At 60.8% G+C, this 57,318-nt stretch carries 47 protein-coding genes, 2 rRNA genes and 1 pseudogene; 21 read left to right on the top strand and 29 right to left on the bottom strand.

Going from position 1 to position 57,318, the window contains the following annotated elements:
* Positions 1–9: 9 nt before the first annotated feature.
* The gene (locus tag ACO6VD_RS24355) at positions 10–2,076 is read right to left on the bottom strand and encodes a carbon starvation CstA family protein (protein WP_422422515.1); all 2,067 of its coding nucleotides are present in this window, start codon (positions 2,074–2,076) and stop codon (positions 10–12) included.
* A 182-nt stretch (positions 2,077–2,258) separates the two neighbouring features.
* Between ACO6VD_RS24355 and ACO6VD_RS24350 the strand changes: the two genes are divergently transcribed.
* Both ACO6VD_RS24350 and ACO6VD_RS24345 read left to right on the top strand, forming a co-directional pair.
* Positions 2,259–2,624, top strand: coding sequence for a PilZ domain-containing protein (locus tag ACO6VD_RS24350; RefSeq protein ID WP_422422514.1), 366 nt, complete (start codon positions 2,259–2,261; stop codon positions 2,622–2,624).
* Positions 2,625–2,886: 262 nt separating this feature from the next.
* Positions 2,887–4,407, top strand: coding sequence for a nucleobase:cation symporter-2 family protein (locus tag ACO6VD_RS24345; RefSeq protein WP_422422513.1), 1,521 nt, complete (start codon positions 2,887–2,889; stop codon positions 4,405–4,407).
* Positions 4,408–4,563: 156 nt separating this feature from the next.
* Here ACO6VD_RS24345 and radA read toward each other — a convergent pair whose 3' ends face one another.
* Entirely contained in the window at positions 4,564–5,931 is a 1,368-nt protein-coding gene (radA, locus tag ACO6VD_RS24340) for a DNA repair protein RadA (protein ID WP_422422512.1), read from the bottom strand.
* Positions 5,932–6,106: 175 nt separating this feature from the next.
* On the opposite strand from radA, the gene mscL reads away from it, so the two are divergent.
* Entirely contained in the window at positions 6,107–6,520 is a 414-nt protein-coding gene (gene mscL / locus ACO6VD_RS24335) for a large-conductance mechanosensitive channel protein MscL (protein WP_400171637.1), read from the top strand.
* Positions 6,521–6,571: 51 nt separating this feature from the next.
* Here mscL and ACO6VD_RS24330 read toward each other — a convergent pair whose 3' ends face one another.
* Positions 6,572–7,348, bottom strand: a complete 777-nt coding sequence (locus ACO6VD_RS24330) for a ferredoxin--NADP reductase (RefSeq protein WP_400171636.1) — start codon at positions 7,346–7,348, stop codon at positions 6,572–6,574.
* 246 nt (positions 7,349–7,594) lie between these two features.
* On the opposite strand from ACO6VD_RS24330, the gene ACO6VD_RS24325 reads away from it, so the two are divergent.
* Together ACO6VD_RS24325 and ACO6VD_RS24320 are read left to right on the top strand one after the other, a co-directional pair.
* Positions 7,595–8,302, top strand: a complete 708-nt coding sequence (locus tag ACO6VD_RS24325) for an autoinducer binding domain-containing protein (RefSeq protein WP_422422511.1) — start codon at positions 7,595–7,597, stop codon at positions 8,300–8,302.
* Between the two features lie 87 nt (positions 8,303–8,389).
* Positions 8,390–9,514 carry a methyltransferase gene (locus ACO6VD_RS24320; RefSeq protein WP_422422510.1) on the top strand — a complete coding sequence of 375 codons (1,125 nt, stop codon included), beginning with the start codon at positions 8,390–8,392 and terminating at the stop codon, positions 9,512–9,514.
* Positions 9,515–9,602: 88 nt separating this feature from the next.
* Here ACO6VD_RS24320 and ACO6VD_RS24315 read toward each other — a convergent pair whose 3' ends face one another.
* Genes ACO6VD_RS24315 through ACO6VD_RS24305 form a run of 3 tightly spaced genes read right to left on the bottom strand, consistent with a single transcriptional unit; the run spans position 9,603 to position 12,227 of the window.
* Positions 9,603–9,758: a DUF2474 domain-containing protein gene (locus ACO6VD_RS24315; RefSeq protein ID WP_422422509.1), complete on the bottom strand. Its 156-nt coding sequence runs from the start codon at positions 9,756–9,758 to the stop codon at positions 9,603–9,605.
* 12 nt (positions 9,759–9,770) lie between these two features.
* Complete coding sequence (gene cydB / locus ACO6VD_RS24310) at positions 9,771–10,778, bottom strand: cytochrome d ubiquinol oxidase subunit II (protein WP_422422508.1); 1,008 nt, start codon at positions 10,776–10,778, stop codon at positions 9,771–9,773.
* Between the two features lie 3 nt (positions 10,779–10,781).
* Positions 10,782–12,227, bottom strand: coding sequence for a cytochrome ubiquinol oxidase subunit I (locus tag ACO6VD_RS24305; protein ID WP_422422507.1), 1,446 nt, complete (start codon positions 12,225–12,227; stop codon positions 10,782–10,784).
* Between the two features lie 357 nt (positions 12,228–12,584).
* Between ACO6VD_RS24305 and ACO6VD_RS24300 the strand changes: the two genes are divergently transcribed.
* The gene (locus ACO6VD_RS24300; RefSeq protein ID WP_422422506.1) at positions 12,585–13,811 is read left to right on the top strand and encodes an MFS transporter; all 1,227 of its coding nucleotides are present in this window, start codon (positions 12,585–12,587) and stop codon (positions 13,809–13,811) included.
* Positions 13,812–13,815: 4 nt separating this feature from the next.
* Here the strand turns inward: ACO6VD_RS24300 and ACO6VD_RS24295 are convergent, their stop codons facing one another.
* Together ACO6VD_RS24295 and ACO6VD_RS24290 are read right to left on the bottom strand one after the other, a co-directional pair.
* Positions 13,816–14,364, bottom strand: coding sequence for a DJ-1 family glyoxalase III (locus ACO6VD_RS24295; RefSeq protein WP_422422505.1), 549 nt, complete (start codon positions 14,362–14,364; stop codon positions 13,816–13,818).
* A gap of 38 nt (positions 14,365–14,402) precedes the next feature.
* Positions 14,403–14,882, bottom strand: coding sequence for a GNAT family N-acetyltransferase (locus ACO6VD_RS24290; RefSeq protein WP_422422504.1), 480 nt, complete (start codon positions 14,880–14,882; stop codon positions 14,403–14,405).
* A 215-nt stretch (positions 14,883–15,097) separates the two neighbouring features.
* Between ACO6VD_RS24290 and ACO6VD_RS24285 the strand changes: the two genes are divergently transcribed.
* From ACO6VD_RS24285 to ACO6VD_RS24270, 4 genes are all read left to right on the top strand, one after another.
* Positions 15,098–16,393 (top strand): NCS2 family permease, encoded by a 1,296-nt coding sequence (locus tag ACO6VD_RS24285; protein ID WP_422422503.1) that lies wholly within the window; start codon positions 15,098–15,100, stop codon positions 16,391–16,393.
* Positions 16,390–17,475 carry a tRNA (uridine(54)-C5)-methyltransferase TrmA gene (trmA, locus tag ACO6VD_RS24280; protein WP_422422502.1) on the top strand — a complete coding sequence of 362 codons (1,086 nt, stop codon included), beginning with the start codon at positions 16,390–16,392 and terminating at the stop codon, positions 17,473–17,475. The genes ACO6VD_RS24285 and trmA overlap by 4 nt, the downstream gene beginning before the upstream one ends.
* A 70-nt stretch (positions 17,476–17,545) precedes the next feature.
* The gene (locus tag ACO6VD_RS24275) at positions 17,546–18,451 is read left to right on the top strand and encodes a LysR family transcriptional regulator (RefSeq protein WP_422422501.1); all 906 of its coding nucleotides are present in this window, start codon (positions 17,546–17,548) and stop codon (positions 18,449–18,451) included.
* A gap of 100 nt (positions 18,452–18,551) precedes the next feature.
* Positions 18,552–18,998, top strand: coding sequence for a cupin domain-containing protein (locus tag ACO6VD_RS24270; RefSeq protein ID WP_422422500.1), 447 nt, complete (start codon positions 18,552–18,554; stop codon positions 18,996–18,998).
* Positions 18,999–19,019: 21 nt separating this feature from the next.
* Here ACO6VD_RS24270 and ACO6VD_RS24265 read toward each other — a convergent pair whose 3' ends face one another.
* Positions 19,020–20,189 carry an alkaline phosphatase family protein gene (locus tag ACO6VD_RS24265; protein ID WP_422422499.1) on the bottom strand — a complete coding sequence of 390 codons (1,170 nt, stop codon included), beginning with the start codon at positions 20,187–20,189 and terminating at the stop codon, positions 19,020–19,022.
* Between the two features lie 159 nt (positions 20,190–20,348).
* Here ACO6VD_RS24265 and ACO6VD_RS24260 point away from each other — a divergent pair, with 159 nt between their 5' ends.
* The gene (locus ACO6VD_RS24260; RefSeq protein WP_422422498.1) at positions 20,349–21,209 is read left to right on the top strand and encodes a shikimate dehydrogenase; all 861 of its coding nucleotides are present in this window, start codon (positions 20,349–20,351) and stop codon (positions 21,207–21,209) included.
* A gap of 126 nt (positions 21,210–21,335) precedes the next feature.
* Here the strand turns inward: ACO6VD_RS24260 and ACO6VD_RS24255 are convergent, their stop codons facing one another.
* Together ACO6VD_RS24255 and quiC are read right to left on the bottom strand one after the other, a co-directional pair.
* On the bottom strand, positions 21,336–22,004 hold the full coding sequence (locus ACO6VD_RS24255; RefSeq protein ID WP_422422497.1) for a TetR/AcrR family transcriptional regulator: 669 nt from the start codon (positions 22,002–22,004) through the stop codon (positions 21,336–21,338).
* Between the two features lie 77 nt (positions 22,005–22,081).
* Positions 22,082–23,989: a 3-dehydroshikimate dehydratase QuiC gene (gene quiC, locus ACO6VD_RS24250; RefSeq protein ID WP_422422496.1), complete on the bottom strand. Its 1,908-nt coding sequence runs from the start codon at positions 23,987–23,989 to the stop codon at positions 22,082–22,084.
* A gap of 302 nt (positions 23,990–24,291) precedes the next feature.
* Here quiC and ACO6VD_RS24245 point away from each other — a divergent pair, with 302 nt between their 5' ends.
* Complete coding sequence (locus ACO6VD_RS24245) at positions 24,292–25,632, top strand: MFS transporter (protein WP_422422495.1); 1,341 nt, start codon at positions 24,292–24,294, stop codon at positions 25,630–25,632.
* Here ACO6VD_RS24245 and ACO6VD_RS24240 read toward each other — a convergent pair.
* From ACO6VD_RS24240 to pcaH, 4 genes are all read right to left on the bottom strand, one after another.
* A complete protein-coding gene (locus ACO6VD_RS24240) occupies positions 25,629–26,507 on the bottom strand; it encodes a DMT family transporter (RefSeq protein WP_422422494.1) in 879 nt (292 codons plus the stop codon). The genes ACO6VD_RS24245 and ACO6VD_RS24240 overlap by 4 nt on opposite strands.
* 140 nt (positions 26,508–26,647) lie before the next feature.
* Positions 26,648–27,424, bottom strand: a complete 777-nt coding sequence (locus tag ACO6VD_RS24235) for an IclR family transcriptional regulator (protein ID WP_422422493.1) — start codon at positions 27,422–27,424, stop codon at positions 26,648–26,650.
* Positions 27,425–27,532: 108 nt separating this feature from the next.
* Positions 27,533–28,138: a protocatechuate 3,4-dioxygenase subunit alpha gene (pcaG, locus tag ACO6VD_RS24230; RefSeq protein WP_422422492.1), complete on the bottom strand. Its 606-nt coding sequence runs from the start codon at positions 28,136–28,138 to the stop codon at positions 27,533–27,535.
* Between the two features lie 10 nt (positions 28,139–28,148).
* On the bottom strand, positions 28,149–28,868 hold the full coding sequence (gene pcaH / locus ACO6VD_RS24225) for a protocatechuate 3,4-dioxygenase subunit beta (protein ID WP_400171616.1): 720 nt from the start codon (positions 28,866–28,868) through the stop codon (positions 28,149–28,151).
* A gap of 200 nt (positions 28,869–29,068) precedes the next feature.
* On the opposite strand from pcaH, the gene ACO6VD_RS24220 reads away from it, so the two are divergent.
* Together ACO6VD_RS24220 and ACO6VD_RS24215 are read left to right on the top strand one after the other, a co-directional pair.
* On the top strand, positions 29,069–29,950 hold the full coding sequence (locus ACO6VD_RS24220) for a neutral zinc metallopeptidase (RefSeq protein WP_422422491.1): 882 nt from the start codon (positions 29,069–29,071) through the stop codon (positions 29,948–29,950).
* A 198-nt stretch (positions 29,951–30,148) separates the two neighbouring features.
* Complete coding sequence (locus tag ACO6VD_RS24215) at positions 30,149–32,068, top strand: methyl-accepting chemotaxis protein (protein ID WP_422422490.1); 1,920 nt, start codon at positions 30,149–30,151, stop codon at positions 32,066–32,068.
* Between the two features lie 100 nt (positions 32,069–32,168).
* Here ACO6VD_RS24215 and ggt read toward each other — a convergent pair whose 3' ends face one another.
* From ggt to ACO6VD_RS24200, 3 genes are all read right to left on the bottom strand, one after another.
* Positions 32,169–33,836 (bottom strand): gamma-glutamyltransferase, encoded by a 1,668-nt coding sequence (ggt, locus tag ACO6VD_RS24210; RefSeq protein ID WP_422422489.1) that lies wholly within the window; start codon positions 33,834–33,836, stop codon positions 32,169–32,171.
* Positions 33,837–33,953: 117 nt separating this feature from the next.
* Entirely contained in the window at positions 33,954–34,850 is an 897-nt protein-coding gene (locus ACO6VD_RS24205) for a LysR substrate-binding domain-containing protein (RefSeq protein ID WP_422422488.1), read from the bottom strand.
* A 67-nt stretch (positions 34,851–34,917) separates the two neighbouring features.
* Entirely contained in the window at positions 34,918–35,508 is a 591-nt protein-coding gene (locus ACO6VD_RS24200) for an NAD(P)H-dependent oxidoreductase (RefSeq protein WP_422422487.1), read from the bottom strand.
* Between the two features lie 199 nt (positions 35,509–35,707).
* Between ACO6VD_RS24200 and ACO6VD_RS24195 the strand changes: the two genes are divergently transcribed.
* A complete protein-coding gene (locus ACO6VD_RS24195; RefSeq protein WP_422422486.1) occupies positions 35,708–36,022 on the top strand; it encodes a putative quinol monooxygenase in 315 nt (104 codons plus the stop codon).
* Here ACO6VD_RS24195 and ACO6VD_RS24190 read toward each other — a convergent pair.
* On the bottom strand, positions 36,012–36,776 hold the full coding sequence (locus ACO6VD_RS24190; protein WP_422422485.1) for a sulfite exporter TauE/SafE family protein: 765 nt from the start codon (positions 36,774–36,776) through the stop codon (positions 36,012–36,014). The two genes, ACO6VD_RS24195 and ACO6VD_RS24190, sit on opposite strands and share 11 nt — an antisense overlap.
* Positions 36,777–36,853: 77 nt before the next feature.
* On the opposite strand from ACO6VD_RS24190, the gene ACO6VD_RS24185 reads away from it, so the two are divergent.
* The 5 genes and pseudogenes from ACO6VD_RS24185 to ACO6VD_RS24165 all read left to right on the top strand — a co-directional run bounded on the left by ACO6VD_RS24185 (position 36,854) and on the right by ACO6VD_RS24165 (position 40,761).
* Entirely contained in the window at positions 36,854–37,750 is an 897-nt protein-coding gene (locus ACO6VD_RS24185; RefSeq protein WP_422422484.1) for a LysR substrate-binding domain-containing protein, read from the top strand.
* A 17-nt stretch (positions 37,751–37,767) separates the two neighbouring features.
* A complete protein-coding gene (locus ACO6VD_RS24180) occupies positions 37,768–38,583 on the top strand; it encodes an aminoglycoside adenylyltransferase family protein (RefSeq protein ID WP_422422483.1) in 816 nt (271 codons plus the stop codon).
* Between the two features lie 47 nt (positions 38,584–38,630).
* Entirely contained in the window at positions 38,631–38,975 is a 345-nt protein-coding gene (locus ACO6VD_RS24175; protein WP_038614945.1) for a cupin domain-containing protein, read from the top strand.
* A gap of 309 nt (positions 38,976–39,284) precedes the next feature.
* Complete coding sequence (locus tag ACO6VD_RS24170) at positions 39,285–39,773, top strand: Hcp family type VI secretion system effector (RefSeq protein WP_422422482.1); 489 nt, start codon at positions 39,285–39,287, stop codon at positions 39,771–39,773.
* Between the two features lie 10 nt (positions 39,774–39,783).
* Positions 39,784–40,761, top strand: a pseudogene (locus ACO6VD_RS24165) (hypothetical protein).
* A gap of 506 nt (positions 40,762–41,267) precedes the next feature.
* Here ACO6VD_RS24165 and mmsB read toward each other — a convergent pair.
* Positions 41,268–42,155, bottom strand: coding sequence for a 3-hydroxyisobutyrate dehydrogenase (mmsB, locus tag ACO6VD_RS24160; RefSeq protein ID WP_422422481.1), 888 nt, complete (start codon positions 42,153–42,155; stop codon positions 41,268–41,270).
* Positions 42,156–42,165: 10 nt separating this feature from the next.
* Positions 42,166–43,692, bottom strand: a complete 1,527-nt coding sequence (locus tag ACO6VD_RS24155; protein ID WP_422422480.1) for a CoA-acylating methylmalonate-semialdehyde dehydrogenase — start codon at positions 43,690–43,692, stop codon at positions 42,166–42,168.
* Between the two features lie 137 nt (positions 43,693–43,829).
* Here ACO6VD_RS24155 and ACO6VD_RS24150 point away from each other — a divergent pair, with 137 nt between their 5' ends.
* Complete coding sequence (locus ACO6VD_RS24150; protein ID WP_422422479.1) at positions 43,830–44,777, top strand: LysR family transcriptional regulator; 948 nt, start codon at positions 43,830–43,832, stop codon at positions 44,775–44,777.
* Here ACO6VD_RS24150 and ACO6VD_RS24145 read toward each other — a convergent pair.
* From ACO6VD_RS24145 to ACO6VD_RS24110, 8 genes are all read right to left on the bottom strand, one after another.
* Positions 44,774–45,223, bottom strand: coding sequence for an OmpA family protein (locus tag ACO6VD_RS24145; RefSeq protein ID WP_422422522.1), 450 nt, complete (start codon positions 45,221–45,223; stop codon positions 44,774–44,776). The two genes, ACO6VD_RS24150 and ACO6VD_RS24145, sit on opposite strands and share 4 nt — an antisense overlap.
* A 54-nt stretch (positions 45,224–45,277) precedes the next feature.
* Positions 45,278–46,549 carry a diguanylate cyclase domain-containing protein gene (locus tag ACO6VD_RS24140; RefSeq protein WP_422422478.1) on the bottom strand — a complete coding sequence of 424 codons (1,272 nt, stop codon included), beginning with the start codon at positions 46,547–46,549 and terminating at the stop codon, positions 45,278–45,280.
* Positions 46,546–47,121: a YfiR family protein gene (locus ACO6VD_RS24135; RefSeq protein WP_422422477.1), complete on the bottom strand. Its 576-nt coding sequence runs from the start codon at positions 47,119–47,121 to the stop codon at positions 46,546–46,548. Before ACO6VD_RS24135 ends, ACO6VD_RS24140 begins: the two co-directional genes overlap by 4 nt.
* Before the next feature lie 113 nt (positions 47,122–47,234).
* Positions 47,235–49,316, bottom strand: a complete 2,082-nt coding sequence (gene recD / locus ACO6VD_RS24130; protein ID WP_422422476.1) for an exodeoxyribonuclease V subunit alpha — start codon at positions 49,314–49,316, stop codon at positions 47,235–47,237.
* Positions 49,313–52,993, bottom strand: a complete 3,681-nt coding sequence (gene recB, locus ACO6VD_RS24125; protein ID WP_422422475.1) for an exodeoxyribonuclease V subunit beta — start codon at positions 52,991–52,993, stop codon at positions 49,313–49,315. Before recB ends, recD begins: the two co-directional genes overlap by 4 nt.
* The gene (gene recC, locus ACO6VD_RS24120) at positions 52,990–56,469 is read right to left on the bottom strand and encodes an exodeoxyribonuclease V subunit gamma (protein WP_422422474.1); all 3,480 of its coding nucleotides are present in this window, start codon (positions 56,467–56,469) and stop codon (positions 52,990–52,992) included. The genes recB and recC overlap by 4 nt, the downstream gene beginning before the upstream one ends.
* A gap of 143 nt (positions 56,470–56,612) precedes the next feature.
* Positions 56,613–56,728: ribosomal RNA gene (gene rrf / locus ACO6VD_RS24115) — 5S ribosomal RNA — on the bottom strand.
* Positions 56,729–56,866: 138 nt separating this feature from the next.
* Positions 56,867–57,318 (bottom strand): 23S ribosomal RNA (locus ACO6VD_RS24110); the annotation flags it as partial.

Below are 57,318 nucleotides of genomic sequence, written 5' to 3'. Positions count from 1 at the left end.
CCTCTTCGATTACGCATCTGGCAGCGCCTGGAACGGGGACTCTTTGTCAGTCCGCTCTTTTTTACCCAGGGCGGCAATACCGACCTTGAGGGCGAAGAACAGGATACTGAAGACCACGAACAGGAACAGGATGGTCAGTCCGGCGTTGGTATAGGCGTTGAAGATCACGTGCTGCATCTGGCCAATGTCCTTGGCCGGGGCCAGTACCTGCCCGGCGTCGAGCGCGGTGCTGTACTTGTTGGCCAGGGCCAGGAAGCCGACTGCCGGGTTCGGATCGAACAGTTTGATGAAGCCGGCGGTGGTGGTGCAGATCAGCAGCCAGACCGCTGGCAGCAGGGTGACCCACATGTAGCGCTGGCGCTTCATCTTGATCAGGACCACGGTGCCGAGCATCAGCGCGATACCGGCGAGCATCTGGTTGGAGATACCGAACAGCGGCCACAAGGTGTTGATACCACCCAACGGATCGATCACCCCCTGGTACAGCAGGTAACCCCAGAGCGCCACGCAACCGCCAGTAGCGAGCAGGTTGGCACCCCACGACTCGGTGCGTTTGAGCGCCGGGACGAAGCTGCCGAGCAAATCCTGGAGCATGAAACGTCCGGCACGGGTACCGGCGTCGACTGCAGTGAGGATGAACAGCGCCTCGAACAGGATCGCGAAGTGGTACCAGAACGCCATGGTGTTTTCACCCGGCAGGACCTGGTGAAGGATCTGCGCGATACCTACCGCCAGGGTTGGTGCACCACCGGCACGAGCGAGGATGGTGTGCTCGCCAATGTCCTTGGCCACCGCTTCCAGCGCTTCAGGCGTGATGGTAAAGCCCCAACTGCTGACGGTTTGCGCCACCGACACCACGTCGGAGCCGACCACTGCCGCCGGGCTGTTCATGGCGAAGTACACACCCGGCTCGATCACCGAGGCGGCAACCATGGCCATGATCGCCACGAACGACTCCATCAGCATGCCGCCGTAGCCGATGTAACGGGCGTTGGTTTCGTTATCCAGCAGCTTGGGCGTGGTGCCCGAGGAGATCAGCGCATGGAAGCCCGACACCGCGCCACAGGCGATGGTGATGAACAGGAACGGGAACAGGGTACCTTTCCAGACCGGACCGGTACCGTCGGTGAACTGGGTCAGCGCCGGCATTTTCAGCTCGGGTGCGATGATCAGGATACCGATGGCCAGGCCGACGATGGTGCCGATCTTGAGGAAGGTCGACAGGTAGTCACGTGGCGCCAGTACCAGCCATACCGGCAGTACCGCAGCGACAAAACCGTAGCCCACCAGCATCCAGGTGATCTGCACACCGGTGAAGGTGAATGCCGGCCCCCAGACCGGATCCGCAGCAACCTGGCCCCCCAGCCAGATCGACAGCAACAGCAGCACCACGCCCATCAGCGAGATCTCGCCGATGCGACCCGGGCGGATGTAGCGCATATAGATGCCCATGAACATCGCGATCGGGATGGTCGCCATGACCGTGAACATGCCCCACGGGCTCTCGGCCAGAGCCTTGACCACGATCAGCGCCAGCACCGCGAGGATGATGATCATGATCAGGAAGCAGCCAAACAGGGCGATGGTCCCTGGGATACGGCCCATTTCCTCGCGAACCATGTCACCCAGCGAGCGACCGTTGCGGCGGGTGGACAGGAACAGGACCATGAAGTCCTGGACCGCACCGGCCAGCACCACGCCGGCAATCAGCCAGAGCGTGCCGGGCAGGTAGCCCATCTGCGCGGCCAGGACTGGACCGACCAGCGGGCCAGCGCCAGCGATGGCAGCAAAGTGGTGACCGAAAAGGATGTGTTTGTTGGTCGGGACATAGTCCAGACCATCGTTGTTAAGCACCGCCGGGGTGGCCCGACGCGGGTCCAGCTGCATCACCTTGGTGGCGATGAACAGGCTGTAATAGCGGTAGGCGACCAGGTAGATGGCCACCGAAGCGACGACGATCCACAAGGCGTTGATGGCCTCGCCACGACGCAGGGCGACCACACCCAGCGCACAGGCTCCTATGACTGCCAGCGCCAGCCACGGAATGTGGCGTAGCAGGCTATTATTGTTGTTCATGGTTTGCTTCCAGCTAGTGGATAAAAGACAGCCTTTCGAGTCTAGCGATACTGACAGGAAAGACCACCCCCCACGTTGGTCTAGAGCCTTCAACGCGGGTTGAACAAAACTCGTTATGCGCCCTTGCGCGGGCCTTGGCAAGTGCTGAGCTATAGTCAGGAAGAACCCTGGAGTGTCTGAACATGAGCGACCACCAAGAACGTCGACGTTTCCAACGTGTTGCCTTCGATGCCCCCACCGAACTGCGCCAGGGCGAGCGATGCTGGCCGGTCGAACTACTGGATCTCTCCCTCAAGGGCTTGTTGATCAAGTGCCCGGAACCCTGGGATCCCGACCTGACCCAGGATTTCGAGGCCATTGTTCACCTGAGCGACCAGGCCAAGTTGCAGATGCAGGTCGAATTGCGTCATGAAGAAGGCAATCAGCTGGGGTTTATCTGCCTGCACATTGATATCGATTCAATCAGTCATTTGCACCGTTTGGTGGAGCTGAACCTGGCCGACAGCACCGAAATGATGCGTGAGTTGCGAGAATTGATCGAAGTTTAAAATCTTTTAGCCTGCTACCTACTTTCCTGCCCTGTGCATTTCTGTCCACTCGGACAGCTTTCTCACCCTTCCCGCCAGTCCTCACGCAGCCTTGCGAGGCCTGCGCGCGAGTGTTGGAACGATAACTGCATTCAGTCCATGACCCAAACTGAGCGCCAGACTGTTCCTACGCCAATCTAAAAATTGTATACAATTGTTCTGGCATTGATAGGTAGGACTTGTCTACAGTAGCGCCACAACAATAAAACAGAGACCCCGCCTCATGAATACGTCCTCCTCTAGCACGTCTTCAGCAGCACGTCCCGAAGACGAGAACCTTGGCCTGGGTGCCAACCTGGCGTACGGCCTGCAACACGTATTGACCATGTATGGCGGCATCGTCGCCGTGCCGTTGATCCTCGGTCAGGCCGCAGGCCTGACCCCGGCGGACATTGGTCTGCTGATCGCCGCGTCGCTGTTTGCCGGCGGCCTGGCAACCCTGTTGCAAACGCTCGGGCTGCCGTGGTTCGGCTGCCAGCTACCGCTGGTGCAAGGGGTCTCGTTTGCCGGTGTAGCGACCATGGGCGCGATCCTCAGCAGTGAAGGTGGCGGTGGCTTGCCCGGAGTACTCGGCGCGGTCATGGCAGCGTCCTTCATCGGTTTTCTGATCACGCCGGTGTTCTCGCGGATCACCAAGTACTTTCCGCCACTGGTGACCGGTATCGTCATCACCACCATCGGCCTGACCCTGATGCCGGTCGCTGCGCGCTGGGTCATGGGCGGTAACAGCAAAGCGCCGGATTTCGGCAGCATGGCCAACATCGGCCTGGCCGGCCTGACCTTCGTCATCGTCCTGGTACTGAGCAAGCTGGGCAGCGCCACCATCTCGCGCCTGTCGATCCTGCTGGCGATGGTCATCGGTACCCTGATCGCCTGGTCGCTGGGCATGGCTGACTTCAGCAAGGTCCTTGAAGGTCCGCTGGTGGCAATGCCAAGCCCGTTCCACTTCGGTATGCCGACCTTCCACATCGCTGCGATCCTGTCGATGTGCATCGTGATCATGGTGACCCTGGTGGAAACCTCGGCCGACATCCTTGCCGTCGGTGAAATCATCGATACCAAGGTCGACTCCAAGCGTCTGGGCAATGGCCTGCGCGCCGACATGGCATCGAGCATCCTGGCACCGATCTTCGGTTCCTTCACCCAGAGCGCCTTCGCCCAGAACGTCGGTCTGGTCGCGGTGACCGGGGTGAAAAGCCGTTACGTCGTGGCGACCGGCGGGGTAATCCTGGTGGTGCTCGGCCTGCTGCCGATCATGGGCCGGGTGATTGCCGCCGTACCGACCTCGGTGCTCGGTGGTGCCGGCATCGTGCTGTTCGGTACCGTGGCCGCCAGCGGTATCCGTACCCTGTCCAAAGTCAGCTACAAGAACAACGTCAACCTGATCATCGTTGCCGCCTCGCTGGGCTTCGGCATGATCCCGATCGCCGCGCCGAACTTCTACGCGCAGTTCCCTAACTGGTTCGAGACCATCTTCCACTCCGGCATCAGCTCGGCAGCGATCATGGCCATTGTCCTGAACCTGGTGTTCAACCACTTCACCGCCGGCAACTCGGATCAGCAGTCGGTATTCGCGGCGGCTTACGAACGCACCATCCACTACTCGGATATCTCCGCCCTGCGTGACGGCGACTACTTCGAAGACGGCAAGCTGTTCAACGCCGAAGGCAAGGAGGTGCCGGTGATGAGTGAGGGCGAGCACGGCGAACCGCCGGCACGACGAGAGGCAGTTTCGGAACATTGATGGACGCGACAGCGATAAAAAAGGGCCGGTGCAGATGCACCGGCCCTTTTTTCTTACGCTGCAAGTAGAAACTAAACCGGTGGGAGCGGGCTTGCCCCGCGATTGTGACTCGACCGACACATCGTAATCGCGGGGCAAGCCCGCTCCCACCAATTGCTACTCGAACAGCGCATCCAGCGCTTGCTCCAGTCGGGTGACGGCAATCACCTGCAAACCTGGCGGTGCCTCCTTGGGCGCGTTGCCTTTAGGCACAATGGCGCGTTTGAAGCCATGCTTGGCCGCCTCTTTAAGACGCTCCTGACCACTTGGCACCGGGCGAACCTCGCCAGACAGGCCCACTTCACCAAACACCAGCAGGCCGTTGTCCAGCGGACGATTGCGCAGGCTGGACATGATCGCCGCCATCAGCGCCAGGTCGGACGCCGTCTCCAGCACCTTTACCCCGCCCACGACGTTGAGGAACACATCCTGATCGTGGGTCGGAATGCCGCCATGACGGTGCAGCACCGCCAGCAGCATGGCCAGGCGGTTCTGGTCCAGGCCCAGGGTAACCCGGCGCGGATTGGACAAGTGGCTGTCATCGACCAGCGCCTGGACTTCCACCAGCATCGGTCGGGTGCCCTCCCACGTGGCCATGACCACGCTGCCGGGGACTTCTTCCTGAGCGCGGGTGAGGAAGATCGCCGACGGGTTGGACACTTCCTTCAATCCACGATCGGTCATGCCGAACACACCCAGTTCGTTGACCGCCCCGAAGCGGTTCTTCACTGCGCGCAGCAAACGCAGACGACCATCGGACTCGCCCTCGAAGTACAGAACGGTATCGACCATGTGCTCCAGCACCCGTGGACCTGCCAGTGCGCCTTCCTTGGTGACGTGACCAACGAGGAAGATCGCCGTGCCGCTCTGCTTGGCGTATCGCACCAACAACGCCGCACTCTCGCGCACCTGGGACACGCCGCCGGGCGCCGACTGCAACTGCTCGGTAAAGATGGTCTGGATCGAGTCAATCACCATGACCTTGGGTTTTTCCAGGCGAGCGGTGGCAATGATGGTTTCGATGCAGGTTTCGGTCATTACCCGCAACTGATCCTGGGGCAGGCCCAGGCGTCGCGCCCGCATCGCTACCTGCTGCTGGGATTCTTCGCCGGTGACGTACAACGCCGGCATGCGCGTGGCGATAGCACACAGCGTCTGCAACAGAATGGTCGACTTACCGATTCCCGGGTCGCCACCGATGAGTACCACCGAGCCGTCGACCAGGCCGCCGCCCAACACCCTGTCCAGCTCGGCGCTGGCGGTGGAAAAACGTGGAATCTCTTCGATGCTGACTTCGGCCAGGGTCTTGATCTGAGCCTGCTGCCCGGCCCAGCCGGTGCGACCGCTGGGCGCCGCGGCCGCGCCGCTCTCCAGCACGGTCTCGACCAGGGTGTTCCAGGCACCGCACTCGCCGCACTGTCCAGCCCATTTCGGAAAGGTCGCGCCGCACTCGGTGCAGCCGTACATGCGCTTGGCCTTGGCCATGGGGGACGGTCCTCGAAAAAAGGGACCATGATAGCCGACCTGTGTGACCTGGGCCGCCACATAAAACGACAAAACTATTCGATATAACTGCAGTCTGTAGCTGCAGCGCGGCGCATGAAGCGCATAGCTGAATTACACTGCGTTTACCAAACTCATCTGTTACAAGGAATAAACCATGGGCGTGCTCAGTGAATTCAAGGCCTTTGCGGTCAAAGGGAATGTGGTCGACATGGCCGTCGGTATCATCATCGGCGCCGCCTTTGGCAAAATCGTTTCATCCTTTGTGGGTGATGTGATCATGCCACCGATCGGTTTGCTGATCGGCGGTGTCGACTTCAGTGATCTGGCCGTCACCTTAAAAGCGGCCGAAGGCGAAATACCGGCAGTGGTGCTGGCCTACGGCAAGTTCATCCAGACCGTTCTCGACTTCATCATCGTCGCCTTCGCAATCTTCATGGGCGTCAAAGCGATCAACCGCCTGAAACGCGAAGAAGCCGAAGCACCCACCCTGCCGCCGGTGCCTACCAAAGAAGAAGAGCTGCTCACCGAGATCCGCGACCTGCTCAAATCGCAGAATCGGCAACCCTGATTTTCAGGAACAAAAACGGCGCCCTAGGGCGCCGTTTCCATTTCTACCGGCTTACCAGTAGTTTTCGACCGCCACCTGTCCCGGTCGGCGGCTCAAGCTCAATTGCAGGTCACGCTGCTTGAGGACCTGGCGGGTGTCGTCGATCATCTGCGGATTGCCGCAGAGCATCACCCGTGAATGTTCCGGCGTCAGTGCCAGACCTGCGGCGCGTTCAAGCTCGCCATTCTCGATCAGGGTGGTGATACGCCCGTTGAGGGCACCGGGGTGCTGCTCGCGGGTAACCACCGGAATGAACTGCAACTTGCCCGCGTACTCAGCCAGATAGTCGCGTTGCTCCAGACCTGCGATCAGGTCGAGGTAAGCCAGCTCCTTTGCTTCGCGCACTGAATACACCAGCTTGATCGACTCGAAACGCTCCCAGGCTTCAAAGTCCTGCAGAATCGAGACAAACGGCGCGATGCCGGTTCCGGTGGCCAACAACCACAGATCCCGACCATCGGCAAAGCGATCCAGGGTCAGAAATCCGAAGGCCTGTTTGTCGATCAGCAAGCTGTCGCCTTCCTTCAGGCGACTCAACTCGCTGGTGAACTCGCCCCCCGGCACCACAATGGAAAAGAAATCCAGGTGTTCGTCAAAAGGCGACGAGACCATCGAATAGGCGCGCCAGACCACACTGCCATCAGCCTTGGTCACCCCCAGGCGGGCAAACTGGCCGGAACGGAAGCGGAACCCCGGATCACGCGTGGTACGCAGGCTGAACAGGCTGGGGGTCAGCGGCTGGACGTCGAGCAACGTCTGGCGGGTGAACTTTTCAGCGCTGGCAGTCATGACTTACTCCAAAGAACAGATGCGCCCAGTGTCGCGCAAACGCGCGAGGATAAACACCGCCGGATTGTAGTGACATCGCTGGGTACAGAATGGCGAACACAGTCGACGCTGCAGTTTGCAGGGCGAGCAAATAACCAAACTGTCAAAAGGCGTACACACATGTAGCGAATAAACTTAGCAGAGGTGTCAGGTATTACCTACACTCCACTTCTGTTTTGTGGATCCAGAATGCTTGAGGACCTTGCCATGCCCCATTGGAAGGAAGAACAGCTGCAACAACTACTCAATGAGACAAATGAACAACGGATGTTCTACACGGCAACGTCCTTGGCAAAGCAACTGGGCATGGAATATTTTTCATTCGTCACCCGCACTCACCTGGCGGGTCCGCAACCGCAGGTCAGGACCTACAACAACTACCCCACGGCCTGGAACGAACGCTATCAGCGGTGCAACTATCTGAGCATCGACCCGATCCTCGCCCATTGCCATACTTCGTTGCTGCCCATTCTCTGGGAGGATCAGGTCTTCCGACAGACACCCGAGCTCTGGGAGCAGGCCCGATTCCATGGGCTATGTTATGGCTGGAGCCAATCTGCACACGATCTACGGCAAAACGAAAGCATCCTCAGCGTGGTCCGCAATCATACGCCGGTCGATACCAATGAGTTCTACGACACGGCCGGGCAAACCATCTGGCTGTGCAACCTGATGCACACCCTGATCATTGAGCGCAAATCAACCAGTCAACAGCCTTCCTTTCACCTCTCCATCCGTGAAACCGAAGTACTGAAATGGTCCGCCGCCGGCAAGACCGCTGCCGACATCGCCTGCATCCTCACCCTGTCGCAAAGCACGGTGAATTTTCATATCCGCAGCATCATCAGCAAGCTGAACACCAGTAACAAGGCCGGCGCCATTGCGATTGCGGCCATGAACGGTCTCCTCGGGTAACCCCTTGCTGGTCAAAGCCCTGTAGAATCATGCCCCTGTAAAACGCCGCCGAATGCGCCGCGTGACCATGCCTCAGAGCCTTACGCCATGCCCTTGTTGACCAGCCCCTTCGCCGAACTCGACCTGCTTCGCCAGCCCGAGCAAGCCAACGATCCCTTGCAGGCATTCGACGCCGCCGACGAGTACCTGTTGCAGTATCTGGCCGAACAATCGCCAGATATCAGCACGCGCGTGCTGGTACTCAATGACAGCTTTGGCGCTTTGGCCATCAGTTTGAGCGGTCGCCTGCAAGTCACCAGCAGTGGCGACTCACACCTCGCCCGCCTGGCGCTGGAAAAAAACCTGGCGCGTAATGGCCAGGCGTTCGACGCACTGCCGTTCATTGCGGCCAATGCCCACTGGCAAGGCCCGTTCGACCGGGTGCTGGTACGCGTACCCAAGACCCTGGCACTGCTTGAAGAACAATTGATCCGCTTGCAAGGTCATCTGGCGCCTGGCGCCCAGGTGGTTGCCGGGGCAATGATCAAACACCTGCCACGCGCTGCCGGTGACTTGCTGGAAAAATACATTGGCCCGGTACAGGCATCGCTGGCGCAGAAAAAAGCCCGCCTGCTGATCGCCACTGCAGAGGAAAAGGGACCGTTTACCTCGCCCTATCCGAGCCGCTACCAAATGGACGCGCCACGCCTGGAACTGCTCAACCATGCCAATGTGTTCTGCCGCGAAGGCCTGGACATCGGCACCCGCGCGTTCCTCCCGCACCTGCCTGGCAACCTCGGCTCAGCGCGGGTCGCCGACCTTGGTTGTGGCAATGGGGTACTGGCCATCGCCAGCGCCCTGAGCAATCCGCAGGCGCATTACACCCTGGTCGATGAGTCCTACATGGCCACCCAGTCGGCACTGGAGAACTGGCAGGCGGCGCTGGGTGATCGCGAAGTCAGCGTCCGCGCCGACGATGGCCTGGCCGCTCAGCCGGCCCAGTCTCTGGACGTCGTACTGTGCAATCCACCCTTCCATCAGCAGCAGGTGGTCGGCGACTTTCTCGCCTGGCGCATGTTCCAGCAGGCACGTGAAGCGCTGATGGTCGGCGGTGCGCTGTACATTGTCGGTAACCGCCACCTGGGTTATCACAGCAAACTGGCGCGGTTGTTCCGTGGTGTTGAGCAAGTGGCGGCGACACCGAAGTTCGTGGTGCTCAAAGCGCGCAAGTAAAGCCCTGCTATTGGCATAAAAAAACCCTCCGCAGCTGACGCTGCGAAGGGCTGTAAATCCGCCGCAAGGCGGTGATGGGAAGTACCTTTCAGGAGGTGCTCAGACCTGCTGCAGCCATGAACATGCGCATCAGCCAGGCAACAATCCCCAGGGCCGCCACGCTGCCGGCCCAGATCACCGCCAGCCAGCCCAGCCGTTGCCACAGCGGCTTTTTCTCTTCATCGAAGGTGTGTTTGCCGGTCATTGCCAGGCCCTCCTAGTGGTAGCCATCCTCGTGGGTCACCTTGCCGCGGAACACGTAGTAGCTCCAGAAGGTGTAGCCAAGGATGAACGGAATGATGAACAGCGCTCCGACCAGCATGAAACCCAGGCTCTGCGGTGGTGCCGCAGCATCCCAGATCGAAACCGCCGGTGGGATGATGTTCGGCCACAAGCTGATACCAAGGCCGCTGTAGCCTAGGAAGATCAGCGCCAGGGTCAGCAGGAACGGGGTGTAGTGCGCGTTGCGTGCCACTGCCCGCAGCAGACCGTACAGGGTCACCAGCACCAGGATCGGCACCGGCAGGAACCAGAACAGGTTAGGCAGGGTGAACCAGCGCGAGGCGATCTCCGGGTGCGCCAGCGGCGTCCAGATACTGACGATACCGGTCACCGCCAGCAGCACCAAGGCCAAAGGTCGTGCCAGATCATGCATCTGCAGTTGCAGCTTGCCTTCGGTTTTCATGATCAGCCAGGTGCAGCCGAGCAAGGCGTAGGCGACGATCAAACCCAGGCCACAGAACAGACTGAACGGGGTCAACCAGTCAAAAGCACCACCGGCATAGCTACGGTCGACCACTTTGAAGCCTTCGATGAACGCACCCAGGGCCACACCCTGGAAGAAGGTCGCAACCAATGAACCACCGATGAACGCCTTGTCCCAGAGGTGACGTTTTTCGGCCGTGGCCTTGAAGCGGAACTCGAAAGCCACGCCGCGGAAAATCAGGCCGACCAGCATCAGCATCAATGGCAGGTACAGCGCCGAAAGCACCACGGCATAGGCCAGCGGGAAGGCACCAAACAACGCCGCACCGCCCAGTACCAGCCAGGTTTCGTTACCGTCCCAGACCGGCGCGACGGTGTTCATCATCACGTCACGGTCCTGCTCGCCTTTGACGAAGGGGAAAAGAATGCCGATCCCCAGGTCGAAACCATCCATGACCACGTACATCATGATGCCGAAGATAATGATCACGGCCCAGATCAGTGGAAGATCAATACCCATGACTCAGTTCCCCTTGTTCAGGCTGGCGCGCTCGCCATTGTCATGATCGTCGCTGTCATCGGCAGCGGAGAGCGGCCGTGCAGGCGTACGTTTCTGGCCAGGTCCGCCTTTGATGGGTTCTTCGCCCTCGCCGGTTTTCGGCCCCTTGCGCACCAGACGCATCATGTAGCCCAGACCCGCACCGAACAGGGCGAAGTAGACCACCACGAACATCACCAGGGTCACGCCCAGCTGGGTGTAGCTGTGGTTGGAAACACCATCGGCAGTACGCATCACGCCATAGATCACCCAGGGCTGACGGCCAACCTCGGTAGTGAACCAACCGGCGAGGATCGCGATCAGGCCGGACGGGCCCATCCACAAGGTCAGGTAGAGGAACGGCCGCGAGCTGTAGATTCTGTCGCGCTTACGCAGCCACAGGCTCCAGAGGCCGACGAAGATCATCAGCATGCCCAGGCCGACCATGATCCGGAACGACCAGAACACCACGGTGGAGTTGGGTCGATCTTCCTTCGGGAACTCCTTCATTGCCGGTACTTGCTTGTCCAGACTGTGGGTCAGGATCAGGCTGCCCAGCGCCGGGATTTCCACTTTGAAGTGGGTGGTTTCGGCCTCCATGTCGGGAATGCCGAAGAGGATCAGCGGGGTCGGCTCGTCACCGACATTTTCCCAGTGACCTTCGATCGCGGCGATTTTCACCGGTTGGTGCTTGAGGGTGTTCAGGCCATGGAAGTCACCGATCACGGCCTGAATCGGCGCCACGATCAGGGCCATCCACATGGCCATCGAGAGCATTTTGCGGATCGCCGGATTATCACGCCCACGCAGCAGGTGCCAGGCCGCCGAAGCACCGACGAAGAACGCCGTGGCAACGAACGCCGCGGTGGCCATGTGCGCCAGGCGGTACGGGAACGACGGGTTGAAGATCACTGCGAACCAGTCCACCGGGACCACCACGCCGTTGACGATTTCGTAACCTTGCGGCGTCTGCATCCAGCTGTTGGAAGCCAGAATCCAGAACGTGGAAATGATCGTACCGATAGCCACCATGACCGTGGCAAAGAAGTGCAGGCCGCGGCCGACACGATTCCAGCCAAAGAGCATGACGCCGAGGAAACCGGCCTCGAGGAAGAAGGCAGTCAGTACTTCATAGGTCAGCAGCGGTCCGGTAATGGAGCCGGCAAAGTCGGAGAACTTGCTCCAGTTGGTACCGAACTGATAGGCCATGACCAGGCCGGAGACCACCCCCATGCCGAAGTTGACGGCAAAGATTTTCGACCAGAAGTGGTAAAGGTCACGGTAGACGCTGTTGTTGGTCTTCAGCCACAGCCCTTCAAGCACCGCCAGGTAACTCGCCAGGCCAATGGTGATGGCCGGAAACAGGATGTGAAAAGAGATGGTAAATGCGAACTGAATTCGGGCGAGATCTAAGGCCTCTAATCCGAACATAGTGCTTCCTCTGTCAGGTAATCCGGCGTCAGGCGGTGGGCCTTGGCGCCAACTGCCCCCACGGTAGTTGAGTGCGGCTAGTTGGAATTGTTCTGAAAACTTCACAACGCAGGGAATTCGGCCGTATGGCCCTACCGTTGCAAATGAAACTATTGATCCAGATCAACGGTTGCCTGAAAGGATAGTCCTGAACGGCCCGCGCGGTTGTGTGGTTCATTGCCGCAGATCAGTTGTGCACGGTTTTATGCGCCCCAAAACAGTGCACAAACGGCGTAAACCTCGATTTCTTCGTAACTCGCGGTTACAAACTGATGATAATCTGCACCGCCGTTCCCTCGCCGAGGCTCTGTTTCGCCGATGTCAGACCATCCGCTGCTGCTGCGCCACCACCGCCCCTTCCTAGCGTTCTGGCTGGCTCGCGTCTGTACCGCCAGCGGCTTCCAGATGCTGACCGTGGCCATCGGCTGGCACCTCTACCAACTGACCGGCAATGTCCTCGACCTTGGCCTGGTCGGCCTGGTGGAGTTCGCCCCGCGGGTGTTGTTCATGTTGCATACCGGGCATGTCGCCGACCGCTATGACCGGCGCCGGGTCGCAGCCTTGTGCCAGACTGCCCAGGCGCTGATTGCCCTGGCGCTGGTGGTCGGCAGCAGCACCGGCAATGTCAGCCGCGAGCTGATCTTCATCCTCGCCTTCCTGCTGGGCAGTGCCCGCTCCTTCGAGATGCCGGCGACTCAGGCACTGCTACCCAACGTGGTGCCCGCCGAACTGTTTCCCCGCGCGGTGGCCGCCTCAGCCTCGGCCATGCAGGCGGCAACCATCGTCGCGCCCGCTGTGGGTGGTTTTCTCTATGCGTTTGGCAGCACCTGGGTCTATGGCCCGACCGTGCTCATGTATGTCATCGCCTGCCTGTTGACCCTGAGCCTCAGCGTCCGGGCGCAGCGCCCGCAACAGGGGCGCGCAAGCCTGGATTCGCTGCTGGCCGGGATTCGCTTCATCCGCAGCCGCCCGGACATTCTCGGCGCCATCTCCCTGGATCTGTTTGCAGTCCTGCTGGGCGGCGCCACCGCACTGCTGCCGGTGTTCGCCAAGGACATATTGCTCACCGGTCCCTGGGGCCTGGGCCTATTGCGTTCGGCACCGGCGGTTGGCGCGTTGCTGATGTCGCTGTGGCTGGCGCGCTTCCCGGTCGAGCGCAAGGTCGGACGGGTGATGTTCACCGCCGTCGGCATCTTTGGTGTGGCCACCATCGCCTTCGGCCTATCGACTTCGTTCTGGTTCTCCCTGGCGGTGCTGGCCGTGCTCGGCGCGGCAGACATGATCAGCATGGTGATTCGTGGCGCCTTCGTGCAACTTGAGACACCGGATGAAATGCGTGGCCGGGTCAGCGCGGTGAACGGGCTGTTTATTGGGGCATCAAACCAGTTGGGTGAGTTCGAGTCGGGGGTGACCGCGCACTGGTTCGGCACCGTGCCGGCGGTGGTGCTCGGCGGGGTCGGGACGCTGGTGGTGACCGGGGTGTGGATAAAGCTGTTTCCGAGCCTGGCCGGGCGGGATCATATGCACAGCAAGTCTTCGGGCTGAACTGTCACACCTGCATCTGCCCCGCAATCCGGTTACGCACAGCCTTGCTCACCAGGCGTTCCACCAACGTCAATGCAAACTCCAGTGCCGCTCCCGAACCCTGGGCGGTAATGCAGTTGCCATCCACCACCACCGGCTGATCAACGAAACTGCACCCGGACAGCTGCTGGCTGGCATCCGGATGACAGGTCATGCGCCGCTGCCGCAATACCCCAAAGGCTTGCAAGGCCAAGGGCGCTTCGGCAATGGCGGCAAATATCTTTCCAGCCTTGGCCTGATCCTTCACCAACTGTCCCAGGGGCTGGTGCTGGGCCATATGCTGAGCGCCTTTGTCTCCCCCCGGCAATACGATCAGGTCGAACGGCTGGACGAGCAGATCCACCAACATGCCGTCAGCGGTCAGCCGTGTGCCACGGGCACAGGTCAGCATCCGCCGGCCTTCGATGCTGGCTACCACCACTTCCACCGCAGCACGGCGCAACACATCGATCAGGGTCACGCTCTGCAGGTCATCCACGCCTTCGGCGACTACGATCAGGGCTCTCTGGGTCATCACTGCGCTCCACCGGGGTATGAATAAAGCGTAGCCGCTCAGAGCATCAGGGTAAGTTGACACTCGTAGCCCTTGCGGGCGCGGTAGCCATCACCACTGTCAACCCAGCCAGAGGCCCGGTACAGCCCCAGGGCGGCGTGGTTGTCCGGATCCACCGACAACTGCAGACGGCGCACCTCAGGCCACAAGGCGCGAACCAGGCCCGGTAACGCCTGCATACAAAATCGTCCGACGCCGCGCCCCTGAAAGCGCCGATCCACTTGCACGGCATTGATCGTGGCTGCATCGACCTGCGCCCAGGGCGGCAAAAACGCCCCACGCTGGAGCAACAGGAACGCCCGCGGCAGGGCATCGAGCAACACCACCACGCCGCGCATGTCATCACTGTCAGCGCTCAGCAGAAGGTACAGTGCACTGGCCATATCACCGGCATAGCGCTGCTGCTCGGGGGGCAGCTGGATGTCGAGTAGATGTTCGCGCTGCATCTGGTTCAGGTCGCGGTAGTCAATCAGTTGCACAGTTGGCGCTCATGCGGAGGCAATGGAGGGATCGGCGCAGAATCTGCAGATATCTGCAGTGTATCGCGACATTAATTACCGCTCGCCGAGCATGCTGGTATGATGCGCGGCTTTTTTCCGACCCAATCAATTTCCACACACCGTCCACTACGGTCTGTGCTTTGCTGATGGGGTCGATACATTCACGGCGCCGGGGCGCGCCACGGGGAGCAGGCATGCTGGAAAGGCTGTTTCAACTAAAAGCACACGACACCAATGTCCGCACCGAAATTCTCGCGGGCGTCACCACCTTCCTGGCCATGGCCTACATCCTGTTCGTCAACCCGAGCATTCTCGGCGAGACCGGCATGGACAAGGGCGCACTGTTTGTCGCCACCTGTCTGGCCGCCGCCATCGGTTCGACGACCATGGGTCTGATCGCCAACTACCCGATCGCCCTGGCACCGGGCATGGGCCTGAACGCCTTCTTCACCTACACCGTGGTCCTGCACATGGGGCACACCTGGCAGGTAGCCCTGGGCGCGGTGTTCATTTCTGCCGTGCTGTTCTTCCTGTTGTCGATCTTTCGAATCCGTGAGTGGATCGTCAACAGCATCCCGCTGCCACTGCGCTCGGCCATCGCTGCCGGTATCGGCCTGTTCCTGGCGCTGATCGCCCTGCATAACGCTGGCATTGTGGTCGACAACAAGGCAACCCTGGTGGGTCTGGGTGACCTCAAGCAACCGGCGCCGATCCTCGCGACCCTGGGCTTCTTCCTGATCGTCGCCCTGGAAGCGCTGAAAGTGCGTGGTGCGGTACTGATCGGCATCCTCGCCGTCACCGTGGCCTCGATTGGCCTGGGCTTCACGCCGTTCGCTGGCGTGGTGTCGATGCCACCTTCGCTGGCGCCGACCTTCCTGCAACTGGACATCAAGGGCGCCCTGGATGTCGGTCTGATCAGCGTGATCTTTGCCTTCCTGTTCGTTGACCTGTTCGACAACTCCGGCACCCTGATCGGCGTAGCCAAACGCGCGGGCCTGATGCGCAAAGACGGTCACATGCCGAAGATGGGCCGCGCCCTGATCGCCGACAGTACCGCTGCCATGGCCGGTTCCCTGCTCGGCACCTCGACCACCACCAGCTACATCGAGTCGGCTGCCGGCGTGAGTGCTGGCGGACGCACCGGTCTGACCGCCATCGTGGTTGCCATCCTGTTCCTGCTGGCGCTGTTCTTCGCCCCGCTGGCCGGTAGCGTGCCGGCCTTTGCCACTGCACCGGCACTGTTGTTCGTCGCGGTATTGATGGCTTCGGGCCTGGCTGAAATAAACTGGGACGACGTCACCGAAGCCGCTCCAGTGGTGATCACCGCCCTGGCCATGCCGCTGACCTACTCGATCGCCAACGGCATCGCCTTCGGCTTCATTTCCTGGACCGCGATCAAGCTGCTCTCCGGCCGCCGCCGCGACCTGAACCCGGCGCTGGTGATCCTCTCGATCCTGTTCGTCATCAAGCTGGGCTGGTTCAACGCATGAGTGCTGTCTTAGACCCTTCGACCTACACCCAACAGCTCGACGCCAAGGCTGCACGCCTGCGCGAGCTGCTGGCGCCCTTCGATGCACCGGAACCTGCGGTGTTCGATTCGCCCCGCGAGCATTACCGCCTGCGCGCCGAGTTCCGCTTGTGGCGTGAAAACGAGCAGCGCTTCTACGCGATGTTCGCCCCGGGCGAGAAGCACACGCCGATCCTGATCGAAGACTTCCCGATCGCCAGCCTGCGCATCAATGAACTGATGCCGCGACTCAAAGCCGCCTGGCAAGCCAGCTCGGCGCTGAGCTTCAAGCTGTTCCAGGTGGAGTTCCTTACCACCCTGGCCGGCGATGCGATGATCACCCTGTGCTATCACCGTCCATTGGACGAACATTGGGAGGCTGCTGCGCAGCAACTGGCCAAAGACCTGGACGTCAGCATCATCGGCCGCTCCAAAGGCAAGCGTGTGGTGATCGGTCGCGACTATGCGGTTGAAGAACTGCAGGTTGCCGGGCGCAGTTTCCGCTACCGTCAGCCAGAAGGTGCCTTCACTCAGCCTAACGGCGCGGTGAACCAGAAGATGCTCAACTGGGCTTACGAGGCACTCGGCGAGCGTCAGGACGACCTGCTGGAGCTGTATTGCGGCAACGGCAACTTCACCCTGCCACTGGCGACCCGGGTGCGCAAAGTGCTGGCCACCGAGATCAGCAAGACCTCGGTCAACGCCGCCCTGCACAACCTCGACGACAACGCTGTGGATAACGTGCGCCTGGTGCGCCTGTCTGCCGAGGAGCTGACTGAAGCACTGAACGACGTTCGCCCGTTCCGCCGTCTGGAAGGCATCGACCTGAAGAGCTACCAGTTCGGCAGCGTCTTCGTCGATCCACCGCGTGCCGGCATGGACCCGGACACCTGCGAGCTGACCCGGCGCTTCGACAACATCCTGTACATCTCCTGCAATCCGGAAACCCTGGCGGCGAACATCGCTCAGCTACACGACACGCACCGCATCGAGCGCTGTGCACTGTTCGACCAGTTCCCGTATACGCACCACATGGAGAGTGGCGTGTTGCTGGTTCGACGTTGACCCCAAGGTTGCAGGCGCCGGCACTGCCAGCGCCTGCAACAGGCCACAGACTTAGGAGCATCGCCCCCTGATGGATCAGTTCAGTGCCATGCAGTCCTTCCGTCGCGTGGTCGAGCACGGCAGTTTCAGTGCCGCTGCCGCTTCGGTCGGCCAATCCCATACGGTGTTGTCGCGCCAGGTCAAAAACCTTGAGCGCCAGCTCGGCAGTCAACTGCTCAACCGCACTACCCGACGCTTGCAACTGACCGAAGCGGGCGCCCTGTTCTATCGCCACTGCGTACAAATCCTCGATCAGATGGAAGCCATGACTCTGGAGCTCTCCGAGCACCAGCAACAGCCCTCCGGAACCTTGCGCCTGAGCGTGTCCAGCGCGTTTGGCGAACTGGAGCTGGGGCACTGGCTACCTGGCTTTGTCGAACGCTTCTCTCAACTGCAGATCGAACTGAGTTGCACCGACCGCTTCGTCGACATGCTCGAAGAGGGCATCGATCTGTGCCTGCGCGTCACCGATCACCTGCCGGATTCCAGTCTGGTGGCACGCACGCTGGCGCCGAGTGAAGTGATCCTGGTCGCCGCCCCGTCCTACCTCAAACGCCTGCCACGTCCGATCAGCGCCGATAATCTGGGTGAACATCCACTGCTGGGATACAACCGTCTCGCCCAACCGCAGCGCCTGCGGCTCTGTGATCCATCAGGCAGCCAGCGCGAAGTGGTGATGCCCAGTCGTGTCAGCGCCAACTCGCCGATGGCATTACGCGCCGCCGCGATCAGTGGCCTGGGTATCGCCAGCTTTGATCGCTTCATCGTCTTTGATGCGCTCAAAGATGGCCGCCTGGTGCAACTGCTGCCGGACTGGCAGCAACCCCCACGCACCCTGTATGCGCTCTACCCGCAAAGCCGTTACCTGGCGCCAAAGGTGCGCGCGCTGCTGGACTACGTTCAGGCCTATTATCGGGCACCGCGCTGGCAGGTATGACTGGTGCAAAAAATGCACAGGTCTTGGCCCCTTGTGTGCGTATTTCTGCATCAATCGTTCAATTAACCTTCGCTCACTCCACTCAACGAAGGTTATACCCATGACAATCCTGAAAAACGCTCTGCTCGGCCTGGCCCTTGCCGTCTCTGCCACTGGCGTCTTCGCCAAAAGCGAGAGCAAACCCGAGGCACTGATTTCGCTGCCCAACGCCGCACTGCAGTGGCAGGCAGTACCCAACACCAACGGCGCGGTTACTTACGCGAACACCGAAGGGGATATTTTTGGCAAGGGCAACTACTCGGCCTTTGTCACCTTCAAGGCTGGCACCGACAATGGCTTGCACACCCACAGCCAAACCCTGCCAACGGTGGTCCTGAAAGGTACTTTCTATGCCGTGATCGACAAGGTGCGCACCGAGTTCCCTGCAGGCTCGTACTACAAGCTGCCCGCCAACCTGGTACATGAAAGCGGCTGTACCGCTGCAGCCGATTGCCTGCTGTTCCAGTACCAGGTCGATAACTTCGACCTGGTACCGGTGAAAGGCTAAATCCGGAGCGGGCTCATTCCTTCAGCCCAGCCCCGAACACATCAACAAGGGCACCTGCTGGTCTTCATCCGTCAGCGCACCATGGTGCCCACGCCATTGACTGGGGTGTTTCTCCACTTCGCTGCGAATGATTCCGCCAGCGCCGGTGGGTACCACGATCAGGTCGCCGATCCGCGCTTCCGCCTGGCTCAGCAACACATCCCCGAACAAGCCCGCAGCAATCGCCTGGGCCTTGGACAACACCCGGTAATCATCGCCCAGGCGATTCTGCCAACGCTCGTGCACACGATCCTGCTGGGTCGGGACATACAAGTAGCGCGCGCGGATATCCCCCGCAATAGCACGCACGCCCTCCTGCAACACCGGATCGAGATCAAAGTCACGAACCCGATCGCTGTCCAGCGCGAGCATGCCGTGGTCGGCGATGACCATCAGTTGCACGTGCTCCGGTAGCTTGCGGGCGATGGCCTGCGCAAGCTGGTCGGCAATTTCCAGTTGCTTGAGCCAGCCCTCGGAGCCCGGACCAAACAAGTGCCCGGCAAAATCCAGGTCACCAAAATAGGCAAAACAGAAGGCCGGTTCTTCGGTAGCCAGCGCGGCATTGATCAGTTCCGGGTAGGCGTCATACGCCGGGGCCGGGAGTATTCGCCCGGCCTTATAGATCGCCTGGCTGAAGGCAGAGTTGGCAAAACGTCCGAGCATGACCGTACTGATCGCAATGCCCTGTGCACTGGCCAGGCTCCAGGCATCGGGCGGCACAATGAACGACTCGGGTGCCGGTGCCGCACCTGGCTGCGCTTCGGTTTGCAGCGCTGCCGTAGTCCAGGATAGCGGCGACAGCTCGGTGTGCTCATCCAGGGCAAAGGTGCAGCCGACAATGCCATGGGCACCGCTGCCAAGCCCTGACGTCACCGAGGCCAGGCTGGAGGCGGTCGTCGCCGGGAAGCCCACGCGAAAGGACGAATCCGGCTGCATCAGGGAGGCGAGGAACGGCGCGTGCCGGGCATGCGCCTGCAACAGGTTCCAGCCCAGGCCATCGATCAACAGCAGGCAGGTGGCCGGCGAGCGGTCGAGCCTGAAGCTGTTGCGAAAGCCCTGGCCACCCAGAGCGGCGAAGATCGACTGGGTCAGGTTGGCCAGGCCCGGCCAGGTTTCTCCCAGCAACTGCGAATCGTTGAACGGCATTGCCATGTCTCCCTCCGTGGTCAGGTGCTCGCAACAGGTGTAGCACAGGCTGTGCGATCAGCGCACAGAAAAGCTCGCTCGGCGGGCTTCATCGATTGACCAAATTAACCAAACGGTACATTTTCACTGAAAGCCTCTTTCCAAGAACAACAATGGAGTTTTCCGATGAATCCGGCCACCCCGCACGGCATCCTTGCCGGCCTGATCGGTGCAGGTATCCAGGCCTCGCGCACCCCTGCGCTGCATGAGCATGAAGGCCACGCTCAGGGTCTGAACTACCTGTACCGGTTGATCGATCTGGATCAGTTGCAACTCGACAGCAGCGCCCTGGAGCAACTGCTCACTGCCGCCGAATCCATGGGCTTCACCGGACTGAATATCACCTTCCCGTGCAAACAGGCGATCCTGCCGCTGCTCGACGAACTCTCTGCAGAAGCCCGGGGCATTGGCGCAGTCAATACGGTGGTGCTCAAGAACGGTAAACGTATAGGCCATAACACCGACTGCCTGGGTTTTGCCGAAGGCTTGCGCCGCGGCCTGGCCGACGTGCCGCGTCATCGGGTGGTGCAGATGGGTGCAGGCGGTGCCGGAGCGGCAGTTGCCCATGCCCTGCTGGCCGAAGGGGTCGCGCAGTTGACGGTGTTCGATGTCGAGCTGGCGCGGGCCCAAGCCCTTGTGGATAACCTCAATGCGCATTTCACTGGCGCCCCTGCCCGTGTCGGGCATGACCTGGCAAGCGCCCTGAGCGAGGCCGATGGCCTGGTCAACACCACACCGATGGGCATGGCCAAGCTACCGGGCATGCCGGTGCCCAAGGCATTGCTCAGGACTGATCTGTGGGTGGCGGAGATCGTTTACTTTCCGCTGGAAACCGAGCTGCTGCGTGAAGCCCGGGCGCTGGGCTGCCGCACGCTCGACGGGTCGAACATGGCAGTGTTTCAGGCGGTGAAGGCGTTTGAACTGTTCAGCGGGATAAAGCCGGATGCGGCGCGGATGATCGAGCATTTCAATAGCATGGGCAGTTGAAAGCATCGCGGGGGGAGGGAGACCAGACAACGGGGACCGGCTGTCGAGGGGGGGCTTACTCGCGGGAAAAGCCCCCTCCAAACTGTGGTTTTTGGGGGGACGGTCTTCCCCCGCTATTGCACGGGATCAGGCCTGCAAGAATCTCAACACCGAGTCGCAAATCATCTCGCGATGCCGCGCCTTGAGCGCCGCATCTTCGAAATCGACCTGAAAAATCTCGCCAAAGGTGTTGCGGTTCGACACCCGATAAAAGCAGAACGAACTGATCAACAGGTGCACATCCAGCGCTTCCAGCCCCTGGCGGAATACACCCTCGGCAGCGCCGCGACGCAGGATCTCGTCCAGCGCGGTGAGTACGGTCTTGTTCATCGAGCGAATCGCCGAGGAGCGTTTCACGAACTCACCGTGGTGCAGGTTCTCGTTGCAGACGATACGCACGAAATCGACATTGCGATCATGGTGATCGAAGGTGAACTCCACCAGCCGGCGAATGCCCTGACGCGGTTCCAGTTCAGCCAGATGAAGGTTGCTCTCGGTGTTGCGGATATCACCGTAGAGCTTCTCCAGCACCTCGACGTACAACTGCTCCTTGCTGTTGAAGTAGTAGTAAATCATGCGCTTGGAAGTCTGGGTGCGCTCGGCGATGGCATCGACCCGGGCGCCCGCCAGTCCCTGTTGGACGAACTCGCTGATTGCCGCCTGGAGAATGTTCTCGCGGGTCTTTTCCGGGTTGTTCTTGCGACCCTTGCGCGCCACCGGTTCCGGGGCTGCGCAGAGTGCTGGAGTAGTTGTCATACAGGACTCGTGGCCAACGATTAACCCGGTGATTATGAGCCCCGGGGGACAAGGAAGAAAGCCTGCCGGACGCGCCCCTACAAACGGGCTTGTGCCGGCGCGCCAGCCCGCGCCTTGGCCATTGCCGCCAGGCGTACGGCAACGTTGGCTGCGCCATAGCCACTGTAGCCATTGCGCCGCTGCAGGACCTCAAAGAAGAAGCGTTCCTCGAACGGCTCGGTGTACACGTGGAACAGCTCACCGCCCAGGGCATCACGGTCATAGAGGACGTTGTAGTAAGCCAGCTCGCTGAGGAACTCGTCGTCAAAATCGAAACGTGCGGCGAGGTCGTCATAATAGTTGAGCGGAATGTCGAGCAGGGCCACGCCAGCCTCCTTGGCCTGCTTGACCGCAGCAAAGATGTCCTCGCAGTCGAAGGCAATGTGGTGCACACCCGAGCCGCGATAGTGCGACAAGGCATGGGCAATGGCCGTGTTGCGGTTTTCCGAGATATTCAATGGCAAACGGATCGAGCTGCATCGGCTGCGCAAGGCGCGGCTCTTCACCAGACCATAAGGATCGGGCAGCACCACCTCGTCATCGGCGCTGAAATCCAGCACGCTTTTGTAGAACAGCGCCCAGCTGTCCAGACCATCGGCCGGTAATGCCAGGGCCATGTGGTCGATGCGCTTGAGTCCAAGATCGTTGCCCGGAGCTGCATTCAGGCTGAAATCGGTTTCGTAAATGGTCCGGCCTTCCGCGTCCTGATCAACCAGATAGATCAGGCTGCCATCCGGCGCACGCACGGCAGCCAGTTCACGTTCGTTCGGCCCGACCAGGCCCCGGTAAGGCTGGCCGTGGTAGGCCACCGCCCTGGCCAGGGCCTGAGCGCTGTCCTTGACGCGAATTGCCGTGGCGCACAAAGACGGTCCGTGGCTTTCGAAAAAGTTGTGGGCAAACGAATAGGGTTCAGCGTTGAGGATCAGGTTGATATCGCCCTGGCGCAGCAAGCTGACATTCTTCGAGCGGTGCGCACCGGCACGCGTGAATCCCAGGCGTTCCAGCCAGTTGCCTAGCTTGGCCCCGAGGGCATCATCCACGGCAAACTCAAGAAACTCGATGCCATCGTAGGCACTGGCTGCGGGCGGCGCGAACAACAGCTCATCCACAGGCTGTTGAGTCTGCTGCTCAAGGCGTTGGCGGGTCTTTTCCTCGAGGTACAGCAGCGAGCGCAAACCGTCTGCGGCATTGGCCCGCGGTGGCGCGGCGCGGAAACCATCGTTGAAGATTTCCAGCGACAAGGGTCCGCGGTAGCCGCTGGCCAGAATCGGTGCCAGAAAGCCCGCCAGGTCAAATTCGCCCTGCCCCGGGAAGCAGCGAAAATGCCGGCTCCACTCCAGCACATCCATGGCCAGCAACGGCGCGTCGGCTATCTGCACGAAGAAGATTTTGTCACCCGGGACCTGGGCAATAGCACTCGGGTCGCCCTTGAGCGACAAGGTGTGAAAACTGTCGAGGATCATCCCCAGGCTTGGATGGTCTGCCGCCTGGACAATGTCCCAGACCTGCTGCCAGGTGTTCACATGCCGGCCCCAGGCCAAGGCTTCGTAACCGATGCGCAGATCGCGGGCCCCGGCGCGCTCGGCCAACAGCCGCAGGTCATCGACCAGCACCTGACGCTCGCCCAGTGAGTCAGCGGCTACGTTGCTGCATACCAGCACCAGATCAGTGCCCAGCTCCTGCATCAGGTCGAACTTGCGTTCGGCGCGATCCAGGTTGCGCGCCAGCCGATCACGGCGGCACCCTTCGAAGTCACGAAACGGCTGGAACAGGGTGATTGCCAGGCCCAGGTCGGCACAGCGCTGGCGGATTTCCCGCGGGCTGCCGGCATAGTAGAGCAAGTCATTTTCGAAGATCTCGACCCCGTCGAAGCCCGCGGCGGCAATGGCTTCGAGTTTTTCAGGCAAGGTACCGCTCAAGGATACGGTGGCAATCGAACGCTGCATTTTTATGGCTCCGATGGGCAGGCAAAACCCGGATGCTGCGATTATTGGCGTTGCACACTTTTTGCTCAATCAAAAAGGTACTAACTGGTTAGTTTTGTGTTCGATTATCGCCCATAATAGCGTTCAACGAATTGACCCTTTTTTGACCACGGGCGCACCATTTCGACACCGGGCAGTGTTGCTCGACGAGCCAAAAGCTCCTCGACCCCTGCCGTTTCAATCGACAGCCGAGCACCCCGGCGTCCTTAGCATTGCGTGACCAAGGCTTGACCCATAAACATAAAAATACGGGTAACCCTCCCATGATCCATTCGCACAGCACCCGCATAGCCCAGCCGCTGGCCAGCACCCCGCACGCCGGCATCGGCGACAAGATCCGTGGCGCCATGGCGGTCGGCAAGACCCGTTGGGTGATGCTCGCCCTGGTGTTTTTCGCCACTACCCTGAACTACATCGACCGCGCCGCCCTGGGCGTCATGCAGCCGATCCTGGCCAAGGAAATGAGCTGGACGGCGATGGATTACGCCAACATCAACTTCTGGTTCCAGGTCGGCTACGCCATCGGCTTCGTCCTCCAGGGCCGTTTGATCGACCGTATCGGCGTCAAGCGCGTGTTCTTCTGCGCCGTGCTGCTCTGGAGCCTGGCCACCGGCGCCCACGGCCTGGCCACCTCCGCGGTGGGCTTCATGGTCTGCCGGTTCATTCTCGGCCTGACCGAAGCGGCCAACTACCCGGCCTGCGTCAAGACCACCCGCTTGTGGTTCCCGGCTGGCGAACGCGCCGTGGCTACCGGCATCTTCAATGCCGGGACCAACGTCGGAGCGATGTTCACGCCGATGCTGCTGCCCCTGATTCTCACCGTCTGGGGCTGGCAGGCCGCGTTCATGGGCATGGGCGCGCTGGGCCTGGTGTGGGTGATTTTCTGGGGCCTGAAGTACTTCAACCCGGAAGACCATCCAAGCGTCAGCAAAGAAGAACTGGCCTACGTGCAAGGCGAAATGGAACCGGAGCAGGCCCGCGTGCCCTTCTCGCGAATCCTGCGCATGCGCGGCACCTGGGCCTTCGCCCTGGCCTACTCGATGACCGCCCCGGTGTTCTGGTTCTACCTGTACTGGCTACCGCCGTTCCTCAACCAGCAGTACAACCTGGGCATCAGTGTGACCCAGATGGGCATTCCGCTGATCGTCATCTACATCAGCGCCGACTTCGGCAGCATCGGCGGCGGCATTCTCTCGTCGTTCCTGATTGGCCGTGGCATGGCAGCGGTCAAGGCGCGCCTGCTGTCGATGCTGCTGTTTGCCGTGACCATCATCGGTGTAGTCTTTGCCGCCGGCGCCAGCAGCCTGTGGGTGGCAGTACTGGCCATTTCCCTGGCGATCGCCGCGCACCAGGCCTGGACCGCCAACATCTGGAGCCTGGTGATGGACTACACGCCCAAGCACATGATGAGCACGGTGTTCGGCTTCGGCGGCATGTGTGCCGCCATCGGCGGGATGTTCATGACCCAGTTGGTGGGCTACATCCTGACCACCACCAATAACAACTACACCTTGCTGTTCACCATGATCCCGGCCATGTACTTCATTGCCCTGATCTGGATGTACCTGTTGGCGCCACGCAAGGTGCCAAAAGTCGAGGCCTAGGGTTTGCGCTGCAACCAGGCAGCGCCCAAGCCGCTGAGGCAGATCAGCGCAATACCGACCAGCCCGGCCATGTCCGGGCTGTGTCCGAACAGCACCAGGCCGAGTATCCCGGCGAACACGATCTGACAGTAACTGAACGGCGCCAGCATGGCCGGAGGGGCATGGCGGAAAGCCTGGGTCAGAGACAGGTGCGCTATCATCCCGCAAGTGCCAAGCGCCAGCGCCATCAAGCCATGGATCAGGCTTGGAATCTGCCAGAACATCGGCACGATGGCACTCATCACCAACGTATTGAGCCCCCCGGTAAAGAAGTTGCTGGTAGTCGGGCTATCGATACCACTGAGTTTGCGGGTCAGCAGCTGGTAGAAACAGAAACACAGCGCCGAACCGAAGGGCAACAGCACAGCAGGTGTGAACAGTGCGCCCCCCGGGTGGATGATCACCGTCACCCCGACGAAACTCACCAGCACCGCCACCCACTGGCCGCGTGTGACCTTCTCGCCCAACAAAGGCAGCGACAGCGCCGTCACCAGCAACGGCGCAAGGAAGTTGACGGCTGTTGCTTCCGCCATGGGTATGTATTGCAAGGCCGTGGTGAACAACAGACTGGTACCCAGCAAACACAGCGCGCGCAAGGCCTGCAGCCCTGGCCGACGCGTACGCAGCACACGCAACCCGGACTGCGGCAGGAAGATCGCCATCATCAGCAGGGTGTGTACCAGATAGCGCGCCCACACCACCCAGATAATCGGGTAGAACCCGGCCAGATACTTGGATAGCGCGTCGTGGCTGGCAAACAGGAACATTGCCACGACCACCAGCAAAATGCCCCGCAGTGGCTGGCTGGCATCGTTGAGCGCAGTGGGACGGGGCATGTGATGCAATCTCGGGAGACTGAAATTTCAGTTATTTAGAACTGAGTTCCAGTTTTATTGCAAGCACAATCATCGCGGGGCAAGTCCGCTCCCACCGGGGTGTCACTAAGCCGGTGGGAGCGGACTTGCCCCGCGATGATTTAAACGAACAGTTCGGACGCAGGACTTGCCGCCGACAACTCCTCCGCCGCCGCCAGCAGCACCGGCGCCAGCGTGTGCATTCGCGCCTCGCTCATCCGCGCGCTGGGCCCGGCGACACTGAGCACACCCACCGTATGGCCATCAACGGGATGACGCACCACTGCCGCCAGTGCCGAGGTGCCCACCGCTGAACTCTCTACCACCCAGGCGTAGCCGTGTTCACGGGCCAGGCGCAAGCGCTCGAGCAATTCAGCCGTGGAAGCAGGGGCGTTGGGTCCGAACTCCTCGCGCCTGGCAATGCCCTGGCGTTCAACCAGCTGCAAGGCTTCATCATCACTCAGGCTGGACAGCCATGCATGTCCGGAAGCGGTGTAGAACAGTGGCGCATCGCGGCCCATGTCCGGGTCGTAGCGCAGCCCCGAACGCGCGCCCTGGGCCTTGGCGATCCAGGTCTGGCGGTCACCCTCGACCACGCCCAGGCGCACCAGCTCGCCGGTGGTGTGGGCCAGTTCATCGAGGATCGGTTGAACGATGTCAGCACCGCTGCTGGCCAGGTAACGAAAGCCCATGGCCACCAGGCGAGTGCTCAGGTGATAGCGGCTGCTCTCCAGGTTCTGGCGCACATAACCCAGGCGCATCAACTCGGCGAGCATGCGATGCGTGGCACTTTTGGGAATGTCCAGCTCTTCGGCCAGGGTCTGCAGAGGCAGCCCGCGCGGTTCGCTGGTAAGGCGTTCGAGAAGACTGAACGCGCGTTCGATCTGACTGCCGGCCATGGTCATGGTCCCTGAAATTTGTGCCGATTTTAAAGAGCCACGGCGAAAGCGCAAATTTAACGGGACTGGCGCAATCGCGGGGTAAGCCCCGCGACCGGACCACACGCATCAGAAATCGAAGAACACCGTCTCCCCTTCACCCTGGATACGGATGTCAAAGCGATACGTCAACTTGCCGTCCACTTCGCAGCGGGTCGCCACCAGGGTCTCGCGCCGTTGCGGCTGCTCGATCAGGTTGAGTACCGGGCACTGGGCATTGGCCTGGGCTTCATCATCGAAGTACAGACGCGTCTGCAAATGGATGTTGATACCCCGAGCAAACAGGCTGACGTTGATGTGCGGCGCCATCGGCACGCCCGCAGCATTACGCACCACGCCGGGCTTGATGGTGTGCAGGGTCCACTCACCGGCATCGAAGGTGGTGGCGGTGCGGCCAAAACTGTTGAAGGGTTTTTCCAGATCGAAGCCGCCCTGGTACTGACCCGCGTGGTCGGCCTGCCAGAACTCCAGGAACGAATCCCTCACCAGGTGACCGTTGCCGTCGTAGACGTTGCCGAACACCAGGATGTGTTCACCCGGGGCATCCTGGCGGGCCATGCGGTTCCAGATTTCCTGGTCGCGGCCAGGGTTGCCAGCAGCCTCCAGGGCCAGGCCGATATGCACATACGGACCCGCCGTCTGCGAAGGGGTTTCCGGCAGCAATTGAATGGGCATGGTCACCTCCTCAGCGGTTTTCGAAGTGGGTTTTGCGCTGACCGCGCAGGACGATGTCGAAGCGGTAAGCCAGGCAATCCATCGGGTTGCCGTTGCTCATATCCAGCCGCGCAATCAGGCTCTGTACTGCTTCAGGATTGGCGATCGATTTGACGATCGGGCACATCGGGATCAACGGATCGCCTTCGAAATACAGCTGGGTGATCAGACGCGTCGCAATCGACGGGCCGCTGATCGACACATGGATGTGGGCCGGGCGCCAGTCGTTCGGACCGTTGCGCCAAGGGTACGGACCCGGCTTGATGGTGCGGAAACTGTAGTAGCCCTCACTGTCGGTCAGAGCGCGACCGACGCCACCGAAGTTGGGGTCCAACGGTGCCAGGTAGCGGTCGTTCTTGTGGCGATAACGGCCGCCAGCGTTGGCTTGCCAGATTTCCACCAGGGTATGCGGAATCGGCTTGCCGTACTGATCGCAAACGCGGCCGGCGAGAATGATCCGCTCGCCAATGGGCAGCCCGCCATTGTTGAAGTTGAGCAGCAGGTCATGGTCATGCTCGCCGAACTTCAGGTGGGAGAAGTCTGGCCCTGTGCTTTCGCTGATCGACTGCGGAATGCTTACCAGCGCCTGACGTGGCGAACGGGCAATGGACGTTTTGTAATCCGGGGTGAAGGCTTTGGGGTGCCAGTTGCGATCACGGATAGCGAAGCGACTGGTGTCTTGTGCAGACATGCCGTTCTCCTGTCTTGGAATTATTGGAGCGCCTGGGCGTGGCAGGCGAGCTTGAAGTTTCCGACATGATGGCGCTGGGGAACATTGAAAATAACCCCGTCTTTCATAACCACATGGTTATGTGACTATCAGGAATCTGACAGAGCGACGTCCGGTGAACTAATCTTTGAGCTCATGTTTCCAAGTGCGGGAGAGCACTCATGCAATGGCGAAAAGGCAGGCGTAGCGACAATGTGGTCGATGCCCGTGGCGAGGGCGGCGGCGGCATGCGCTTCGGCGGTGGCAAGGGCCTGAGCATCGGTGCGATCCTGTTGATCGTCGGCATCGGCTGGATGACCGGGCAGGATCCGCTACAGATCCTCGGTCAACTGACCGGGCAGATGGGCCAGCAGAGTGCGCCGGTCAGTACCGACACCGGCAAGGCACCACCGGCCAACGACGAACAGGCCGAATTCGTTGCTTCGATCCTCGGCGACACCGAAGACACCTGGCGGGCCATCTTTGCCCAGGCCGGCCGCCAATATAAAGACCCGACCCTGACCCTGTTCAGCGGCCAGATCAACTCGGCCTGCGGCTTTGCTTCCTCGGCAGTCGGCCCGTTCTATTGCCCGGCCGACCAGAAGGTCTACCTGGACATGAGCTTCTTCCGCGAGATGGAGCAGCGCTTTGCGGCTGCCGGCGACTTCGCCCAGGCCTACGTGATTGCCCACGAAGTCGGGCACCATGTGCAGACCCTGCTTGGCGTGTCAGCCAAGGTGCAGGCTGCGCGCCAGCGCGGTGAACGAATGGAGGGCGATAACGGCCTGCTGGTTCGTCAGGAGCTGCAGGCCGATTGCCTAGCCGGCGTCTGGGCGTACCAGGCACAACAGCGCCTGAACTGGCTGGAACCCGGCGACATCGAAGAGGCTCTGAACGCCGCCAACGCCATCGGCGACGATCGCCTGCAGCAGAAAGGCCAGGGCCGGGTGGTGCCGGATTCCTTTACCCACGGCACCTCGCAGCAGCGTGTGCGCTGGTTCAAAACCGGCTTTGCCAAGGGTGATATCAACCAATGTGACACCTTCACCGCCCGCCCCCTCTAACCCCTTCCTGTAGATCCGCGGCAGCCTGAGCCTGCCGCGGAAACACGCCGAAACTACCGTTGAGCATTTTTGCTGAAATTGCGTTTCAGCTCCGGCGCAAGCCGCCGATAAACACTGCTCAGAACATCGCCTGGCCTTCAACAAAAACAACCTTCCAGCGATATGGATCAAATAGCGCAACGTTCCTGGAGGGATCGCATGAATAGCTGGTTTGCCAACATCAGCGTCAACCTGAAACTCGGCCTGGGCTTCGGCCTGGTGCTGTTGCTCACCAGTTTGCTGGCCTTGACCGGCTGGAACAGCATGGGTGGGCTGATCGATCGCAGTAACTGGATGAGCGACATCACCCAACTCAACAGCGATCTGACCGATCTGCGTATCACCCGCCTGCAGTACATGCTGACCAATGGCGACGATGCCGCCGCCGGCAACGTCCAGGTCAAGTTGAACGCCTTCAGCGAGCAGCAGCAAAAGCTGCTGAAAAGCTTCAAGAGCCCGGAAAACGTCAAGTTGCTCCAGGAACTCGGCCAGACCATCAGCGCCTATCAGGTGTCGATCAACAAGATGCGCGCCGGCTACAAGACCAGCCTTGCCGCACGCGATGCGATGAACCTGGCCGCTGCGCGCGCCATCGACCTGGTCGAGGCGATCAACCGCGATATCCTTGCCCTGCCTGAAGGTGACGCCAGCCGCCTGGAGCAATTTCGCACTATCACCCAGGCCAAGGAGCAACTGTTCCAGGTACGCCTGGCCGTACGTAGCTACATCGCCGACATCAGCAGCGAAACCGAACAGTTGGCGCTGCGCCAGCTCGATGGCGCCCTGGCCGAGATTGCCAGCCTGAACCGCCAGATGCCGAACGAAGCCGCGCGCATCCAGCAGTTCGAATCCGCAGTGCTGGCCTACCGTGATGCCGTGCGCCAGTTCCGCGATGCCACCGCCGATGTGGCCGTCGCGCGCCAGGAAATGACCGTACAAGGCGCCAGCATCGTCAAGATCAGCGATGCGCTGTACAAGATCCAGCTGGAGCGCCGCGATAACGAAAGCGCCCAGGCCCGCACCCTGCAGCTTACTGCCACATTGCTGGCCTTGCTCGTCGGCGTGCTGGCCGCAGTGATCATCACCCGCCAGATCACCCGTCCACTGCGTGAAACTCTGGCTGTGGTGGAAAAGATCGCCGCTGGTGATCTCACTCATGACCTGCGCGTCACCCGTCGTGACGAACTCGGCGTACTGCAACAAGGCATTCAGCGCATGGGCTCGACCCTGCGTGACCTGATCAGCGGCATCCGCGACGGCGTCACCCAGATCGCCAGCGCCGCCGAAGAACTGTCGGCCGTGACCGAAGAAACCAGCGCCGGGGTCAACAGCCAGAAAGTCGAGACCGATCAGGTGGCCACGGCCATGCACGAAATGGCGGCCACCGTGCAGGAAGTTGCGCGCAACGCCGAACACGCTTCGTCTGCCGCCACCGACGCCGATGCGCAAGCGCGTGCCGGTGACCAGGTGGTTGCCGAGGCGATCAGCCAGATCGAACGCCTGGCCGAAGAAGTCCACCGCTCTACCGAAGCCATGGGCTTGCTGCAGCAGGAAAGCCAGAAGATTGGTAGCGTCATGGATGTGATCAAGTCGGTGGCCGAACAGACCAATCTGCTGGCACTCAACGCCGCCATCGAAGCGGCCCGTGCCGGTGAGGCCGGGCGTGGATTTGCCGTGGTTGCCGACGAAGTTCGCGGCCTGGCCCAGCGCACGCAGAAATCCACTGAAGAGATCGAAGAGCTGGTCGCTGGCCTGCAGAGCGGGACTCAGCAGGTGGCCAATGTAATGCTTGGCAGCCGTAACCTGACCGACAGCAGTGTCGAGCTGACCCGTAAGGCCGGTGCCTCGCTGGAAAGCATCACCCGTACGGTGTCGAACATTCAGTCGATGAACCAGCAGATCGCCGCAGCCGCCGAGCAGCAGAGTGCGGTGGCCGAACAGATCAGCCGCAGCATCATCAACGTGCGCGATGTGTCGGAGCAGACGGCAGCGGCCAGTGACGAAACGGCAGCTTCAAGTGTCGAGCTGGCGCGCCTGGGCAACCAGTTGCAGACCATGGTCAGCCACTTCCGCGTCTGACTGTTGTAGGAGCGGATTAATCCGCGATGGACTGCAGCGCAGTCCCAATTTTTGGGGCCGCGCTGCGACCCATCGCGGATGAATCCGCTCCTACAGGTGCTTACTTGACTACCTGCCCGACCCCACGCCCACGCGGATCGGAAGCAGTCTCCAGCGCCGCACCGTTGACCCGGATCGCCTGGATATCACCCATCTCCCAACCCTGATCTTCCAGGGTGTAGCCCATCTTCTTCAGCTCGTCCGCAACCTTGCCGGTCAGCGGCGCATAAGCGTCGAAGTAGATAGTGTCCTTAGGCAGCAACTGGTGATGCACGCGCTGCGCCGCCACGGCTTTTTCCAGCGGCAAGTTGTAGTCATACAGGTTGTTCAGCACCTGGAAAATCGAGGTGAAGATCCGCGAACCACCCGGTGTGCCCAGTACCAGAGTGACCTGGCCATCACGGGTGACCAGGGTCGGGGCCATGGACGAGAGCATGCGCTTGCCCGGCTCAATGGCGTTGGCGTCGCCGCCGACTACACCGAAGGCGTTAGCCACACCCGGCTTGGAACTGAAGTCGTCCATCTCGTCGTTGAGCAGGAAGCCCGCGCCCTTGACCACTACACCACTGCCATAGTCCCAGTTCAGGGTGTAGGTGTTGCTGACCGCGTTACCCTGTTTGTCGACGATGGAGAAGTGCGTGGTCTGATGCGGTTCCAGACCCGGGCGAACCTTCTCGGTGTCGGAGATGGCGGTCGGGTTGACCTCCTGGGCACGCTTGGCGATGTAGTCTTTGGCGATCAGCTTATCCACCGGCACCTTGGAAAAATCCGGGTCGCCCAGGTAGTCGGCACGGTCAGCGAACACACGCTTCTCGATTTCGGCCAGCAGGTGGATGTAGCGCGCTGAGTTCAGCTCGACACCCTTGAAGTCCGCCGCACGGTTTTCCTTGATGCCCAGCAGTTGTGCCAGGGCGACACCACCCGAGCTTGGCAGCGGTGCGGTGTAGACCATATTGCCGCGCCACTCGATGCCCATCGGCTCACGCCATACCGCTTTGTAATCCTTGAGGTCGTCCTTGCTGATCAGGCCCTTGTCGGCCTGCATCTGCGCAACCAGCAGGTCGGCGGTCTTGCCCTGGTAGAACTCGCTGACGCCCTTGTCGGCAATGCGCTCCAGGGTTTGCGCCAGCTCCGGCTGCTTGAAGGTCTCGCCGACTTTCATGGTGCCGAAATAGTCATTGAAGTTGGTGCTGTCCTTGAACAGACCCAAGGCGTCTTCGCGGTACTGGTACTGCTTGGAAGCGATCTTGAAACCGTTCTTCGCGTAGCCCACCGCCGGGGTGATCAGCTCGGCCCACGGCAGTTTGCCGAACTTCTGATGCACCTCCCACAAGCCCATCACCGTGCCCGGTACACCGGCAGCGCGGGAGCCGACCAGGCTCAGGTTCTCGATGATCTCGCCCTTTTCATCCAGATACATGTTGCGCGTGGCAGCCTTGGGCGCCACTTCGCGGTAGTCGAGGAAATAGGGTTTGCCATCCATGTACAGGGTCATGAAACCACCGCCGCCGATGTTGCCGGCTTCGGGGTAGGTCACGGCCAGGGTAAAGGCGGTGGCGACTGCGGCGTCGACCGCGTTACCGCCTTTCTTGAGAACGTCGGCGGCTACCTGTGCACCATATTGATCGGGTGCGGCCACCGCGCCACCGTCCAACGTCACGGCGAAAGCCGATGAACTGGCGAGTATCGCGGCACTCAGGCCCAGGGTTCGGAACATCACAACGCGCATGAGAGCTTCCTTGGTGTTGTTTTCGTTGAACAGCCATTAAGGCTGATGTCCGAAAACTAATCAAACACCACAGAAGAATTCGCCGCTCGCAGGAAAGTTCTGTCGCACTGAAAGCGCTCAGCAGGCGTAGATCGCCAGTTTGTGCTGGATGAAATCGAGGAAGCACTGGATGCGCAGGGCCAGCTGCGAGTTGCGGTAGTACACCGCATTGATCGGCTGGCGGTAGCCGCTGTTGTGCTCGGGTAACACCACCTGCAGTCGACCGGTGCGGATGTCTTCATGGGTCATGAAGTGCGACAGGCAGACGATACCCTCGCCGGCCAGGGCCAGCTCGCGCAGGGTTTCACCGCTGGAAGCGGACAGGCTCGGACGGATCAGCAGGCGATCACCCTCGGCATGACGCAGCGGCCAATGGTTGAGGGTTTCGGTCTGGGTAAAGCCGAGCAGCGAATGTGCCTGCAGGTCCTCCACTCGCTCGGGAGTGCCATGCCGCGCCAGGTACTCGGGACTGGCCAGTACGTTCAGCGGACTGCAGCCGAGGGAACGGGCATGCAGGCTGGAGTCGGCGAGTTCACCGATGCGTATGGCGACGTCAGTGCTCTGTTCAATCAGGTCGATGATCAGGTCACTGGTGTTGAGTTCTAGCTGAATCTGCGGATACAACGCGCGGAACTCACCGACCCAAGGCACGATGGCATGCAGCATGAAGGGCAACGCGGCATTGATACGCAGGCGCCCGGAAGGTGTCTGGTGATGTACCGACAGATGCTCTTCGAGGTCATCCATCTGCTGCAGGATCGACTTGGCCCGCTCGAAGAAGAACCGGCCTTCTTCGGTCAGGTCCATGCGCCGGGTCGTGCGGTTGATCAGCGTAGTGCCAAGCTTGGCCTCCAGGCGTGACAAGGTCCGGCTGATCGCCGACGGCGTTTGCCCGCCTTGCTCGGCGGCAGCGGGAATCGAGCCGCACTCGATGACCGAGACGAACACCTGCAATTCATCGGACCTGGCTTTCACGGCTGTACCCCGGGGTGAGCAACAGCCGTGATAGATAGCCGCTTGGCGCGGCCAGCGCAAGGTTTCATCAGGCCTGGATCTGGAAAACCCGGGCCAGGTGTTGCTCATAGGCCGCCACTGCGGCTTCGACATTCGGGCGTTTCATCACATCCACGGCCAGGTAGGTGGGCAGAGCGCTCATGCCGAGGAACTGATTGGCCTTGTGGAACGGGAAGTACACCGCATCCACACCCTTGCCTTCGAAGAAGTCACTCGGATCATCAAACGCCTGCTGCGGTGCGTTCCAGGTCAGCGAGAGCATGTACTGCTTGCCCTGGATCAGGCCGCCGCTGCCGTACTTCTGCGAGGCATCGGAACGGGTGCGACCGTCGTTGGCGTACAGGCTGCCGTGCCCCGCGGTAAAGACCTCATCCAGGTACTGCTTGACGGTCCAGGGTGCGCCCATCCACCAGCCCGGCATCTGGTAGATGATCACATCGGCCCAGAGGAATTTCTGCACTTCTTCAGCGTTGTCATAACCGCCGTCAATGTAGGTGGTCTTGATATCGAAGCCGGCGCGGTCGAGGAATGCCAGGGCGGCCTCGTGCAGGGTCTCGTTCAGGCGGCCATCGGAATGGGCGAACTTTTTACCGCCGTTGAGCAACAGGACTTTCTTCATCACTTGCCTCATCTATCGTTCGATCCATTGCGGTGTTATGCGACGGCCCGGGATCGGGTGAATTTGGATGGCGGCAGATTAGGGGATGCACCGGGTTGGAAAAACCGCCGATGGCGCAAAATACTTTTGACTGAAAAGCACGAATTACATCTACATTATTGAAATAAAATCAGCTCATCCCCCACCAGAGGTCGACCTCATGAGCGAACCCTACGGCTTCATTCTCAAAGCCAAGACCCATCCGCACAAAGCCGAGGCCTTCGAAGCGCTGTTCCGCGCCTATGTCGAACCGAGCCGTGGCGAACCCGGCTGCATCGAGTACCACATGTTGCGCGACAAGGAAGACCCAAGCCTGTTCGTGTTCTACGAAGTCTGGGCCAGCAAGGCCGCACTGGACGTGCACTCAGCCCTGCCGCACATGCAGCAGTTCTTCGAAAATCGCATGGACTACCTGGAACGCGACTTCGACATCCAACTGATCGAAATGCTCAGCCCGTCCTCCGCTAGCCGTTGAGCAACAGGTGCGCGCCTAGCACTGCCAGGCCGGCAAAGAAGCAGCGCTTGAACAGTGCCGCACTGATACGCTGGCGCAGCCACTGGCCGCAGAGCATGCCCAGCAGCGCGGGCACCAGCACCAGCAGCGACGCGCCCAACGCCTCGGCGCCGAGCGCGTTCTGACCGGCCAGACCCAACGCCAGGGCCAGGGTCGAAACGGTGAACGACAGGCCGAGCGCCTGAACCATCTCGTCGCGGTTCAGGCCCAGCCCCTGCAGGTAGGGCACCGCTGGAATGACAAAGACCCCCGTGGCGGCGGTGACCAGGCCGGTCAACAGTCCGCACACCGGCCCTAGCCGGCGCTCCCACGCCTGCGGCACACGGAAGCCACGCCCGCACAAACCGTACAGCGCATACGCCAGCAATGCGCCACCCAGTGCGTGTGCCGCCCACTCGCCGCTGTTGATGCCCAGCCAGGCACTGCCCAACACGGTGCCGATAAAGATCATCGCCAGCATCAGCCACAGGCGCCGCAACAAGCTCGCCAGATGACCGCCCGCGGCCAATTGCCAGAGGTTGGTCATGGTCGATGGCACGATCAGCAAGGCCGCAGCCTGCGCCGGGGACATAGCCAGCCCGAGCAGGCCCATGGCAATGGTCGGCAAGCCGAGGCCGATTACGCCTTTCACTGCCCCCGCCAGCAAAAAGGTCAACACCACCAGCAGTGATAGGGCCGGGCCGATTTCTTGATAAAAGCCAAGTAAGGTCGTCATGTGCTCATGCTGCCGTCGATACGTGCAGCTGAAAATCTGCCATATACTGAGTCAGACTATTGCCCAGGCAGAGGCTCATGCATTTTGATCTGATTGACCTGCGACTGTTCCAGCACACCCTGGAGTGCGGCAACATCACCGCCGGTGCGCATCGCAGTCATCTGTCGCTACCGGCCGCCAGTGCGCGGATCCGGGCGATGGAAGCTTCTCTCGGAACGCCCTTACTGGAGCGCAATCGCCGTGGCGTGCAAGCGACCTCCGCCGGCCAGGCGCTGCTGCAACATGCGCGCTTGATCGGGCAGCAGGTCGAGCGCCTGCAGTTCGACCTGGGCCAGTACGCTCAAGGCCTGCAAGGTCAGATACGGCTGTTGTGCAACACCGCAGCGCTTAGCGAGTACCTGCCGGAATTGCTCGCAAGCTTTCTCGCCGACTACCCGGCCATCGCCGTCGACATCCAGGAACTCCCGAGCCTGCGCATCAGCCAGGCCATTACCGACGGCGCGGCAGATATCGGCATCATCTCCACTGCAGTCACCAGCGAGCACCTGCAAACGCGGCACTTTCGTGACGATCCGCTGGTACTGATCATGGCGCCTGGTCATCCCTTGGTGGCACGCTCCAGCGTGCGCTTTGCCGACACCCTCACCTACGGTTATGTGGGTCTGTCGACCGACAGCGCCTTGGCCTTGCACCTGGAGGAGCAAGCCCTGCACCTGGGTCGACGGATGCAGATCCGGGTGCGGGCCGAAGGCTTTGATGGCGTGATTCGCATGGTCGCCCACGGTGCCGGGCTGGGTGTGGTGCCACTGGCGGCGGTCCGGCGCTGGCAGGGTGTGCTGGCATTGCGCAGCATGAAGCTGGAAGAACCATGGGCACAGCGCCAGTTGCTGCTGTGCGCCCGCGACTTCAGCAGCTTGCCCGGACACAGCCAGGCGTTGGTGCAACGTCTGAGTATTGATGGCCTGCCTTCTTGACCCCATGGAGATCGGCAATGGACTTCTGCATCGACTCAACCCTTCCCGACTCGATTGCCGAGCAATTGGCAAAGGCCTGCCGCGTACTCGAACGCAATCTCACCGACACCCTGCAAGCCATTCACCTCTACGGCTCCGCTGCCGATGGCGGACTCAAGCCGGCCAGCGACCTTGATCTGCTGGTCACCGTCAGTGCTCCACTGACCGAGCCGGTTCGTCAGTCGCTGATGAGCGATCTGCTGAGCATTTCGGCGCCGCCCGGAGGACCTGTGCGGGCCCTTGAAGTCACTGTGGTGGTCCAGGCGGATGTACTGCCCTGGCGCTATCCGCCACGGCGCGAACTGCAATTTGGCGAATGGCAGCGCGAAGCTTTGCAAGCTGGCAAGGTTGAGCCGGCCCAACTCGACCCGGACCTGGCTATCTTGCTGAGCAAGGCCCGGCAACACAGCTTCGGTCTGTTGGGCGAACCTGCTTCGGCGTGGTTCGCACCGATCCCCGAAAAAGACCTGGCCAGGGCCTTCGCCGATACCTTGGCGCAATGGAACACAGCCGCAGATTGGCAGGGTGACGAGCTGACTGTGGTGCTGGCGCTGGCGCGTATCTGGTACAGCGTGGTCACAGGCGCGATCGCGCCGAAGGACGTGGCAGCAACCTGGCTACTGGAACGACTGCCGCCCGCTCATCGAGCGCTGCTGAGCCACGCGCGGGACGTTTACCTGGGCAAGGTCAACGACAGCCTCAGCGACAGGATCGATCAAGTCAGCGCATTCGTGCAGTACAGCAAGGCGCAGATCGAGCGCTCGACGTCGACCCCAGACAACTCCAGCCCCTAGATCGGGCCTATGGTGACGGACCTCTCACCCGCTCGTCAGGAGCTGACATGTCCGACTTCATCACCGTTCTACGCGACACCTGCCCTACCCCCGTACTCAATGCGACCAAGTGGAAACGCATCGGCGGCGACCCGCACACAGTGAACCTGAATGCCTACCTCTCCGAGGATGGCAGCAAGATCATGGGCACCTGGATCTGTACCCCGGGCAAGTTCGAGGTGAATTACGAGAAGTGGGAATACTGCCATTTCCTCGACGGCTACTGCGTGATCACTCCGGAGGGCGAGCAGCCGGTGCACCTGAAGGCAGGTGACGTGTTCGTGATCGAACCGGGAATGAAAGGCACCTGGGAGGTGGTGGAGACGGTGCGCAAATATTTCGTTTTTGCTTAATTGGCTAAGACGCTCCAGCTATAGAGCCCTGTGGGAAACGTCAGGCTTCCCACTGGGCCCTGCGCGTGCCTAAACATGAGGATTTAAGGAAACGCCAACATACCCATAAATTATTCAAACACAACGATCATAGTTACATTTTTTGACAAAAACATTCCGCATCAATCCTTTTCTGTAGTCCCTTTCTGAATTGCCTCCCCACACCTCCAAAGGTATTGCCCCCGAGTTATCGCAGGCCTAGGCTCCTTTAATCGCCCAGATGGCTAGGAAGCATTACCTAATTAATTTAATTACCAAGGAGAGGGAAGCATGGCCTTCGACGCTTATATTCAGATCGAAAATATCTCAGGTGAGGCACTGGACGAAAAATACAGCAAATGGATTGAAGTGCTTAGCTACGATTTTGGGGTCAGCCAAAGCATCTCCGCTACCGCAAGCTCTACTGGCGGCGCGACATCTGGTCGAACCTCCGTAACCAACTTCACTTTCAGCAAATACCTCGACAGCGCCAGTTGCAAACTAATGGAGGCCAGTTGCACCGGGCAACATCTCAAGGAAGTAAAACTGGCACTCTGCCGCGCTGGGAGTGACAAGCTCAAGTATTACGAAATCATTCTCGAAGAAGTGATCATCGCCGAGTATTCACAGAGCGTGGACACGGGGGTTCCGCTGGAGGTCTTGCAACTCAATTATGGCCGGATCAAGACCACTTACACCCAGCAGCAGCGCCTCGATGGTGGCGGTGGGGGCAGTATCGCTGGAGGCTGGGACCGTATCAGCAATAAAAAATACGCATGAGGGCATCGCTATGCCTGAAGCCCGAACGTTTCTGAATCTGAAATTGCAAAACTATCACAGACTCAAAGCTGATCTCGCGCTCACCGGTCATTCGCTGGAAAAGTTTGATGTGCTGAACGCCCACATCACCAATACGGTGGTCAGAAGCGGTGAACTGATCATCATCGGCGATCCCACAACAGCCTCCTGTACCAGCCAGGAAGCCTGGATGATGAGGCAAGCCGCCATTGTGCACATGGGGCTTATGGGGAATGCTCAAGGTGCGGATATCTTTTTCCTGGACAACTTCGAAATGCTGAAAAGCCTGATTGCGCACGCATCCATTGGCGCAGGCGTGGTCAGTGAGGGTTGGAGCAAGCATTTAAAGGCGATCGAGGCTACCTTGATAGATATCGAGATCCTACACCAACAATATCTTGGATCTGGGACGATGGCAGCGCGTGATCAGTTTTATGCCAAACGTTCGGCCTTGTTCATAAAGCTGAAAGAGCAATTGGGCAAGCTAGCCTCCTACGGCTCCGGCCTGAGAAACAAGGGGTCGATCAAAAGGACACTAGTAATTTCCACGAAGCGTTACTTGCATAATGGCGAAATCGCAGGTTATGCCAACAAGGTGGCGAGCGTTGCCAAGGCATCCAGCTTTATAAAACAAGGAGCCTATGTTGGTGTGGCACTTGAAGTTGCGGCAACAGGACTCGAAATTCACAAGGCTTGTACGCTCGGGCGCGAGCAAGATTGCGAGAGAGCAAAGTATGTCGAAGGAGGCTCACTCATAGGAGGGCTTGCAGGAGGAAGCGCCGGTGGCTATGTGGGTGGAACTGTCTTCGCACCTGCATGATGTGCAGCGATTGGGGTGCCAACCGGTGGTGCGGGTGGACTGATTTGTGCAGTTGTCATAGGTGCTGCAGGTGCGACAATTGGTGGCAATATTGGTGAGGATAAAGGTGCAATTTACGGCGACCTTCTCTATCAAGAGTTCTCAAAGTGATCAGCCCTGACGAAGGGGTTATTGCCGCCGCCATTATAAACCTGATTATCATAACAATGACCATCCAATGTTTCATCGCCCTAAAACGCACTGAACACTACGAGTCCCTATTCCCCAAAAGCCAATACATAAGGCACAACACAAAACTTTACCAGCACGCCGGACTCATCGGAAAACTCATGCGCACAGGTTCCATCGCAACTGTACTTGCTGTTCCAATCATCTTCACCTGGAGAAACCTAGTAGACCGCGAAGAAATAGCAAACTTTCCAAAACGAACAAAAGTATTACTTGTAACCCTGTGGGTGGCGCATATCACTCTCTTCTCTTGCCTAATATTGTCACATTACTTGTAAGCACCCTATTTATTCAATCCCGGCATTTTAATAAGTGCAAATTGAGGTTAACGAACCAGTACACAAAAATCGCGGACCAAGCGCCCTTCCCTCTGGTGCGCAGTTGCAGAGGAAAGGCCACCTGGCCCGCGATGAAGCCCACCTCGCTCGTCAATCCTTCTTTCGATAACCTTCGACAATCGCCGAGAAATCCTTGCCGCCGTCACCGCGCAGGCTCATGGCCTGGTACAGCTGCTGGGCCACGGCACCGAGGATCACCGGCTGGTGCGCCTGACGCGCCGCCTCAGTCGCCAGGCCCAGGTCCTTGAGCATCAGTTCGGCACCAAAACCACCGGTATAGCCGCGCGAAGCCGGAGCGGTTTCGATGATGCCCGGCCAAGGGTTGTAGGTGTCGGAGCTCCAGCAACGTCCGGTGGAGCTGTTAATGATGCCCGCCAGTACCTTGGTGTCGATGCCCAGGGCATTGCCCAGGGCCATGGCTTCCGACACACCGATCATCGAGATGCCCAGCAGCAGGTTGTTGCAGATCTTGGCGATCTGCCCGGTACCCACCGCACCGCAATGCACGATGTTACGGCCCATCTGCGCCAGCACCGGCTGCAGCGTGGCGAACAGTTCATCGCTGGCGCCAACCATGAAGGTCAGCGTCCCTGCCGCCGCACCACCGGTGCCACCCGACACCGGCGCATCGGCCAGGTCTACACCCTGCTTGGCCGCGGCAGCAGCGACATCACGGGCGGTTTGCGGGTCGATGGTGCTGCAGTCGACCACTGGCGTACCAGCACGCACACCTGCCAGCACACCGTCTTCATTCAGGTACACACCGCGCACATGGGCGGCGGCTGGCAGCATGGTAATCACCAGTTCGCTCTGCTGCGCCGCGTCACGCGGTGAGCTGCTGATCTGTCCACCGAGTTCGGCAAGTTCGGCCAGCACGGTCTTGTTCAGATCGAACAGCTGCAGTTGATGCCCGGCCTTGATCAGGTTGCGCGCCATCGGCGCGCCCATGTTACCCAGACCGATAAATGCAATACGCATGATGGGCTCCTTAGCGCAGGCTGATGGTGGTGTTCACACCGTCGTTGACGCTGTCGTCATCGAACCAGCGACTGGTGACAGTCTTGGTCTGAGTGTAGAACTGCACCACTTGCTTGCCGTACGGGCCGAGGTCGCCGAGCTTGGAGCCACGCGAACCGGTGAAGCTGAAGTACGGCACTGGCACTGGAATCGGGATGTTGATGCCGACCTGACCAACGTCGATTTCGTTCTGGAACTTGCGCGCTGCCGCACCACTTTGGGTGAACAGGCCAGTGCCGTTGCCGAAGGGGTTGCGGTTGACCAGGGCGATGGCCTCGTCGAGGGTGTCGACTTCGAGCACCACCAGCACCGGGCCGAAAATTTCCTGGGTGTAGATCTGCATGTCGGTGGTTACCCCGGAGAACAGGGTCGGGCCGACGAAGTTGCCTTGCTCGAAGCCAGGCACGCTCACTTCACGACCGTCGAGCTCGAGCTTGGCGCCTTCCTTGATGCCGCTTTCGATCAGGCCCAGTACACGCTCCTTGGCACGCTTGGAAATCAGCGGGCCGACATCGGTGCCCGGCTCGCTGCCAGCATTGACCTTGAGGTTGGCCGCCAGTTCTTTGAGCTCCGGCAACCACTCGCGCGCCTTGCCCACCAGCACCGCCACCGAGGTGGCCATGCACCGCTGACCGGCCGCACCGAAGCCGGCACCGACCAGGGCGTTGAGGGTCTGGGTACGGTTGGCGTCAGGCAGGACCACCGCATGGTTTTTCGCCCCCATCATCGACTGTACGCGCTTGCCGTGCTGGCCGGCGAGGTTGTAGACGTGGGTACCGACTTCGGTGGAACCGACAAAGGAGATCGCCTTGATATCGGTGTGGGTGCACAGGGCATCGACCACTTGCTTGCCGCCGTGTACGACGTTCAGTACACCGGCCGGCACACCGGCTTCCAGCGCCAGCTCCACCAGCATCATGGTCGACAGCGGGTCCTGCTCGGATGGCTTGAGGACGAAGGTGTTGCCGCAGACGATGGCCATCGGGAACATCCACAGCGGAATCATCGCCGGGAAGTTGAACGGCGTGATACCGGCGCAGACACCAATAGGCTGGCGCAGGGTGTAGGTATCGACACCACCGGCGACGTTCTCGGCGAATTCGCCCATCTGCAGGCTACCGATGCTGCACGCATGCTCGACCACTTCCAGGCCGCGGAAGATGTCACCTTCGGCGTCGGCAATGGTCTTGCCTTGCTCGGCACTGAGAACCACGGCAATGCGCTTGGAGTGTTCACGGATCAAGGCTTGCAGCTTGAGCATGATGCGCATGCGGGCGCCGATCGGGGTGTCGCGCCAGGTCTTGAAGGCACGTTGGCCGGCAGCGATCGCCGCATCAACTTCTTCGGCGGTGGCGAACGGCACACGGGCGAGTACTTGTTGCGTGGCCGGGTTGACCACGTCGCGCCATTCGCTGGTTTTCGATTCGACCCACTGGCCGTCGATCAGCAGCTTGACCTGCTCGACCTTGGTCTGGCCGGGAGTAAGGGATGCGTTCATGTGCGTTCTCCTGAAGTTGTTGTTAGGGAGAGATCGACGTCGCCGAGATAGCCTCAACGGACGCTTGGGTCTAGGGCTTGTTTTGGAGTATAGATGTGCAAAGATCCAATAAAAACGTACATAAAAGCCGGACCAACATGCAAAAAAACATCACCTCCCTCGGCGCCCTGAACTGGGACGACCTGAAGTTTTTTCTCGAAGTGGCCCGCACCCGCAAGGCCAGTAGCGCGGCCAAGCGCCTGGGGGTGGACTACACCACCGTGTCGCGGCGGATCAGTTCGCTGGAGCTGGCGCTGGGTACTTTGCTGTTCGAAAAATCGCGGACCAACGGCTTTGTCCTGACCGCTGAAGGGCAGCGTCTGCTCAGTTATGCCGAGTCCATCGAAAGCACCTTGCACATGGCCTGCGAGCAGGTTTCAGGATCGGGGGTGGCACTTTCCGGGCATGTGCGCATGGGCTGTACCGAGGGCTTCGGCAGCTTCTTCATCACCCCGCAGCTCAGCCGCTTCGTCGATACCTATCCGGCGATTTCCGTGGACATCCTGCCGCTGCCGCACTTCATCAGCCTGTCCAAGCGTGAAGCCGACATCGTCATCGCCCTGGAACGCCCGGAGCATGGCCCGTATGTCTGCTGCAAGCTGTGCGACTACCGCCTGCGCCTTTACGCCACCCAGGAATACCTCGACAGCCACGAACCAATCACCCGCAGCAGCGACCTGGCGCGTCATCAATTCATCAGTTACGTCGATGACCTGGCCTTCAGTTCCGAGCTGCTGTACCTGGCCAATCTGATCCCGGCCGCCAGCGCCAACCTGCGCAGCACCAGCGTGATCGCCCAGTACGTGGCGGCCCAGCAGGGTCGCGGGTTGGCGATTTTGCCGTGTTTTCTGGCCGCGCAGGATCCGCGCCTGGTGGCGATTCTGCCTGAAGAGGTGGAAATTACCCGGCAGTTCTGGATGTACTGCCGCGAGGATCTGCGCAAGTTGAAGCGGATTACCCTGTTGTGGGATTACATCCGTGCGGTGACCGAGCGCAACACGCCGCTGTTGATGGGCGAGTCGCGCACGATGGGATTTGCCGTTTAGTCGGAGGCGACCACGATAGCCACCCGGCGGTTTTCCATACGCCCGGCGCGGGTGTCGTTGCTGGCCACCGGTTCACGGCTGCCCAGGCCGCGGGTTTCGACGTTTTCCGGGCGCATGCCGACGGCAGTCAGGGCGTTGGCCACACTCTTGGCCCGGCGCAGCGACAGCTGCTCGTTATAGGCATCGCGGCCCGAGGCATCGGTATGGCCATCAACCCGAACGCGCTGGATATCGACCGACAGCAGCGACTTGCCGATACGCTCGACGATGATTCGACTCTCAGTGTTGAGCGCGTCCAGGTCGCTACCGAACAGCACCTTGCTCGACAAGCCAAACTCCCAGCCTTCGTCGGTCAAACGGAAACCTTCCTGCTTGAGCAGAGCAATCTGTTCAGGCGTCAGGCCTTTGGGCGGCACACTCTGGCAGCCGCCCAGGGCCAACAGCATCAGCGCCAGGCAAGCAAAGTGAAAACGCAGGTATCGACTCAGGTGTATCACGGTTCAGCTCCTGTTTTGTACTTGATTGGCAGAGCGCTCCGTCTCTGCCGTTTGCCACTGGCCACGGGTGTTGCGCTTGGCCTGATACATCGCCGCGTCGGCGGCATTCAGCAGGTCTGATGGCGTCAGACCATCATCGGGGAAAAAGGCGATACCCACGCTCAGGGAAGTAACGATGCTCTGCCCTTCTGCCAGGCGAATCGGCAGGCGCATGCTGGCTATGATTTTCTCGGCGATGCGCTGGGCATCTTCGCGGCTGTGAAGGGGCGCCAGCAGTACGGCAAACTCGTCTCCGCCCAAGCGGGCGACCAGATCGGTCTCGCGTAATTGTGCACGCACCCGCGTGGCGACACTCACCAGGACTTCATCACCCGCCGCATGGCCATGACCATCGTTGATGTCCTTGAAGTTGTCGCTGTCGAGAAACAGCAGCGCTATGTGCTCCTGATACTTACTGGCGTTACGCAGCGTGCGGCTGAGGCGGCCCTCGAAAAAAGCCCGATTGGGCAAACCGGTCAGGCTGTCATGACTGGCCTGGTGAGCAAGGCTTTCATTCTCGCTCTGCAGATGGCTCTGCCAGCTTTCCAGTTCGTCGAGCAGGGCATTGAAGTCGTTACCCAGCTCATTGAGCTCGGCAATCTGCGCCTCAGGTACGCGGCGGTCGAAGCTGCGCTCGCGCCGCGCCGCATGCGCCACCGTGGCCAGACTGCGCAAGGGGCCAACGATATCGCCGAACATACGTCGCGACAGGTACAGCGCCCCCACGGCGCTGAGCACCGTACAGAGGAGAATGCCGGCGAGGCCGCTGAGCAGGAAACGCACCAGACTCCCGCCCTGACCCACCAGTTCGATACGTCCGACCTGCTGGCCCTGGTGCAGCACTGGCAGGATGATCGGCTCTTCCAGCAGAGCGCGGGCTACTTGTTGTTCGATCTGCGCCAGCAGACTGTCATCGCTGCGCTGCCAACGGGCGAGCAACTGGTTGCTGTCGTCGAATACCTTGGCATCGGCCACCTCTTCGGTGGAGGCGATCAGGGCCAGCGCCTCATTGGCCGCGCTGCTGTCGTTGAAAACCACGGCAGCTTCGACGGTGTAGTTGATCGAGCGGGCGATCAGGTGCAGGTTGTGATTGGCATATACCCGCAGCGCCAGAACGCCGAGCACGGTCAGGGCAACACCTGCCAACCCTACCGCCAGCAGGGCCACACTCAAGTGGCGACGACCCAGGACTGCTCGCAGGGTCGGGCGCTGGCGCCCCCAGCCGAAGCCAATCATGGCTGTGCCGCCCGCCGCCGCGACAGCTGCAGCACCGAGGGATGGATGCGCACGCCGCTGCGCGCTACCGAATCAAGGTTGACCTCGAAGGCCACCTGACGATCGCTGACCCGTAGGCAGAATACGCTGCCCACCGTGCAGGGGTCGTCGGCTTCGCTGATGCTCAGAATCGGATGACCACTGATCGCGCTGAACAACTGGCTGCGCTCATCCGCAGTCAACTGGCCGAGATAAGTCGCATCGCACTCATTGGCGATGCGCGTATCCCCGGCCAACAGGCGCCGTACTACCAGCGGACGACCTGTCGCCTGACTGGTGCCCTTGACCAGGTCATCGGCGTATTCGGTAGGCCCGATCAGACACAGACGCAATGGTGCGGGCTCAACCGGCCAGCGCGCATAACTGAGAATACCCAGCACCACCTGGGTCACGGCAGTGGCACGTTGTTCAGCCAGGGTCGAGGTCGGGGTAGCCTCGGCATAGGCCAGCGCACCGAACAACAGCGGCAACGCAGCCATCAGCGAGCGCCCCCGGCGCGTCACGCGTCCCGATGTCGGGGCGGCCACTTTCATGAAGGAAATCTCTTAAAACCCTGCGGGATGATGCCGCAACGATAGCACAGAGGTCGATTTTCCAGCGAGGGAGCAGGCCCCTGGCAATCCGGTGAAAGGCCGAATCAGCGTGCTCATACCTGCTCCAGCATCAATCCGGAAATGCGTTTGACCTTACGCCGCACCGCTTCCTCGAAAACGCCCGGGCGCGGCTCAATCAAAGTGAAACAGCTTTTCGCACGGGTGATACCGGTGTAGATCAACTCCTTGGTCAACACCGGGTTCAGGGCGTCAGGCAGTACCAGGGCAGTATGGGTGAATTCCGAGCCCTGGGACTTGTGCACGGTCATGGCATACACGGTTTCCACCTCGTTGAGGCGGCTAGGCAATACGAAGCGCACCCCGCCACGACCATCGTTACGAGCAAAGGCCACGCGCAACACCTGCTGACCAGGCTGCTGTTCATCTGACAAGCGCAAGGCAATCCCGATGTCACCGTTCATCAAGCCCAGGCCATAGTCGTTACGGGTCATCAGCACCGGCCGCCCCTCATACCAGGGTTGTTCGACATCGATCAGACCGGCAGCGCCCAGCACCCGGCCAACCCGTTGGTTCAACCCTTCAACGCCCCAAGGGCCCTTGCGCACAGCACAGAGCAACTGGAAGGTTTCAAAGCCCTGCAGCACGGCCATGGCCCAGGTTTCCCAGCGTGGGTCATCGGCTGGTGTGCTGAGGGGCGGACGTAGCCGGCCAATGATCTGCAAATAGCTGCGATACCCCTGCGGACCATCGTTGCCACGGCCAAGACCATCCAGCAGCAGACGGTCCAGGGCGCGATCCTGCTCACCGCGCAAGGTCAGGCCGAACACATCATCTTGCGTCTGCTTCAACAAGGCACGCGCCTGCTCGGCGTCCTGCAGATTGACCAGCCGCGCCAGCCGGCCGATGCCGCTGGTTTCCCCGAAGCGCCGGGAAAACCGCAGCATCACCACCTGCTGAGCCAGCGGGTACTGCTCGGCACTGCCAGCTTGCAGTTCGCTGCCAGCCAACGTTTCACCGCTGACCTCCTCCAGCCAGGACTGGGTCTGGGCGCTGTAACGGCCGGCCTCGGCATCCCGGCACAGGTCACCGAGCACCGCACCCGCCTCCACCGAGGCCAGTTGGTCCTTGTCTCCCAGCAACACCAGGCGAGCGTGCGGCGGTAGCGCGGCGAGCAGGTTGGCCATCATCTCCAGGTCGATCATCGACGCTTCATCGACCACCAGTACATCCAGAGGCAGAGGGTTGCCCGCATGGTGACGAAAATGTCGCGAGCCCGGGCGGCTACCCAGTAGACGATGCACGGTCGACACATCGGTAGGAATGTTCTCCCGCACCTGCACGTCAACTGCCAGGCGTTCGACTTGCTGACCAATGGACTCCGTCAGGCGCGCCGCCGCCTTGCCGGTGGGCGCCGCCAAGCGAATGCGCAACGGGCGGCCGGCGTCTACTGCAGGTGCCTGGAGCAAGGCCAACAAGCGCACCACCGTGGTGGTCTTGCCGGTACCCGGGCCGCCGGTAATGATGCTGAAGGCGCCACGAGTGGCCAGGGCACAGGCTAGCTTTTGCCAGTCCACCTGCCCCGACTGGCTGCCACCATCAAAAAGTTGGGCCAGCCGCGCGGAGAGGTCGGCCGGCGTCGGCTCGACCTGTTCCAGGCGTTGGCGCAAGGCGCTGTCGATCTGCCGTTCATACGCCCAGTAGCGGCGCAGGTACAAGCGCTGACCGCTGAGTACCAAGGGCCGCGATGCCTCTTCAACGCGAGCGCCGTCGGCCACCAGGCGACTGCTGACCAGGCGTTGTAACCAGGTGCTCAGGGCCAGTTGCTCCAGCAATTGCGAGGGCAACAGCAACGGCCCGGCCAGAGCATCGCCCTCCGGAGGCAGCGACAGGGCAAAGTCCGGTTCGGCCAGGGTCTCGCCCAGGTCCAGGCAGACATGACCATGTCCCAACTGGTGGCTGGCCAGGGCCGCCGCCAGTAACACCAGCGGGTCGCCACCTGGATCGCGCTCTTCGAGAAATCCGACGAAGGCCCGATCCAGCGCACGCAGCCAGCCACGCTCAACCCAGCGATCAAGCAGCGCCAGCAGGTCGGCACTGTCGCTCAAGGGCTCAAGCGCCGCCAGATGCCGGGCATCCAGCGGTGTCGGCAGCAGGTCGTCGAGGGTACGGCTCATGGTGCTTCTCCCAGGAACAGGTCGTGTTGCTGCGGTGTACTGGCGCCGCGGAACAGGGCATCGAGGCGCTCGATCAGCTCCCGCGGAGGTTTGACGAAATACACACCGCCAGACGCCGAATGCACACCGCGCAAGAAGATGAATACCGCACCGCCCACATGCAAGTCGTAGTCGTAGTCCGGCAGCCGCGCACGCAACTGGCGGTGCAAGGCGAGCAGATAGAGCACATATTGCAGGTCGTAGCGGTGACTGAGGATGGCCGACTCCATGGCCAGTTCGCTGTAGGCATGGTCATCAGGGCCAAGCCAGTTGGACTTGTAGTCGGCCACGTAGTAGCGCCCGTCGTGTTCAAAGGCCAGGTCGATGAAGCCCTTGAACATGCCATTGAGCTGGGCCGGTTGAGCCGCGATCCGGCTAGCGCCTTGATGGGTGTGCTCACATACCAGACGGTCAAGCTGGCCGACATCGACCTTATGACTGGCAAACCAGAATTCCATTTCGATCTGATACTGACTCAGCTGATTCAAGGCCACCAAAGTGCTGTCCGGCGCCAGCGCCATGGGCTGCACCAACAACTGTTGCAGCCAGTGGCCGAGGGTGTTGATCCAGCCGGCCCAGTCACGACGGTTGCAGCGCTGCCCCACTGTGCGCTTGAGCGCCTCATCGTTCGCGGTCACCTGAGCAAAACCTTCATGACCAGCCCATTCGAGCAGGCCGTGAAGGAAAGTCCCAGGGTTGGGGCCGCGCGGGAAGCGATGGATATCACCGCTGCCGGGCATCACTTCACGTAGCTGTTGCGGGTCGGGACGTTCGTCATCAAGCAACTGCTGGGCCTGGGAGCTGTCCGCAGCCAGGGTCAGCGACTCCTCGCCAATGCGCAGCGCACTGTAGGAAGCGATCCACCAGTTCTCGGCGGCACGACGCTTGGGCTGACGCGCCGGGAGCAGTTCGGCCTGATTGCGTGGTGCGCTGTAACCTTGTTCGTCGGCTTCTGGTAGGGAGCTGCTGGCAATCGCCGGGCAACCGCCTTGCAGCGCTTGCAGCCAGTCACTCAACTGACTGGAAGCGGCCAGGGGCGTACCGCCACCGAGCAGGTAGCCCAGTGCCGAGCGGTGCAACAACGAGGTCTTGCCGGTACCGCGCTTGAGGTCGGCAACCCCCAGCCAGCACGCATGCTGCGCGCGGGTCAGGGCAACGTAGAGCAGACGCAGGTCTTCAGCCAGGCGCTCATCGTCGGCCATGGCAATCTGCTCGGCATCCGGGGTCAGGGTCAGGTGCGCCTGTCCGTCGCTGTCGTGCCAGGCCAAGGGCAAGCGTTGGCCGTCCACCGGTTTGCTGGTGCAGATGAACGGCAGGAACACCAGCGGGTATTCCAGGCCCTTGGACTTGTGGATGGTGACCACCTTGACCAGTTGCTCATCACTTTCCAGACGCAAGATCTGCTCTTCACCCGCTTGACCGGCGCTGGCCAGGTGTTCACCCAGGTGACGGATCAATGCCTGCTCGCCATCAAGCTCGGTGGCGGCCTGCTGCAGCAACTCGGCCAGGTGCAGGAGGTTGGTCAACACGCGCTCGCCATCACTGCGCATCATCAACACCTGCGGCAAATCGAAGTCATGCAACAAGCGACGCAGCATCGGCAGCACACCCTGGGTTCGCCAGATCAGCCGGTACTGGCGGAACTGCATGACCCAGCGCTCCCACACCCGTTCGTTCTGGTTCAACTGCTCCAGGGCCGACAGTGGCAGGTTCAGGGTAATACTGGCCAGCGCCGCCTTGAGCAGGCGTTCGACATCCGGCTCGGCGCAGGCTTTGAGCCAGGCCAGCAGGTCTTGGGCTTCCTGCGCGGCAAACACCGAGTCCTTGTCTGACAGGTACACGCTGCGCACATCGCGGGCCGCCAGTTCGGCGCGAATCAGCTGTGCTTCACGGCCATCGCGCACGAGGATGGCGATGTCCGAAGGCAGGCAGCCGCGCAACGACTGATCGGCCTGGAGAAAGCCGCTACGACCCTGTTGCCCGCCATTGAGCAGTGCAACGATCTGGCTGGCGCAGCTGGCCGCCACCTGCTGACGGTAGACCGCCCCGGAGACGGGCTCTTCGCTGTGCAACTGCCACAGGTTAAGTGCCGCGAGTACTTGCCCATCGACCTGGAGCTGCTCGCTGCGTCCTTTGGCCTGAACCTCGACAAAAGGCACCGGGTTGTCATCGCCCTCCCGGAACAGGAAGGCACCCCGTCCCTGCTCGCGCTGCTCGGCCTGCATGAATACATGGTTAACCGCGCTGACCATGGCCTGACTGGAGCGGTAGTTGGTATCCAGGCTGTGCAAGCGCCCGGCCGTGGCACGACGAGCGCCCAGGTAGGTGAAGATATCGGCGCCACGGAACGCGTAGATCGCCTGCTTGGGGTCACCGATCAGGAACAGGCCGGTGTCCTGAACGTTCTCCTCGATGCGATAGATACGTTGGAAGATCCGATACTGAATCGGGTCGGTATCCTGGAATTCGTCAATCAAGGCCACCGGGAACTGCTCGCGGATAAGGCCTGCCAGTCGCTCGCCCGTGTCGCCGTGCAGGGCGTGGTCCAGGCGCAGCAGCATGTCGTCGAAACCCATTTCCGCACGCCGGCGCTTTTCCTGTTCGAAGCGCGTACCGACCCATGCAGCGGCATGTTCCAACAGGCAGGCATCAGGCGTCGGCAAGGCGTTCAATTGCTCTTGCAGACTCTCCATGGCCTGCAGCGCCGGGTGGCTTGGCGGCTCGCCTTTCCAGGCTTCCGCCATGCCGACACGGGTCAGGCGGGTGAAGCCAGTACCAAGCTCCAGCTCAAGCGCCAGTTCGTCTGTCGCCCAGGCGGCAAGTTTCTCGCACCAGGGCTCGAAGAAACGCGCCTGCATCTTGCGCCCGTCCACCTGCTTGGCGGCCACACCGTCACGACACAGCTGCAGCAACTCGCCGGACCACTGGGCCCAGGGTGCCTTGAGTCGGCGCAACTGCTCGGCGCGCTGTTGCAACACCGCGTCGATCAGCGCCTGAGGCTCCTCGGCGCTATTCTCGACGCGCTGGCGCCCAAACAGCGCGCGCACCCGCGGTAGCAACGCGTCCGGGCTGACCCAATGACTGCGCACCCAGGCCAGGGCATCGCCTTGCATGCTGTAGCAGAAGCGCCGCCAGTAGTCGCGCATCACCTGACCAAGTAACTCGCTGTGGTCGGTTTCCAGCGACTGGGTGAACAGGCTGCCGCTGTCGAAAGCATGTTCGCGCAGCATGCGCTGGCACCAGCTGTGAATGGTCGAGACCGCCGCCTCATCCATCCATTGCGCGGCCACGTCCAGGCGATTGGCGCAGGCAGGCCACAAGTCCTGTTGATAGTCATCGCGCAGTTGCTGCAGCAACGGATCGGCGTCGGCCAGTTCGCCGCGGAAGAAGCGCGCCGCTTCAGCCAGGCGCGTACGAATACGCTCGCGCAACTCCTTGGTGGCGGCATCCGTGAAGGTCACCACCAGAATTTGAGGCGGCAGCAACTCACGGCCAAAGCCCTGTTCGCCGCCATGACCGAGCACCAGGCGCAGGTACAGCGCCGAAATAGTGAAGGTTTTACCGGTACCGGCGCTGGCTTCGATCAGTTGGCTGCCGTGCAGTGGAAACGTTAGTGCCAGGGGGGCGTTGCGACTCATTGAGCGTCCTCCTCATTGCCCACGGTCTGCCAGGGCGCATCGAACATCGGGCGGTACAAGGCCTCACACCAGCCCTCGAATTCTTCGCTAGCAGTCAATGCCGCGAAATCGCAGAACTGACGTGCCAGCGCGGTGCTTTCACTGCGTTCACCGAAGCTGTTCTGGCCGTCGCCCTCATAGGACTTGGCGGCAATCGCCAAGGCTTTGTCGGGATCGCTCTGGGCCAGCCAGGCAAATGCCGTTTTGACCGCCACGGGCAGCGGCGCACACATGCCAGCCTGACGGGCCAGCAGCAGGTCACCGAGCAAGTCGACTGCGCGGGGTTGTTCAATGGGAGCCAGCAACAGCGTGATGTCCGTGGCCACCACCGCACTGTGCAGCGGCAGGCCCACGGCGCAGGCGGCCAGGTGCATGACCCAGGTGGAGGTCAGCCGATGCCACTTCAACGAGCGACCGCTACTGATGCCATTGGGCAAGGTGGTAATGCTCAGCAAGGACTGATCGTCGCGCTGATAGACCCGGCCGAGCCAGCCTTCGAGCTTGAGCTGGCGGTACTCGAAACGAATCGGCAAGGCACTGTCCAGGGCGTTGGGCCATTGGCGCAGCAGTTGCTGATGACGTTGCAGAAGATCCGGTAGCGGTTCGATCAACTCCGTTTGCAGGCATTCACCGAACCCCGCCAACGGCAGCATACCGCTACCCTGCAAGCGACGAGCTTGAGTGCCAAGTGCCTGATCAGCGTCCCCGGGGGCAGCCAGTGCAGCGGCCAACAGGCTTTCACTCACGCTGTAGCGTTGCAGGGCATCGAGAACAAAAGGTTCCTCATCGGCCAGCGGCGCCTCTAACGATTCGAAGAACACCTTCAAACGCTGACTGAAGAAGTGCCGCACGGGATGACGCAGGAAGTCCTGCAGCAAGGTCAGGCTCAAGGCTTCATCGCTGCTGTAAGGCGGCAGTTCATGATCAACCTTGGCCTGTTCCTCAGCGGGCAGATGCAGCGTTCGCCACTCACGCGCGTAACTGAACAGACTGCTGCCCTTGTGGAAGTAGCGGGCACTGAAAGGTTGCAACGGATGCTCGACGGTCAAGGCATGCAGCAGCTGTTCGCCGCCATCAAGCGTGTCCCCGTCCTTTGCTCCGGACAATCGCCAACCCGCGGCGAGATGATCGCGCAGTTGCCCGATCAACACGGAGGCAGGACGTTCACTGTTATCGCGAATGCTGCGCCCGACCCAGCTGACATACAACTGATCACGGGCCGAGAGCAGTGCTTCCAGCAGCAGGTAGCGGTCATCTTCGCGCCGCGAGCGATCGCCAGGACGGTAGTCACTGCCCATCAGGTCGAAGTCCAGCGGCTGCTGCGCACGCGGGTAATCACCATCGTTCATGCCGAGCAGGCAGACGACCTTGAACGGAATTGCGCGCATGGGCATCAAGGTGCAGAAATTCACCGAGCCGGCGAGGAAGCGTTGTGACAGTCGCCCTTGGTCGAGCCCGGCCAACCAGGCTTCGCGCACCACCGTCAGCGGCAGCAGGTCCTCTAGACCAACCGACTCACAGGTCTGCAACCAGGTTTCGCGCAAGGTTTGCAGTTGTACCAGCAGATAGTCGTCGTGTTCGGTTTCAGCCAGGAAGAACACCTGCAGCAACGCATGCAGGCGCTCGCCCCATTGGGCAGCAGTCGCAGCCTGGGACAGCTGTTGATAAGCGATTTCCAGGGCGTCGAGCAATGACACCAAAGGGCCGATCAAGGCTGCATCCAGCCCGCCGATTTCATCGAACGGCTCGATTCCGTCGCAGCTTTCGCCAACCCCCACGGCATAGCCCAGCAACATGCGCCGCAGGCCGAATCGCCAGCTGTTCTGTTCCAGCCCTGCGGGCAAGCCCAGGCTCGCGCGTTGTTCGGCGTTCAACCCCCAGCGGATACCGGCGCCCTCGATCCAGCGGTGCAAGGTCGGCAGCTCGCTTTCCTTGATGGCGAAGCGGGCACGCAGGGCCGGCACATCGAGCAGATCGAGAATCTCGCTGACGGCAAAGCGGCTGTCCGGCAACTTCAGCAGATGCTCCAGGGCAATCAGCAGCGGATCACGGCCGCGCTGGCCCTGGTCGGTCAGAGTAAACGGGATGAATCGGGTGTCATCACGTCCCAACTGGCCAAACACCGCGCGGATATGCGGCGCGTAGGTATTGATATCCGGCAGCATGACAATCACGTCACGCGGGCGCAGGTCGGGATCGGCACTGAAGCGTGCGAGCAGCTGGTCGTGAAGTATTTCTACTTCCCGTTGTGGGCTGTGGGCAACATGAAAGCGTACCGAGCGATCCTTGCCTGGATTGACTGCGGGCCACAGCTCGCGGGTCTCTGCCAACGGCCGCAGTTCGAGAATGTCGTCCTGCAACTGGTTGAGCAGGGTTTGCGGCTGGCTTTCGCTGAACAGGTCGATGCGCCCATCGCTGAATGCTGCGCGGTAACTGCCGGGATCATCGTAACTGTCGAGCAGGTTGATGTAGTCGCGGCCCTGCTTACCCCAGGCAGCCAGCAGCGGGTGTGCGTGCTGGTGCAGGGATTGTGCGTCGATCAGGCTGGGCATGCCTTGCTTGCGTTGCTGGCGCTTGTATTGATGACGCAGCAGGTCCTTGTCGGCGACGATATCCGCCCAGTGATGGCGACAGGGGTTGTGCACGCAGAGCAGCACCTGGCTGAAACGGGCCAGGCCAGCCAAGGCTTCCAGGGCCTGGGCTGGCAACGAGGAAATACCGAAGACGATCACCCGTGAAGGGAGTCCGGCAGGTGCCTGCTCAAGGCTGTTGATCCGTTCGATAAAACGCTGGTGTACGCCGGCACGGCTCTGGGCCATGCCTTCCTCGCCGACATCCAGCAACAGCGCACGCCACAATTCGGCTTGCCAGCAATTGGCCGCAGGCAGGGGTTTGGCATCGCCGCGCGCGGTGTTCAGCACATGTCGCCCGGCAGCCCAGTCCTTGAGCCAGTCGGCACGGTAGACCTGATATTGGTCAAACAGGTCGGCCAGGCGCTCTGCCAACTGGTAGCGCTTGCGCAGGTCGCTGTCGTCGGTGAGAAAGCGCTGCAGGGGCTCGAAGTGCGGCTTGTCGATCACCTCGGGCAGCAGGCGCATCAACCGCCAGGTCAGCGGGGCCTTGTCGAGCAAGGACACTTCCGGGATCTCATCGCGTCCCAGAACACGGCGGTACAACTGCCACATGAAGCTGCCAGGCAGTTGCACCTCAATCGCCGCAGCAATGCCACAGCCACCCTGGTCATCGTCTTCAGGGTCTTCTGCCAGGGCCAGTTTGAGCCACTGGGCGATGCCGTTGCTTTGCACCAGGACGATTTCATTTTCCAATGGCGCCAGCGGATAGCGGCGCATCCAGCTCACCACCAGGCTGCGTAGTTCATCCAGGCGGTTGCCGTGGACCACCATGAATCCAGGAAGGAGTGGATTTGCGTGCGGCATTGGACATCCTTGAGGCTGTGCGGGCAGAGGGAAACCATATCACGGGCCCGACCATCGATGACGGCAGAACAGGCACCAAAGATTACCGTCCGGAAAAGACAAAACCCCTACCTGCATACGCAGATAGGGGTTTCGGAATTTAATCTTGACGATGACCTACTCTCACATGGGGAAACCCCACACTACCATCGGCGATGCATCGTTTCACTGCTGAGTTCGGGATGGGATCAGGTGGTTCCAATGCTCTATGGTCGTCAAGAAATTCTGTTGCCAGAAGGTCTTGTTAGACACTCCAGCGAATTGGGTATGTGATGATTGTGAGTCGCAAACTTTCGGTTCGTTTCGTCTTCACAACACCGCAATCTGGTCATTTCGACGCAAATTGCTTGGGTGTTATATGGTCAAGCCTCACGGGCAATTAGTATTGGTTAGCTCAACGCCTCACAGCGCTTACACACCCAACCTATCAACGTCGTAGTCTTCGACGGCCCTTCAGGGAGCTCAAGGCTCCAGTGAGATCTCATCTTGAGGCAAGTTTCCCGCTTAGATGCTTTCAGCGGTTATCTCTTCCGAACATAGCTACCCGGCAATGCCACTGGCGTGACAACCGGAACACCAGAGGTTCGTCCACTCCGGTCCTCTCGTACTAGGAGCAGCCCCTCTCAAATCTCAAACGTCCACGGCAGATAGGGACCGAACTGTCTCACGACGTTCTAAACCCAGCTCGCGTACCACTTTAAATGGCGAACAGCCATACCCTTGGGACCGGCTTCAGCCCCAGGATGTGATGAGCCGACATCGAGGTGCCAAACACCGCCGTCGATATGAACTCTTGGGCGGTATCAGCCT

The sequence above is a fragment of the Pseudomonas sp. GZD-222 genome (genome assembly GCF_049310525.1).
Classification (GTDB): domain Bacteria; phylum Pseudomonadota; class Gammaproteobacteria; order Pseudomonadales; family Pseudomonadaceae; genus Aquipseudomonas.
This window is presented reverse-complemented; position numbering and strand designations above follow the sequence as displayed.

Coding starts and splice junctions, on each gene's coding strand:
- ACO6VD_RS24355 (WP_422422515.1), bottom strand. CDS start 2,076: ATGAACAACAATAATAGCCTGCTACGCCACATTCCGTGGCTGGCGCTG.
- ACO6VD_RS24350 (WP_422422514.1), top strand. CDS start 2,259: ATGAGCGACCACCAAGAACGTCGACGTTTCCAACGTGTTGCCTTCGAT.
- ACO6VD_RS24345 (WP_422422513.1), top strand. CDS start 2,887: ATGAATACGTCCTCCTCTAGCACGTCTTCAGCAGCACGTCCCGAAGAC.
- radA (WP_422422512.1), bottom strand. CDS start 5,931: ATGGCCAAGGCCAAGCGCATGTACGGCTGCACCGAGTGCGGCGCGACC.
- mscL (WP_400171637.1), top strand. CDS start 6,107: ATGGGCGTGCTCAGTGAATTCAAGGCCTTTGCGGTCAAAGGGAATGTG.
- ACO6VD_RS24330 (WP_400171636.1), bottom strand. CDS start 7,348: ATGACTGCCAGCGCTGAAAAGTTCACCCGCCAGACGTTGCTCGACGTC.
- ACO6VD_RS24325 (WP_422422511.1), top strand. CDS start 7,595: ATGCCCCATTGGAAGGAAGAACAGCTGCAACAACTACTCAATGAGACA.
- ACO6VD_RS24320 (WP_422422510.1), top strand. CDS start 8,390: ATGCCCTTGTTGACCAGCCCCTTCGCCGAACTCGACCTGCTTCGCCAG.
- ACO6VD_RS24315 (WP_422422509.1), bottom strand. CDS start 9,758: ATGACCGGCAAACACACCTTCGATGAAGAGAAAAAGCCGCTGTGGCAA.
- cydB (WP_422422508.1), bottom strand. CDS start 10,778: ATGGGTATTGATCTTCCACTGATCTGGGCCGTGATCATTATCTTCGGC.
- ACO6VD_RS24305 (WP_422422507.1), bottom strand. CDS start 12,227: ATGTTCGGATTAGAGGCCTTAGATCTCGCCCGAATTCAGTTCGCATTT.
- ACO6VD_RS24300 (WP_422422506.1), top strand. CDS start 12,585: ATGTCAGACCATCCGCTGCTGCTGCGCCACCACCGCCCCTTCCTAGCG.
- ACO6VD_RS24295 (WP_422422505.1), bottom strand. CDS start 14,364: ATGACCCAGAGAGCCCTGATCGTAGTCGCCGAAGGCGTGGATGACCTG.
- ACO6VD_RS24285 (WP_422422503.1), top strand. CDS start 15,098: ATGCTGGAAAGGCTGTTTCAACTAAAAGCACACGACACCAATGTCCGC.
- trmA (WP_422422502.1), top strand. CDS start 16,390: ATGAGTGCTGTCTTAGACCCTTCGACCTACACCCAACAGCTCGACGCC.
- ACO6VD_RS24275 (WP_422422501.1), top strand. CDS start 17,546: ATGGATCAGTTCAGTGCCATGCAGTCCTTCCGTCGCGTGGTCGAGCAC.
- ACO6VD_RS24270 (WP_422422500.1), top strand. CDS start 18,552: ATGACAATCCTGAAAAACGCTCTGCTCGGCCTGGCCCTTGCCGTCTCT.
- ACO6VD_RS24265 (WP_422422499.1), bottom strand. CDS start 20,189: ATGGCAATGCCGTTCAACGATTCGCAGTTGCTGGGAGAAACCTGGCCG.
- ACO6VD_RS24260 (WP_422422498.1), top strand. CDS start 20,349: ATGAATCCGGCCACCCCGCACGGCATCCTTGCCGGCCTGATCGGTGCA.
- ACO6VD_RS24255 (WP_422422497.1), bottom strand. CDS start 22,004: ATGACAACTACTCCAGCACTCTGCGCAGCCCCGGAACCGGTGGCGCGC.
- quiC (WP_422422496.1), bottom strand. CDS start 23,989: ATGCAGCGTTCGATTGCCACCGTATCCTTGAGCGGTACCTTGCCTGAA.
- ACO6VD_RS24245 (WP_422422495.1), top strand. CDS start 24,292: ATGATCCATTCGCACAGCACCCGCATAGCCCAGCCGCTGGCCAGCACC.
- ACO6VD_RS24240 (WP_422422494.1), bottom strand. CDS start 26,507: ATGCCCCGTCCCACTGCGCTCAACGATGCCAGCCAGCCACTGCGGGGC.
- ACO6VD_RS24235 (WP_422422493.1), bottom strand. CDS start 27,424: ATGGCCGGCAGTCAGATCGAACGCGCGTTCAGTCTTCTCGAACGCCTT.
- pcaG (WP_422422492.1), bottom strand. CDS start 28,138: ATGCCCATTCAATTGCTGCCGGAAACCCCTTCGCAGACGGCGGGTCCG.
- pcaH (WP_400171616.1), bottom strand. CDS start 28,868: ATGTCTGCACAAGACACCAGTCGCTTCGCTATCCGTGATCGCAACTGG.
- ACO6VD_RS24220 (WP_422422491.1), top strand. CDS start 29,069: ATGCAATGGCGAAAAGGCAGGCGTAGCGACAATGTGGTCGATGCCCGT.
- ACO6VD_RS24215 (WP_422422490.1), top strand. CDS start 30,149: ATGAATAGCTGGTTTGCCAACATCAGCGTCAACCTGAAACTCGGCCTG.
- ggt (WP_422422489.1), bottom strand. CDS start 33,836: ATGCGCGTTGTGATGTTCCGAACCCTGGGCCTGAGTGCCGCGATACTC.
- ACO6VD_RS24200 (WP_422422487.1), bottom strand. CDS start 35,508: ATGAAGAAAGTCCTGTTGCTCAACGGCGGTAAAAAGTTCGCCCATTCC.
- ACO6VD_RS24195 (WP_422422486.1), top strand. CDS start 35,708: ATGAGCGAACCCTACGGCTTCATTCTCAAAGCCAAGACCCATCCGCAC.
- ACO6VD_RS24190 (WP_422422485.1), bottom strand. CDS start 36,776: ATGACGACCTTACTTGGCTTTTATCAAGAAATCGGCCCGGCCCTATCA.
- ACO6VD_RS24185 (WP_422422484.1), top strand. CDS start 36,854: ATGCATTTTGATCTGATTGACCTGCGACTGTTCCAGCACACCCTGGAG.
- ACO6VD_RS24180 (WP_422422483.1), top strand. CDS start 37,768: ATGGACTTCTGCATCGACTCAACCCTTCCCGACTCGATTGCCGAGCAA.
- ACO6VD_RS24175 (WP_038614945.1), top strand. CDS start 38,631: ATGTCCGACTTCATCACCGTTCTACGCGACACCTGCCCTACCCCCGTA.
- ACO6VD_RS24170 (WP_422422482.1), top strand. CDS start 39,285: ATGGCCTTCGACGCTTATATTCAGATCGAAAATATCTCAGGTGAGGCA.
- mmsB (WP_422422481.1), bottom strand. CDS start 42,155: ATGCGTATTGCATTTATCGGTCTGGGTAACATGGGCGCGCCGATGGCG.
- ACO6VD_RS24155 (WP_422422480.1), bottom strand. CDS start 43,692: ATGAACGCATCCCTTACTCCCGGCCAGACCAAGGTCGAGCAGGTCAAG.
- ACO6VD_RS24150 (WP_422422479.1), top strand. CDS start 43,830: ATGCAAAAAAACATCACCTCCCTCGGCGCCCTGAACTGGGACGACCTG.
- ACO6VD_RS24145 (WP_422422522.1), bottom strand. CDS start 45,223: ATGCTGTTGGCCCTGGGCGGCTGCCAGAGTGTGCCGCCCAAAGGCCTG.
- ACO6VD_RS24140 (WP_422422478.1), bottom strand. CDS start 46,549: ATGATTGGCTTCGGCTGGGGGCGCCAGCGCCCGACCCTGCGAGCAGTC.
- ACO6VD_RS24135 (WP_422422477.1), bottom strand. CDS start 47,121: ATGAAAGTGGCCGCCCCGACATCGGGACGCGTGACGCGCCGGGGGCGC.
- recD (WP_422422476.1), bottom strand. CDS start 49,316: ATGAGCCGTACCCTCGACGACCTGCTGCCGACACCGCTGGATGCCCGG.
- recB (WP_422422475.1), bottom strand. CDS start 52,993: ATGAGTCGCAACGCCCCCCTGGCACTAACGTTTCCACTGCACGGCAGC.
- recC (WP_422422474.1), bottom strand. CDS start 56,469: ATGCCGCACGCAAATCCACTCCTTCCTGGATTCATGGTGGTCCACGGC.